The 50,731-nt window shown below is 68.7% G+C and carries 50 protein-coding genes, 1 other RNA gene and 2 pseudogenes; 35 read left to right on the top strand and 18 right to left on the bottom strand.

Annotation, left to right across the window (positions count from 1 at the left end; translation table 11 throughout):
- Nucleotides 1-154: 154 nt before the first annotated feature.
- From IM632_RS14490 to IM632_RS06205, 5 genes are all read right to left on the bottom strand, one after another.
- The gene (locus tag IM632_RS14490; protein WP_366817387.1) at nucleotides 155-301 is read right to left on the bottom strand and encodes a DUF1272 domain-containing protein; all 147 of its coding nucleotides are present in this window, start codon (nucleotides 299-301) and stop codon (nucleotides 155-157) included.
- Nucleotides 302-880: 579 nt separating this feature from the next.
- Complete coding sequence (locus IM632_RS06220) at nucleotides 881-1,090, bottom strand: DUF1272 domain-containing protein (RefSeq protein WP_296552124.1); 210 nt, start codon at nucleotides 1,088-1,090, stop codon at nucleotides 881-883.
- Nucleotides 1,091-1,267, bottom strand: a complete 177-nt coding sequence (locus IM632_RS06215; protein ID WP_110449545.1) for a rubredoxin — start codon at nucleotides 1,265-1,267, stop codon at nucleotides 1,091-1,093.
- A gap of 14 nt (nucleotides 1,268-1,281) precedes the next feature.
- Nucleotides 1,282-2,607 (bottom strand): cytochrome P450, encoded by a 1,326-nt coding sequence (locus tag IM632_RS06210; RefSeq protein ID WP_296518717.1) that lies wholly within the window; start codon nucleotides 2,605-2,607, stop codon nucleotides 1,282-1,284.
- 358 nt (nucleotides 2,608-2,965) lie between these two features.
- Nucleotides 2,966-3,658 (bottom strand): sulfite exporter TauE/SafE family protein, encoded by a 693-nt coding sequence (locus tag IM632_RS06205; protein ID WP_296483730.1) that lies wholly within the window; start codon nucleotides 3,656-3,658, stop codon nucleotides 2,966-2,968.
- 44 nt (nucleotides 3,659-3,702) lie between these two features.
- On the opposite strand from IM632_RS06205, the gene IM632_RS06200 reads away from it, so the two are divergent.
- The 4 genes from IM632_RS06200 to IM632_RS06185 all read left to right on the top strand — a co-directional run bounded on the left by IM632_RS06200 (nucleotide 3,703) and on the right by IM632_RS06185 (nucleotide 8,346).
- Complete coding sequence (locus IM632_RS06200; RefSeq protein ID WP_296497303.1) at nucleotides 3,703-4,200, top strand: GAF domain-containing protein; 498 nt, start codon at nucleotides 3,703-3,705, stop codon at nucleotides 4,198-4,200.
- A gap of 108 nt (nucleotides 4,201-4,308) precedes the next feature.
- Entirely contained in the window at nucleotides 4,309-5,481 is a 1,173-nt protein-coding gene (locus tag IM632_RS06195; RefSeq protein WP_293520692.1) for an acetyl-CoA C-acetyltransferase, read from the top strand.
- Nucleotides 5,482-5,488: 7 nt separating this feature from the next.
- Nucleotides 5,489-6,187, top strand: a complete 699-nt coding sequence (locus IM632_RS06190) for an SDR family NAD(P)-dependent oxidoreductase (protein WP_296483724.1) — start codon at nucleotides 5,489-5,491, stop codon at nucleotides 6,185-6,187.
- Nucleotides 6,188-6,264: 77 nt separating this feature from the next.
- On the top strand, nucleotides 6,265-8,346 hold the full coding sequence (locus IM632_RS06185) for an outer membrane beta-barrel protein (RefSeq protein ID WP_296483722.1): 2,082 nt from the start codon (nucleotides 6,265-6,267) through the stop codon (nucleotides 8,344-8,346).
- Nucleotides 8,347-8,358: 12 nt separating this feature from the next.
- Here the strand turns inward: IM632_RS06185 and IM632_RS06180 are convergent, their stop codons facing one another.
- The gene (locus IM632_RS06180; protein WP_296483719.1) at nucleotides 8,359-9,672 is read right to left on the bottom strand and encodes a sorbosone dehydrogenase family protein; all 1,314 of its coding nucleotides are present in this window, start codon (nucleotides 9,670-9,672) and stop codon (nucleotides 8,359-8,361) included.
- Between the two features lie 137 nt (nucleotides 9,673-9,809).
- Here IM632_RS06180 and IM632_RS06175 point away from each other — a divergent pair, with 137 nt between their 5' ends.
- Nucleotides 9,810-10,205 (top strand): MAPEG family protein, encoded by a 396-nt coding sequence (locus IM632_RS06175; protein ID WP_296483716.1) that lies wholly within the window; start codon nucleotides 9,810-9,812, stop codon nucleotides 10,203-10,205.
- A 128-nt stretch (nucleotides 10,206-10,333) separates the two neighbouring features.
- Nucleotides 10,334-10,954 (top strand): pseudaminic acid biosynthesis-associated methylase, encoded by a 621-nt coding sequence (locus tag IM632_RS06170; RefSeq protein WP_296483713.1) that lies wholly within the window; start codon nucleotides 10,334-10,336, stop codon nucleotides 10,952-10,954.
- Between the two features lie 82 nt (nucleotides 10,955-11,036).
- Here the strand turns inward: IM632_RS06170 and IM632_RS06165 are convergent, their stop codons facing one another.
- The 4 genes from IM632_RS06165 to IM632_RS06150 all read right to left on the bottom strand — a co-directional run bounded on the left by IM632_RS06165 (nucleotide 11,037) and on the right by IM632_RS06150 (nucleotide 12,997).
- Nucleotides 11,037-11,312 (bottom strand): HU family DNA-binding protein, encoded by a 276-nt coding sequence (locus IM632_RS06165; RefSeq protein ID WP_293511903.1) that lies wholly within the window; start codon nucleotides 11,310-11,312, stop codon nucleotides 11,037-11,039.
- A 460-nt stretch (nucleotides 11,313-11,772) separates the two neighbouring features.
- Complete coding sequence (locus IM632_RS06160) at nucleotides 11,773-12,033, bottom strand: TfoX/Sxy family DNA transformation protein (protein ID WP_296483710.1); 261 nt, start codon at nucleotides 12,031-12,033, stop codon at nucleotides 11,773-11,775.
- A gap of 4 nt (nucleotides 12,034-12,037) precedes the next feature.
- Complete coding sequence (locus IM632_RS06155) at nucleotides 12,038-12,700, bottom strand: YafY family protein (protein WP_296483706.1); 663 nt, start codon at nucleotides 12,698-12,700, stop codon at nucleotides 12,038-12,040.
- Entirely contained in the window at nucleotides 12,701-12,997 is a 297-nt protein-coding gene (locus IM632_RS06150; RefSeq protein WP_296483703.1) for a hypothetical protein, read from the bottom strand. It abuts the gene before it with no gap.
- Nucleotides 12,998-13,243: 246 nt separating this feature from the next.
- On the opposite strand from IM632_RS06150, the pseudogene IM632_RS06145 reads away from it, so the two are divergent.
- Nucleotides 13,244-13,372 (top strand): annotated as a pseudogene (locus tag IM632_RS06145) (transposase); the annotation flags it as partial.
- A 346-nt stretch (nucleotides 13,373-13,718) separates the two neighbouring features.
- Here IM632_RS06145 and IM632_RS06140 read toward each other — a convergent pair.
- A complete protein-coding gene (locus tag IM632_RS06140) occupies nucleotides 13,719-14,468 on the bottom strand; it encodes an aminoacyl--tRNA ligase-related protein (RefSeq protein WP_296483700.1) in 750 nt (249 codons plus the stop codon).
- Between the two features lie 445 nt (nucleotides 14,469-14,913).
- Between IM632_RS06140 and IM632_RS06135 the strand changes: the two genes are divergently transcribed.
- The gene (locus IM632_RS06135; protein WP_296483697.1) at nucleotides 14,914-15,465 is read left to right on the top strand and encodes a GNAT family N-acetyltransferase; all 552 of its coding nucleotides are present in this window, start codon (nucleotides 14,914-14,916) and stop codon (nucleotides 15,463-15,465) included.
- 30 nt (nucleotides 15,466-15,495) lie between these two features.
- Here IM632_RS06135 and IM632_RS06130 read toward each other — a convergent pair whose 3' ends face one another.
- From IM632_RS06130 to IM632_RS06120, 3 genes are all read right to left on the bottom strand, one after another.
- Entirely contained in the window at nucleotides 15,496-16,449 is a 954-nt protein-coding gene (locus IM632_RS06130; protein WP_296483694.1) for a GNAT family N-acetyltransferase, read from the bottom strand.
- Between the two features lie 424 nt (nucleotides 16,450-16,873).
- Entirely contained in the window at nucleotides 16,874-17,200 is a 327-nt protein-coding gene (locus IM632_RS06125) for a DNA-binding transcriptional regulator (RefSeq protein ID WP_293537304.1), read from the bottom strand.
- The gene (locus IM632_RS06120; RefSeq protein WP_296483691.1) at nucleotides 17,175-17,567 is read right to left on the bottom strand and encodes a type II toxin-antitoxin system RelE/ParE family toxin; all 393 of its coding nucleotides are present in this window, start codon (nucleotides 17,565-17,567) and stop codon (nucleotides 17,175-17,177) included. The genes IM632_RS06125 and IM632_RS06120 overlap by 26 nt, the downstream gene beginning before the upstream one ends.
- Before the next feature lie 477 nt (nucleotides 17,568-18,044).
- Between IM632_RS06120 and dusA the strand changes: the two genes are divergently transcribed.
- A complete protein-coding gene (dusA, locus tag IM632_RS06115) occupies nucleotides 18,045-19,088 on the top strand; it encodes a tRNA dihydrouridine(20/20a) synthase DusA (RefSeq protein WP_296483688.1) in 1,044 nt (347 codons plus the stop codon).
- On the opposite strand, the gene IM632_RS06110 is transcribed toward dusA, so the two are convergent.
- Nucleotides 19,011-19,502 carry a TIGR02281 family clan AA aspartic protease gene (locus tag IM632_RS06110; RefSeq protein ID WP_296483685.1) on the bottom strand — a complete coding sequence of 164 codons (492 nt, stop codon included), beginning with the start codon at nucleotides 19,500-19,502 and terminating at the stop codon, nucleotides 19,011-19,013. The genes dusA and IM632_RS06110 overlap by 78 nt on opposite strands.
- Before the next feature lie 72 nt (nucleotides 19,503-19,574).
- Nucleotides 19,575-19,793, bottom strand: a complete 219-nt coding sequence (locus IM632_RS06105) for a DUF1289 domain-containing protein (protein WP_296483682.1) — start codon at nucleotides 19,791-19,793, stop codon at nucleotides 19,575-19,577.
- A gap of 267 nt (nucleotides 19,794-20,060) precedes the next feature.
- Between IM632_RS06105 and IM632_RS06100 the strand changes: the two genes are divergently transcribed.
- Complete coding sequence (locus IM632_RS06100) at nucleotides 20,061-21,263, top strand: acyl-CoA dehydrogenase family protein (RefSeq protein WP_296483679.1); 1,203 nt, start codon at nucleotides 20,061-20,063, stop codon at nucleotides 21,261-21,263.
- Between the two features lie 49 nt (nucleotides 21,264-21,312).
- Nucleotides 21,313-22,458: an acyl-CoA dehydrogenase family protein gene (locus tag IM632_RS06095; RefSeq protein ID WP_296483676.1), complete on the top strand. Its 1,146-nt coding sequence runs from the start codon at nucleotides 21,313-21,315 to the stop codon at nucleotides 22,456-22,458.
- Here the strand turns inward: IM632_RS06095 and IM632_RS06090 are convergent.
- Nucleotides 22,425-23,030 carry a gamma carbonic anhydrase family protein gene (locus IM632_RS06090; RefSeq protein ID WP_296483673.1) on the bottom strand — a complete coding sequence of 202 codons (606 nt, stop codon included), beginning with the start codon at nucleotides 23,028-23,030 and terminating at the stop codon, nucleotides 22,425-22,427. The genes IM632_RS06095 and IM632_RS06090 overlap by 34 nt on opposite strands.
- Nucleotides 23,031-23,138: 108 nt before the next feature.
- Here IM632_RS06090 and IM632_RS06085 point away from each other — a divergent pair, with 108 nt between their 5' ends.
- From IM632_RS06085 to ligA, 24 genes are all read left to right on the top strand, one after another.
- On the top strand, nucleotides 23,139-24,032 hold the full coding sequence (locus IM632_RS06085; protein WP_293515908.1) for an EamA family transporter: 894 nt from the start codon (nucleotides 23,139-23,141) through the stop codon (nucleotides 24,030-24,032).
- A gap of 10 nt (nucleotides 24,033-24,042) precedes the next feature.
- Nucleotides 24,043-24,771, top strand: a complete 729-nt coding sequence (locus IM632_RS06080; RefSeq protein ID WP_296483669.1) for an N-acetylmuramoyl-L-alanine amidase — start codon at nucleotides 24,043-24,045, stop codon at nucleotides 24,769-24,771.
- The gene (locus IM632_RS06075; RefSeq protein WP_296483665.1) at nucleotides 24,768-25,301 is read left to right on the top strand and encodes a GNAT family protein; all 534 of its coding nucleotides are present in this window, start codon (nucleotides 24,768-24,770) and stop codon (nucleotides 25,299-25,301) included. Before IM632_RS06080 ends, IM632_RS06075 begins: the two co-directional genes overlap by 4 nt.
- A 36-nt stretch (nucleotides 25,302-25,337) precedes the next feature.
- Nucleotides 25,338-25,723: RNase P RNA component class A (rnpB, locus tag IM632_RS06070), an RNA gene on the top strand.
- Nucleotides 25,724-26,014: 291 nt separating this feature from the next.
- On the top strand, nucleotides 26,015-26,482 hold the full coding sequence (locus IM632_RS06065) for a division/cell wall cluster transcriptional repressor MraZ (RefSeq protein ID WP_296483663.1): 468 nt from the start codon (nucleotides 26,015-26,017) through the stop codon (nucleotides 26,480-26,482).
- Nucleotides 26,479-27,408 carry a 16S rRNA (cytosine(1402)-N(4))-methyltransferase RsmH gene (gene rsmH / locus IM632_RS06060; protein ID WP_296483660.1) on the top strand — a complete coding sequence of 310 codons (930 nt, stop codon included), beginning with the start codon at nucleotides 26,479-26,481 and terminating at the stop codon, nucleotides 27,406-27,408. Before IM632_RS06065 ends, rsmH begins: the two co-directional genes overlap by 4 nt.
- Nucleotides 27,405-27,842: a cell division protein gene (locus IM632_RS06055; RefSeq protein WP_296483657.1), complete on the top strand. Its 438-nt coding sequence runs from the start codon at nucleotides 27,405-27,407 to the stop codon at nucleotides 27,840-27,842. The genes rsmH and IM632_RS06055 overlap by 4 nt, the downstream gene beginning before the upstream one ends.
- Nucleotides 27,839-29,584 (top strand): penicillin-binding protein 2, encoded by a 1,746-nt coding sequence (locus IM632_RS06050; RefSeq protein ID WP_296483654.1) that lies wholly within the window; start codon nucleotides 27,839-27,841, stop codon nucleotides 29,582-29,584. The genes IM632_RS06055 and IM632_RS06050 overlap by 4 nt, the downstream gene beginning before the upstream one ends.
- Nucleotides 29,581-31,038, top strand: a complete 1,458-nt coding sequence (locus tag IM632_RS06045) for a UDP-N-acetylmuramoyl-L-alanyl-D-glutamate--2,6-diaminopimelate ligase (RefSeq protein WP_296552125.1) — start codon at nucleotides 29,581-29,583, stop codon at nucleotides 31,036-31,038. Before IM632_RS06050 ends, IM632_RS06045 begins: the two co-directional genes overlap by 4 nt.
- The gene (gene murF, locus IM632_RS06040; RefSeq protein ID WP_296483651.1) at nucleotides 31,035-32,435 is read left to right on the top strand and encodes a UDP-N-acetylmuramoyl-tripeptide--D-alanyl-D-alanine ligase; all 1,401 of its coding nucleotides are present in this window, start codon (nucleotides 31,035-31,037) and stop codon (nucleotides 32,433-32,435) included. The genes IM632_RS06045 and murF overlap by 4 nt, the downstream gene beginning before the upstream one ends.
- Entirely contained in the window at nucleotides 32,435-33,547 is a 1,113-nt protein-coding gene (gene mraY / locus IM632_RS06035) for a phospho-N-acetylmuramoyl-pentapeptide-transferase (RefSeq protein ID WP_293515916.1), read from the top strand. Before murF ends, mraY begins: the two co-directional genes overlap by 1 nt.
- Nucleotides 33,548-33,557: 10 nt before the next feature.
- On the top strand, nucleotides 33,558-34,967 hold the full coding sequence (gene murD, locus IM632_RS06030) for a UDP-N-acetylmuramoyl-L-alanine--D-glutamate ligase (protein ID WP_296483649.1): 1,410 nt from the start codon (nucleotides 33,558-33,560) through the stop codon (nucleotides 34,965-34,967).
- A gap of 4 nt (nucleotides 34,968-34,971) precedes the next feature.
- Nucleotides 34,972-36,117 carry a putative lipid II flippase FtsW gene (gene ftsW, locus IM632_RS06025; protein ID WP_296483646.1) on the top strand — a complete coding sequence of 382 codons (1,146 nt, stop codon included), beginning with the start codon at nucleotides 34,972-34,974 and terminating at the stop codon, nucleotides 36,115-36,117.
- Between the two features lie 64 nt (nucleotides 36,118-36,181).
- Complete coding sequence (gene murG / locus IM632_RS06020) at nucleotides 36,182-37,288, top strand: undecaprenyldiphospho-muramoylpentapeptide beta-N-acetylglucosaminyltransferase (protein ID WP_296483643.1); 1,107 nt, start codon at nucleotides 36,182-36,184, stop codon at nucleotides 37,286-37,288.
- Nucleotides 37,285-38,700, top strand: coding sequence for a UDP-N-acetylmuramate--L-alanine ligase (murC, locus tag IM632_RS06015; RefSeq protein WP_296483639.1), 1,416 nt, complete (start codon nucleotides 37,285-37,287; stop codon nucleotides 38,698-38,700). Before murG ends, murC begins: the two co-directional genes overlap by 4 nt.
- Nucleotides 38,697-39,641, top strand: a complete 945-nt coding sequence (murB, locus tag IM632_RS06010) for a UDP-N-acetylmuramate dehydrogenase (protein WP_296483636.1) — start codon at nucleotides 38,697-38,699, stop codon at nucleotides 39,639-39,641. The genes murC and murB overlap by 4 nt, the downstream gene beginning before the upstream one ends.
- Entirely contained in the window at nucleotides 39,628-40,587 is a 960-nt protein-coding gene (locus tag IM632_RS06005; protein ID WP_296483635.1) for a D-alanine--D-alanine ligase, read from the top strand. The genes murB and IM632_RS06005 overlap by 14 nt, the downstream gene beginning before the upstream one ends.
- On the top strand, nucleotides 40,553-41,440 hold the full coding sequence (locus IM632_RS06000) for an FtsQ-type POTRA domain-containing protein (protein ID WP_296483633.1): 888 nt from the start codon (nucleotides 40,553-40,555) through the stop codon (nucleotides 41,438-41,440). The genes IM632_RS06005 and IM632_RS06000 overlap by 35 nt, the downstream gene beginning before the upstream one ends.
- Nucleotides 41,441-41,453: 13 nt before the next feature.
- Nucleotides 41,454-42,779 (top strand): cell division protein FtsA, encoded by a 1,326-nt coding sequence (ftsA, locus tag IM632_RS05995; protein ID WP_296483630.1) that lies wholly within the window; start codon nucleotides 41,454-41,456, stop codon nucleotides 42,777-42,779.
- Nucleotides 42,780-42,986: 207 nt separating this feature from the next.
- Entirely contained in the window at nucleotides 42,987-44,546 is a 1,560-nt protein-coding gene (ftsZ, locus tag IM632_RS05990) for a cell division protein FtsZ (RefSeq protein WP_296483628.1), read from the top strand.
- Nucleotides 44,547-44,748: 202 nt separating this feature from the next.
- Nucleotides 44,749-45,642: a UDP-3-O-acyl-N-acetylglucosamine deacetylase gene (lpxC, locus tag IM632_RS05985; RefSeq protein ID WP_296483626.1), complete on the top strand. Its 894-nt coding sequence runs from the start codon at nucleotides 44,749-44,751 to the stop codon at nucleotides 45,640-45,642.
- 80 nt (nucleotides 45,643-45,722) lie between these two features.
- Nucleotides 45,723-46,640 (top strand): outer membrane protein assembly factor BamD, encoded by a 918-nt coding sequence (locus tag IM632_RS05980; protein WP_296483623.1) that lies wholly within the window; start codon nucleotides 45,723-45,725, stop codon nucleotides 46,638-46,640.
- 52 nt (nucleotides 46,641-46,692) lie between these two features.
- Entirely contained in the window at nucleotides 46,693-48,387 is a 1,695-nt protein-coding gene (locus IM632_RS05975; RefSeq protein WP_296483620.1) for a DNA repair protein RecN, read from the top strand.
- Entirely contained in the window at nucleotides 48,380-50,482 is a 2,103-nt protein-coding gene (gene ligA / locus IM632_RS05970) for an NAD-dependent DNA ligase LigA (RefSeq protein WP_296483617.1), read from the top strand. The genes IM632_RS05975 and ligA overlap by 8 nt, the downstream gene beginning before the upstream one ends.
- Nucleotides 50,483-50,620: 138 nt before the next feature.
- Here the strand turns inward: ligA and IM632_RS05965 are convergent.
- Nucleotides 50,621-50,731, bottom strand: a pseudogene (locus IM632_RS05965) (ISAs1 family transposase); the annotation flags it as partial.

Below are 50,731 nucleotides of genomic sequence, written 5' to 3'. Positions count from 1 at the left end.
GGCGGTTCGGGCAAGCTCTACCTGGCCTACCTCCGCGATCCGGACGGCAACAAGCTGTGCGCATTACATCGGATGTGATCCGGGCCTGAGACGGCCCTCGACGAAATCGGGCGGCGTCCTTCGCGGGGCGCCGCCTTCTTCGTGTGTGGCGCCCTCACCCCTGCGGCGGGAAGCGCTCCAGAAGGGCCGCCGCCCGGGGCGGGCGGCGCGGAAGGACGCAAGCGCAGGCCTCGCAGGATGCGCACTCGAAGGAACAAATGAAGGCAGCGGCCTGGTCAGTTGGCATTGCGGCTTCGCGCACTTCTCCACAGCCCTAGGCCGTTAAGGACATCCAGCATCAAAATTGCTATCCATTATCTCTATGAGGATGGTTAAATAGACCATCACGGAAACCTATAGAAAAATCCATAATATAGTTCATAGAATGAGACATGAGAAACAAAAACATCAGGAAAATGAAAAAATATCGGACCCGCCTCGGCAGTGATTTGAACTTATCCCAGAGATTATTGAATTCTGAAGTCACTTTCATTTCCGATCTCCAATTTTCAAAGACGCGCACATGAAATCTATTTTTCCTTCAGATTGCGAATTAGAGACCTCATGGCTTCTCTCGACGCACGGGAAAAGAAAACTGCAAGGTAGAGTGAATACCATTTTTCGGGCTTGCCAAGCGCTATTTGAGCGCTCTGCGAATTGCAGGCTGGCCGCTGACAGGTCGGTCGGTCTGCGTGTTACTCACCCATGAGAGGCGCTGCCGGCGCGCTGGTCTCGAGACTAGCCCGAGGACGGCCACTCATTACAAAGCGCCGCCTCGTATGACTCTGGTGTGAAGGGCGGCCGGATAGTCATGTAATTCGGCATTCCCGAATACGGGTCGTCACCCCTGCGGCGGGAACCGCCCGAGCAGGGCGGCGGCCCGGGGCGGGCGGGGGAGGAGGACGCCGGCGCAGTTCGGGCAGGCGCCGGCCAGCTCGCCCCCGGCGCAGGCCTCGCAGAAGGTGCACTCGAAGGAGCAGATGAAGGCGCCTGTCCGGTCGGCGGGGAGGGCGGCGGTGCAGCGCTCGCAGGCGGATTTCATCTTCAGCATTCAGAGCTCGATCATGTCGAAGTCCGACTTGGGCGTCCCGCAGAGGGGGCAGATCCAGTCGGCGGGGATGTCGGCCCAGCGCGTGCCGGGGGCCAGGCCCTCGGGCGGATCGCCGAACTCTTCCTCGTAGATGTAGCCGCAGGTGCGGCACTGCCAGGTCTTGAAGGCCTCGGCCATGGGGGGCCTCCGGCTCAGCTCATCCTGAAGCGGATGGGCACCGACTTGGGGCCGCAGACGAAGTTGGCGACCATGTTCCGGGGTTCGCCGTCCAGCTCCACGGCCTCCAGGCGGGGCAGGAGCTCCTCCCAGAGGATCCGCATCTCCATCCGCGCCAAGTGCTGGCCCAGGCAGACATGGGCGCCGTAGCCGAAGGCCACGTGCTTGTTCGGGCTACGGGTGATGTCGAAGCGGAAGGGGTCGGCGAACTGGGCCTCGTCCCGGTTGCCCGAGGGGTAGCAGAGCATCATCCAGTCGCCCTGGGCGATCTTCTTCCCCGCCAGCTCGGCGTCGGCGGTGGCGGTGCGCATGAAGTGCTTCACCGGCGTGACCCAGCGGATGGACTCCTCCACCAGGCCCGGGATCAGGGCGGGGTCGGCCCTGACCTTCCGGAACTGGTCCGGGTTCTCGGCCAGGGCCCAAAGGGCGCCGGCGGTGGTGGACGAGGTGGTGTCGTGCCCGGCGGTGGCGGCGATGATGTAGTAGCTCATGGCCTCCAGGTGGCCGAGAGGCGCGCCGTGAACCTGGCCGTTGGCGATCACGCTGGCGAGGTCGTCGCGCGGCCTGGCCCGGCGGTCCTCGGTGATGGCGTTGAAGTACATCATGAAGTCCATGACGACGGACTGGATGGTGTCGACGCCGTCGGCGTTGCGGCCCATCTCCTCGCCGGTCCGGTTGACGTCCGGGTCGGCGCTGCCGAACAGCTCCTGGGTCAGCTTGAGCATGCGCGGCTCGTCCGCTTCCGGCACGCCGATCACCTCCATGATGACATGCAGGGGATAGAGGAAGGCCACGTCCCGGGCGAAGTCGCAGCGGCCGCCATGCTCGGCCATGCGGTCGATGAAGCCCCGGGCGATCTCGCGGATCCGCTCCTCCAGCTTGCGCAGGTTCTGCGGCATGAACCAGCCCTGGGTCAGGCGCCGGTAGGCCATGTGGTCGGGGTTGTCCATCTGGACCAGGGAGCGCACGAGGTGGGGGCTGCCGCCCATCATCTCGCGCACCTTCCGGTCGGCCTCGATGGTCACCAGGGTCGTGGCCCGGTCGCCATTGTGGAACAGATCGTTCTGGCGCTCGACCTCCAGGATGTCGGCGTGGCGGGTGACCACCCAGAAGGGATCGAACCCCTCCGGCTGGGCCTGTTCCAGCGGGGCCTCTCGCCGCAGGTAGGTAAAGGCGTCGTCGATGCGCTTGCCGTCGGCATAGGCGCGGGGGTCGACGAGGGTCTGGGCGATGTCCTGGGCGATCACGGGGCGGCTCCCTGAATGAGTCCTGTGGCCCGGAGGCGGACCCGGCGGGACCATTCCACCAAGTGGCCCGGGGTTCAATCGGGGGTGATCCGGCGGTTGGGGGGCGAGGGGGTTGCGGAGGTTCAGCAGACCCCCTCCGACCCGCTTCGCGGCCCACCTCCCCCTCAAGAGGTGGAGGAATGACGGAGCTAATTGCTCCCCATCAGGGGGAGCTCCCGGCGAAGCCGGGTGAGGGGGTGCAACGGCGCCTCCGCAAACCCCCTCCGGTCCGCTTCGCGGCCCACCTCCCCCTCAAGAGGTGGAGGAATTAGGGAGCCCATTGCTCCCCATCAGGGGGAGCTCCCCGCGCAGCGGGGTGAGGGGGTGCAACGACGGTTCCGAAGACGGCGCTGCTGCCTTGCACGGCCAAGCGCTAGGCCGCCGGAAGGCAGAGCCCGGGCGCGGCGCCCGCCGGCCAGACCAGGGTGGCGAGGGCGAAGGCGATGAGCGCGCCGCCGGCGGCGAGCCTCAGGGCGGGTCGCGCGCCCGCCCGGACCAGGCCCGCCGCGCCCAGGGCGGTCGCCGTCACCGAGGGCAGGACGCCCAGGGCGAAGCCGGCCATGACCAGGGCGCCGCGCTCCGGCGCACCCGCCAGCAGGGCGTAGAGCAGGGCGGCGTAGACCATGCCGCAGGGGATCAGGCCCCAGGCCAGGCCCGCCGCGGCGGCGGCGAGGCCGCGCGCCGAGCGCCGGGCGCTCAGCATCCATCGCGACAGGGGCTGGAACAGCCGGCCGAGAATGGCGGGGGAGGGGACGAGGCCCATCAGGCCGAGCGCCGTCCAGATGAGGACCGCCGCGCTGACCTTCTGCAGGATGCCGAAGGCCTCGGTCATGTCGAGGGCCCCATAGACGCCGGCGCCCGCCCAGCCCAGGGCCGCCCCGGCCGTCATGTAGCCCGCCGCCTTGCCCGCCTGGGCCTGGAGGAGGGCGATGAGCCGCCCGCCCGTCGAGGCCCCAGGCGCCGCCGCCAGGGCGATGGAGGCGGCGATGCCGCCGCACATGCCGGCGCAGTGCAGGCTGGAGGCGAGGCCGAGCAGGAGGCCGCCGCCGAAATCCAGGGTGATCATGCTCCGCCTCGCCGCCGGTCGTCCGGTGCTGCTATAGAGGCCCCATGGCCGAAGCCTTCAACTCCGTAGAACTCCCCGTGGACAAGGCCGCGCGCTACGCCGCCCTGGCCGATGAGGTCGCCTCCGTCCTGGAGGGCGAGCCCGATCGGACCGCGCGCATGGCGGTGGTGGCCGGCATGCTGGCCCAGTCCTTCCCGCACTTCTTCTGGACGGGCTTCTACCGGGTCGATCCGTCGCGACCCGGCGAGCTTGTCCTCGGTCCCTACCAGGGCACCCTGGGCTGCCTGCGCATTCCCTTCGGCAAGGGGGTCTGCGGGACGGCGGCCCAGCGCCGCGAGACGGTGATCGTCGAGGACGTCCACGCCTTTCCCGGCCATATCGCCTGCGACTCCCGCTCGGCCAGCGAGATCGTCTGCCCGGTCTTTGACGCCGGCGGGGCGCTGATCGCCATCCTGGATGTCGACGCCGAGATCCCGGCGGCTTTCGATGCGACCGACGCCGAGGGCCTGAATCGCATCCTGGCGCAGACATTCTCGACCTGAACCCGCCGCCGGCGGTTCGGAACGGCTTGGCTTCCCCCGCGTCCGGGGCCTATGGTCCCGCCCCGATGCGGCCCGGGATCGCCCGGGCGCGAACATGGGAGCGAAGACATGGCCGAGGCCTATATCGTTGCGGCGGGTCGCACCGCCGGCGGCCGCAAGGGCGGCAAGCTGAAGGACTGGCACCCGACGGACCTCGCCGCCGTCGTGCTGAACGACCTGGTGGACCGGACGTCCATCGACCCGGCCGCCATCGAGGACGTGGTCATGGGCTGCGTCATGCAGGTGGGCGAGCAGTCCACCAATGTCGCGCGCAACGCCGTCCTGGCCTCCAAGCTGCCCGAGAGCGTCCCCGCCACCAGCGTCGACCGCCAGTGCGGCTCCTCCCAGCAGGCCCTGCAGTTCGCCGCCCAGGCGGTGATGTCCGGCACCATGGACGTGGTGATCGCGGCGGGCGTGGAAAGCATGAGCCGCGTGCCCATGGGCCTGTCGGTCTCCCTGCCGGCCCAGAACGGTTTCGGCGTGCCCAAGAGCCCCTGGCAGGAAGAGCGCTATCCCGGCATCCAGTTCTCCCAGTTCATGGGCGCGGAAATGGTCGCCGAGAAGTACAACCTGACCAAGGACCAGCTGGACGAGTACAGCTATCGCAGCCACCAGCGCGCCATCGCGGCCACCCAGGCGGGCGCCTTCAAGGACGAGATCATCGGCGTCGAGATCAAGGACGCCGACGGCAAGACCGTGATCCATACCGTGGACGAGGGCATCCGCTTCGACGCCAGCCTCGACGGTATCCGCGGCGTGAAGCTGCTGCGTGAGGGCGGCCGGATCACGGCGGCCTCCTCCAGCCAGATCTGCGACGGCGCCTCGGGCGTCATGGTGGTCTCGGAGCGCGCGCTGAAGGAGCACAACCTGACCCCCCTGGCTCGCATCCATCACCTGTCCGTCATGGGCCATGACCCGGTGATCATGCTGGAAGCCCCGCTTCCGGCCACCGAGCGCGCCCTGAAGAAGGCCGGCATGAAGGTCGAGGACATCGACGTCTTCGAGGTCAACGAGGCCTTCGCCTCCGTGCCCGTCGCCTACCTGCAGCGCCTCGGCGTCGACCCCGACAAGCTGAACGTCAACGGCGGCGCCATCGCCCTGGGCCACCCCCTCGGCGCCTCGGGCACCAAGCTGATGGCGACCCTGCTCAACGCCCTGAAGGGCAAGGGCGGTCGCTACGGCCTGCAGACCATGTGCGAAGGCGGTGGTCTGGCCAACGTGACCATCATCGAGCGCCTGTAAGGCGCCGGTGACCGGCAGGCGGATCGTCGTCACGGGGGCCTTCGGGGCCCTCGGCGCCGCGGTGGCCAGGGCCGCCGCGGCCGGCGGCGAGCGCCTCGCCCTCCTGGACTTCGCGCCCGCGCCCCCGGACGGCCTCGTCGCCGACTGCGGGCCGGGCGCCATTGTCCTTCCCGGGGTCGACCTGACCGACCCTGCCGCAGCTTCCAGGGCCATGGACGCCGCTGCGGCCGGACTGGGCGGGATCGACGCCCTCCTGAACATCGCCGGCGGCTTCGCCTGGGAGACCCTCGACGGGGGTGATCCTGCGACCTGGGACCGGCTCTACCGGATGAACGTGGCGACGGCGTCCAACGCCTGCCGCGCCGCCCTGCCGCACCTGCGGGCCTCCCCGGCGGGACGGATCGTCAATGTCGGGGCCAACGCCGCCCTGCGCTCCGGCGCCGGCATGGGCGCCTATGCCGCGTCCAAGGCCGGGGTCCACCGCCTGACCGAGAGCCTGGCCGAGGAGCTGAAGGGCGACGGGATCACGGTCAACGCCGTCCTGCCCTCGATCCTCGACACCCCGGCCAACCGGGCGGACATGCCCAAGGCGGACCCCGCCCTTTGGGTCTCGCCGACCGAGCTTTCCGCCGTCATCCTCTTTCTCGCCTCCGAGCCGGCCTCCGCCGTGACCGGGGCCCTGGTGCCGGTGATGGGACGGGTTTGAATACCCGGTAGGCGCCTTTTTTCTGGCCCTTGAGGTCTTTGCGCGTCAGACTCACCAGCCGGGAGGAGTAACCCCTCATGCTTGCGCCTGTTCTTGCGGCCGTCTCGGCCCTGTCTCTCGCTGAGCCCGAGACCGCATCCCCTGGGGCGCCGCCACCCGAGGCGACGGCCCAGCTGGCCGAGCGCGGTGTGATCTCCTATCCCCCCTCCTTCTTCGCCGAAGTGGGCCCGTCCACCGCCCTCGATATGGTTCAGCGACTGCCCGGCTTCTCCTTCGACCGGGGCGCGGCGGTGCGGGGCCTTTCCGGAGCGGGCGGCAACGTGCTGATCGATGGCGAGCCGCCGGTCTCGAAGAACGACTCTCTGGAAGAGATCCTCCGGCGGATCCCTGTGTCTTCCGTCCTTCGCATCGATGTCATCCGCGGGGGCGCGCCCGGCATCGACATGCAGGGACGGACCGTGATCGCCAACGTCATCCGCAAGTCTTCGGCCGGCCTGAAGGGCGCCTTCGTCTGGACGATGTGGCCTATCTCGGATGGTCGGTTCTTCTTTGGTCCACGGGGCGAGTTGCAATGGCGCGAGGGCCAAAGACTGGTCGAGCTCTCGTTTGTGATCGGCAAGGGCCCCCAGGAAATGGCCGGGGACGGGACCCGGATCCGGGTCGACGCCAACGGAAACACGCTGATCCGCTCCAAGATCGACAACGACGCCCAGGGATCCCGCCGCTGGCTGGTCGGCGCCTATGAGACGCCCTTGGCCGGGGGGCGGCTCAGGCTCAACGGCGCCTACATCGGCGGGGATGCAGACGGCGAGTACTACGACAAGATCACTTATCCGTCCGTCTACCGGGAGTTCCAGTACTTCGCCGAGGACCGCGCGCAGAGCGAGCTGGGCCTGCGCTGGAACCGGCGCGCGGGACCCAACCAGCTGGATCTCGTGGCCTTCCAGCAGTGGAACAAGACGGACAACTACGCCCGGTTCGACAGCCCGACCCTCAATCGCCTCTTCCGGAATGAGAAGGACGTTTCGGAGACAGTCGGTCGGGTCCACTTCCGACGGACGGCCAGCCCGACGCTGAACCTGGAGGCCGGGATTGAAGGGGCGCTGAACACGCTGGATTCCGTCACGAGTCTCAGGATCAACAATGGCCTTGTTCCCCTGCCCGCCGCCAATGTGACCGTGGAGGAGAGACGCGGGGAGGCCTTCGCGGTCGCCGTGGTTCGCGCCTCGCCCCAGCTGGCCTTCGAGTTCGGGCTCCGGCAGGAGGCTTCCACGGTCACGTCGTCCGGCGATGTGGCGCTTGAAAAGTCTCTGTCCTTCACCAAGCCCCGAGCGACAGTCACCTGGTCGCCCATGGAGTCCCTTCAGGTCCGGGCTCGCATTGAAAGGGAAGTCACCCAGCTCAACTTCGACGACTTCGTCGCGAACAACAGCGTCACACAGACCGGGGCCGTCGCCGCCGGCAATCCGGACCTGTCTCCGATGCAGGCCTGGGTGGGGGAGCTTGCCATTGAGCGCCGGTTCCTCAAGAGCGGGGTCTTTGCCGTGACCCTGCGCCGCTCTGATCTGAAGGACGTCATCGACCGGGCGCCGGTCTCTCTCGGCAGCGTCGTCGCCGACGCCCCGGCGAATATTGGCGACGGATGGCGCAACGAGTTGCAGGTGAGCCTCAGTACGCCCCTGGACGGCATCGGCCTGAAGCAGGCGACCCTCAAGGCCCAGGCATCCCTTCGCCAGACCGAGGTCACCGACCCCACAACCGGCCGACCGCGCCCGATCTCAGCCCTGCAGATCTTTGGTTCGCCCCCCCAGATCTCCGCCGTCCGCGACAATGAGTGGGAGCTCCATTACACCCAGGACCTGCCGTACTTCAGGTCGACCTGGGGCTTTGACATCTTCAGCCCCTATATCGACCGGTACTATCGGCTGACCGAGATCGAGACCCTCAAGAGCGGGGTCGTCATTCAGATTTTCGGGGAATGGAAGGCGCAGCCGGACCTGTCGTTGCGGGTGGAGTTGCAATCCCTCGTCCGCGACACGACGCGGGTCCGCGACGTCTGGTCGGGTCCTCGCAATACGGCGCCCCTGCAGTACAGGGACTTTCGCGACCTGCAGTACGACGGGGCCATCCAGTTCCGGTTGAGGAAGACCTTCGGCTGACGTCCCGGCGGATCAGGGCCGCTTGGGCGCCACCCGCCAGATCGCCTTGCCCGCGTCATCCGCCACAAGGAGGGCGCCGGTCCGGTCCACGGCCACGCCGACCGGACGCCCCCGGGTCTTTCCGTCCTCGGTCAGGAAGCCATCCAGGAAGACCTCGGGCGGGGCGGAGGGCTTGCCATCGGCGAAGGGTATGAAGACGACCTGATAGCCGCTCAGGGGCTTGCGGTTCCAGGATCCGTGCTGACCGACGAAAGCTCCACCCCTGTACTTCGCCGGGAAGGCGTTGGCCCGGTAGAACGCCAGGCCTAGCGAGGCGGTGTGGGATCCAAGCGCATAGTCGGGCTTCAGGGCCTTAGCCACGAGGTCGGGCCGGGGCGGCTTGACCCGCTCGTCGACGATCTGGCCGAAATAGCTGTAGGGCCAGCCATAGAATCCGCCGTCCCGGACGCTGGTCATGTAGTCCGGAGGAAGATCAGGGCCCATTTCATCGCGCTCGTTGACCGCGGTCCAAAGGGCGCCGGTGACGGGCTCGAAGTCCAGCCCGACCGGGTTGCGAAGTCCGGTGGCGAACAGCCGACCGGTGCGCGTGGCGGGATCGATCGCCCAGATGGCGGCGCGTCCTGCCTCCTCTTCCATGCCGAATTCCGCGATGTTGGAGTTGGATCCCACCGTGGCGTAGAGGGTCTTGCCGTCCGGGCTGGCGAGCACCGTCTTGGTCCAGTGGTGATTGCGGCCGGCGGGCAGGTCGAAGACCCGCTCCGGCTCGCTGGTGGCCTTGGTGTCGCCCGTGCGGTAGGGCAGTCGCACGATGCCGTCGTCCTGGGCCACGTAGAGGTTCTCGCCCACCAGGGTCATGCCGAAGGGCCGGCGGATGTTCTCGGCGAAGAGGGTCCGCACTTCCGCGAGACCATCTCCGTCGGAGTCACGGAGCAGGGTGATCCGGTTCGGGCTCGTGCGCTGGATGGCGCCCGCCTGACCCATCAGCAGGTTGGCGACCCGGTCTCGGAAACTTGGCTTGCCCTTCTTCTCCGAAGAGGACTCGGCCACCAGAACGTCTCCGTTGGGCAGGACCAGAAGCCACCGTGGGTGGGCCAGGGCGCCCGCGAAGCGTGTGACTTCGAACCCTTCCGGCGCTCGGGGGGCTTCCGACCCCTGCCAGCCGACAGGCTGGGCGATGCCGATCTGCGGCACGATCGACCGGGTCGGCGGCGGCAGGCGCGGATCGGGCCCGAAGCCGGCCAGAGGGTCCGGGGAGCCGCCGGCGGAACAGGCTGCGAGGAAGAGGGCGGCGCCCAGGGCGCATCGCCGGACGGTCCGGGTCATCATGCTGTCATCTCCTGCAGCCGCCATCATCACCCGTCGGATGACTGTCGCCAAGGGGCCGTTGACGTCGGACGGGAAGCGGAAGAGTCTCAGGCTCCGCGACCGGTCGACCCTATGTCCGGCGCCCATGGGAGGGAAACATGCCGATCGAACTCAGGCTTCTTGTCTATTCAACCGTTCTGCTTCTGGTTCTTGTTCTCATCCAGACGGTTGCGGGTGTCCGCGCCAAGGGAGCCCAGGTCATGGCCGACTCCCGGGACGGGCTCAGTCCGCCGGAAGGCTTTCATGCCCGCGCCCTGCGGGTGGTGGACAACCACCGCGAGGGCCTGATCCTGTTTGCGCCGCTGATCCTCGTTGCGGCGATGACCGGGGCCCTGGGAGCCACGACGGCTCTCGGCGCCAAGCTGTTCTTCTATTCGAGGCTCGCCCACGCGGTGGTCTACCTGCTGGCCATACCGAAAATCCGCCCCTTGTTCTGGCTGGTGGGGCTGGTCGGAACCCTGATGGTCCTGGCCGCAGTACTCGGGCTGGCCTGATCACCGAGGAAGCAGGGGCAGGCGGATCGTTTGTGGTCGCAGGCCCTCGGCGACCTGTACCGAGTTGACCTCGACCGGGAAGCAGCAAAGCATGACCAGCGGCCTGGCAGGTTCGCGGGAGAGAGTTGATGACGTTCAAGACCGATCAGGAGGCGTTCTGGGCGGGAGGTTTTGGTGACGAATACGCCTCAAGGAACCAGGGCGAGACGCTCATCACGTCAAATGTGGTCCTGTTCGGGAAGATCCTCCGGTCGGCTCCGGGTGTCAGGTCTGTGGTCGAGCTGGGCTGCAACATCGGCCTGAACCTCCAGGCCCTGAACCGGATCGACCCGGAAATCGCGCTCTGCGGCTACGAGATCAACGGGAACGCCGCGCAGAAGGCCCGAGACCTCAGGATCGCGGAGATCCACCAACAAACAATCATCGAGACCATCCCGGCGGCGACGACCTATGACCTGGCCTTCACCAAGGGCGTCCTGATCCACATCCATCCGGACGAGTTGCCGCGAGTCTACGACAACCTCTTTGCGCTCTCCCGGCGCTATATCCTTGTCTGCGAGTACTACAACCCAAGCCCGGTGACGGTAACCTACCGAGGCAATGCCGACCGGCTGTTCAAGCGGGACTTCGCGGGCGAGCTGATGGACCGCTTCGGCCTCAGCCTTATCGACTACGGCTTCATCTACCGGCGGGATAATTACTTCCCACAGGACGACTGCACCTGGTTTCTTTTGGAGAAGCCGCGCTGAGGAATAGCGCCCCGGTGTCGCACTCAGACATCGACGGGGCGAAGCCGGACCGGCGGTCACCGCCGGTCCGCGACGCGTATCCTCAGCCCAAGGCGTCCTTGAGCGCCTTGGCGGGCTTGAACTTCAGGGCCTTGGAAGCGGCGATCTGGATGGTCGCGCCGGTGGAGGGGTTGCGGCCGGTGCGGGCCGGCTTGGACTGGACGGCGAACTTGCCGAAACCTGGGATGGAGACTTCGTCGCCCTTCACGGCGGCGCCGCGGATGGCGGCGAAAGTCGCTTCAATTGCGGCCTTGGCCTGGGCCTTGGTCAGCTTGGAGTCAGTCGCCGCGACGGCGTCGACCAGATCGGAAATGTTCATGGAAGACCTTTCAAGCAGGGAATCGCTCCGGACAACCTGCCAAGCCCTGCCGCATATGTCACCTGTGGGAAATGCCGGAATTGGCGCGGAATCGGGGGTTTCGGGACTTCCGTCGCCTGGCGGGCGGCCCGGGCGGTCACGAAGGGTCGCTTCCCTGGGGAGCGGATGCGGACCTGCGCGATCTTTGAAGTCGCCGGCTGATGGACCCTTCCGAGCCGATGTTCGTGCTGGGCGACCTGCAGGACGGCGCCCTGGTCGGGGCTGTCCACGTCCTCTGCCACCGCTCCACCTGATCGCCGCTGTCTGCGAGCGGGCGACGCCCCAGGGCGCCAGCCGCGTCTACTGGCTGACCCGCGAGGACAACGCCACGGCCATCGCGCTCTACGAGAAGGTCGCCCTGCGAACGGGGTTCATCCAGTACCGGGTCGGGCTGCCCGTGGGGTAGGGCGGCGGGGCGGGTTCAGGGCCGCCCGCGCCGCTGTCCGAGAGCCTCGTCGCGCAGGGCGCGCCTGACCTCCGGGGAAAGCATGCGCCAATCGATGCCGAGAAGGGCGGCCTGCAGGGCGTAGAGGAGGTTGAGGCTGACCCGGGGGTCTGCAGCCATCCGGACCCGGGCGAAGGCCTCGACCGGGCCGACCGACCTCAGATCGGATTCCCGATGGATGCCGACGCTGGCCAGCAGGCGGGAGGATACCGTCCCAAGACCCCGAAGCTCCGACACCGGCCTATCCATCCTGACGCCTCGCCTGCGCGCGCACCGCCGCAACAAAGTCCCCGATCGTCCGGCCGGACTCGGGTCTGAAGGGCGCCCCGTCTTTGAAGCTGCGTATTCGGTCGATCCGGAATACACGGAAGTCATTGCGGCTCTCGCACCAGGCCGTCAGCGTCCAGACCCGACCCCAGTGCTCCAGGCCGAGGGGCCGGACGGTCCTGGCGGACACGGCGCCCGCGCTGTCCTCATAGGTGATCTCGAGCCGCCTTGACCGCGACAGCGCCTCCCTTACGCCCTGCATGATCTTCTTCTGCAGGGGCGTCAGCGAAGGCGTGGCATGGAAGGGGGCCTGGCTGACCCCGAGCTTTGAAAGCACATCCTGGGCCGCCCCGGAGAGGGCTTCATCCCCGTGAGCCGCCGCCAGCGCCAGGCCCCAGCGCAGGGCCTCGTGCTCGACAGGCGTCAGGGCGAGAGGGGGCAGGAAGAAGTCGTCCCTGAGCAGGAAGCCCAGGCCCCTTTCGCCGTCGATCGGCGCGCCGTTCGCCTGAAGATCGGAAATATCCCGGTAGATTGTCCGGACCGAGACCTCGAGGCCTTCCGCCAGCGAGGCCGCAGTCCGAAGGTGACCGCCTCTCAGCGCCTGCAGGATCGCAAAGAGGCGGTCGGCGCGGCGCATCTACCGTGAGATCACAATGCGGGCGTGGCGCATGGTGAGGGAGCTGAAGTCGATCCGGGCCATGAAGGCCGCGGCGGCGTCGGTCTCCAGGATCCGGTCGGCGGCGGATTTCGCGGACTCGATGTCGTCCCACTCCACGCAGTCGATCCAGACGCCCTCCTCAATCTCGGCCAGCCGACGGGCGCGAAACCCGGGCTGCGCCGCCAGCCAGGGGGTGATGGCCTCGGCGGCGGCTACGAAGTCCGAGGTCTCTCCGGTCGTGCGGAATTCTGCAATTTCGAGGACAGGTGTTGTCATTCACGGGGCCTCCTTTGCGCCCCGCCGCTGGGTATCTTAGGCCAACTGACAGCATTCTGTCAGGAGACTCCGGGGGCGCCCACCGTCGCAGTCAGAGTGTCGCTAGCGAGTCAATCTGTCCGGTTTTTGGAACTCGTGAAGTGTCCGCTTCTCTGTTTGTGGCCGGGATCATGCGCGCATGACCCCGGCGTCGGTCGCGCGGGTTCAGGCGGCAAGCGCTGTGTCTTGCATGATGAGGGAGCCATCCGGCGGATCGTCATCGGCATCGTGCACATGCTTCGCTCGGGCGCCCGGTGGCGCGACTGCCCACCCGAGTACGGGCCCTACACGACGGTCTACAACAGGTTCAATCGCTGGAGCCGCCAAGGGGTCTGGAGCGGGATACTCTATGCCCTGAAAGGCAGGAGCGATGTCATGACCGGCGCCATCGTGGGCATAGCCGCAGCCCTGCTGTTGCTCAGCAACCGCACCGTCTCGGCCGGCCAGCTTGGGCTGCCGCTGCATGTCACGCCTGAACTTGCAGCCGGCGCGACGCTCTTTGCGCTCGCCATCGGTCTTGTGGCCGGCGCGGCGCCCATGCTGCGCGCCGCGAGCCTACCCATCGCGGTGGCCCTGCGGCGGAACTGACTCGAACCGAGGGGTCTGGCTCTTTCCCGCCCGCGGCTCCCGGCGATCGAGCGCCGAGGTCGCGGGCGGGCCAAGTGAAGCGCCGGAGATGCGCTCAGAGAGTTTCCGCCTGGTTCCAGGCGTGGACGCATCGATCGAGGCCGATGGCGACTTCGAGGACGAGTATGTCGACCTCGCGCTCGTCGCCGCCCTTCGACCCGACACGAACCGTCTGCGGGAAATCCTTGCGGCGCGATATGGACGCCAGTTCCATCCACCTGTCGCCGTTGTCGACCTCCAAATCCATGGTGACCTGCGAGTAGGCCGGCAAGCGATCGGAAGGCACAACGCGGGTCGGTAGTCGGGTCATGGCGCCGATCATTCGACGGACCGGCTCGAGGCAGCCGCCGTGATAGTCGTTGGCGGTGTCTGAGGTGTAGGCGCACTGGAATTCGAGCTGCCAAAACTCCTTGAGCCGCACGTGTTTCGTGGGCTGGTCCTGCTCGCGCCGAAACGATTTGCCGGCTTGCCATACGCACAGCGGGGGACGGACGCGTTGGTGGCTGTTGAGCAGGTGCTGCATGTAGACATAGGTCGACGGCGTGGTCTCCGGACGCAGGACCAGTTCGTGGTCGTGCTCAGAGAGCTTCGCCTGCACGAACACGTCGTCCGCGCCGTAGGCGGCCGAGATGAGTTCGCGCGGGGTCAGGATCGGCGCCTCGACGCGGCGAACGTCCCAGGCCGGGTTGGTGGTCTTGAGGAATGCGCTGACCTCGCCCGCAAAGTGCGCGGTCATCATATCGCGCAGGCGAATGTCGCGCTCGGTCCAGTGGACGAGCCCATTGGCTTTATAAATAGAAAGCATGGCGGCCTCTTGGTCGCTGGAAGGTCTGAGATGAGGGCTTGGGCTTAACGTCCCCGGGCGTGCGGGAACGGCAGTCAGCCTCGCCCGCGACTATCCGGAGACGTGCAGACCTCGGCCGCCGACTGCGCGCACGGCGCTCGGCTCGAAAGGCGTAACGATGATCGAAATCGCGATCATGGGGACTTCATGAGGTCAAGGCAGCGGCGAGACAATATCGAATGACCGCTCGGCGTCGAGCTCGAACACCCGGGGTTGATCGACTGATTCAGCAATCATAGCTTGTCCGGTCCCATCAGGCATATCCCGCCCGCCGAGGCTGAAGCCAACTACTATGAGGCGCGAGAGACCCTCGATATAGTCACGTGACTTAAAAGAACCCGCCCCATGAGAACCCGGGACGCTTCAAATAGTGTATTGGGCCACTAAATGAATGATGAGAGGCAGCGTGAAAGTTGATAAATCGGCAACCCTCCATACGCCTCGACTATCCCTGCGGCCGGTGCGAAAGGCCGACAGGGGCGATCTGATTGCGCTCGAACGTGACGCCGAGGTCATGCGCTTTATAAACGGTGGACGTCCGACGCCCGAGGATGGGCTCGATCCGAAAGCGGACTTCCTGATGCCGCGTGGGGGCGAGCGCGGCATCTGGACCGCCGTTGGGGTTGCGTCTCAGACCTTCATCGGCTGGTTTTCCCTGACGCCCCACAGCGAGGCTGTCGCCCAACTTGGCTATAGGCTCTGCCGCTCGGCGTGGGGCCAAGGGTTGGCGTCAGAAGGCGCGCGCGCCTTGGTGCAAAAGGGCTTCGTCGAAATGCAGTTGAATCGGATCGTGGCAACGACAATGGCTGCCAATCATGCTTCTAGACGGGTCTTGGAGAAGGCAGGTCTTACCTATGTCCGTACAGTCTATTTCGACTGGCCGGATCCTCTGGCAGACAGTCATCTTGGTGATGTGGAATACGAGATTACCCGCGCTGATTGGCAGCGCGTAACGTGACCTTCAGCCCAGATCGGGCGCATGACGAGTCTATGTGTCGATCGCTTTCGCCCACCAATGCGATAAATCCACCTGCTCGAAACCGGCGGCGCGGTAGGCGGCGATGGCTGCGTGATTGAAGTGGGCGGTGCCGACGCGAGCTTCGATGAGGCCGCGCGCACCTAGTCTTGCGAGCGCTTCGAGCATGACGGCTCCGGCCAACCGCCGGCCCCGATGGACGGGTGCAACGCCGACCGGCTCGAATACGCCAACGCCGCTCGCTTCGTCCGCCCAGCAAATGCAAGTTGCGATTAAACTGCCATCCGGCGCCACGGCCAAGATATCGAGCGAAGGGTCATAGACAGGTAGGGCGATCAGACTGAGATAGGCTTCCGCCGAAAACTGCGAGAGGGCTGAGATGCCGAGATGTTCCAGGTGATCCCAAGCTCCTCGGTGGGCGGCGGCGCGTAGCACAGGGTCGACGTCGATGCTGTCCCTCAACACATACCCGGGTGGCAGTTCAGGCGGTTGTATGTGGCCGTTCAAGTCGCGCCCGAAGCAGACGCTATCAAGTTCAGCTTTCCGATAGCCGAGTTCCTCGAGCATCGTGATGCGGCGGAGGTCGGCAGCCTGTGCACGGATCTGGAGTCGCCTTTCGGCGGGCTGGCCTTGGCTGGCAGGGCGGCGCCGGCAGGCGTCCTCGGCCCAGTGGACGGCGGTGCGGAACAGATGCTCGCTAGCGGGGAGGGTCTCTATCCAGACCTCGCCTTCGCTTTGAAACCAGGCGAGCCCCTCGACTTGGTCGGGACCCGACCAGAAGCGGCACGGCTGCGGCTGGTCGGCGCGCGTTTGCAACGCCCAGATTATGTCACCCGGATGCCAGGATGAACGGAGGGGCGAGCGCTGGGCAGTGCAGGCGCTCGCAAAGGCGATGAGCGCTGGAAGGTCGGCGATGCTCTGGTAGCGCCTTGATGGGAGCTCTGCTTGCCGATCCTGCGTAGTCAATGTGCGTCTCCCGTAGGCAGCACTGGGATACGACGTCACCTGTGTCGATCGAGCAAGGGAAGGCGCCACTCGCAGAGGGTGGTGGTGGTCCTCCATTTGACCAAGGTTTCAGACCTCCAACTCGACCCCCCAATCCCTACTATAATGCCGGAATCCCACCATTCCGGGAATAGGGCGTTCGACGGTGAAGTCGCAGAAATGACGGGATCAGGGACCAGAAAACTCCGATGGCAGGATAAAAGCCGCGAGGTGCGGAGGGGTGTTTAGGGCGAATAGGTCAGTAAGATCAGCTATCTAGAGAGAGGCATAACAAGTGTTCTTCATGTGCGGCTTTCGGAAAGAGGTTGAATAGAACGAAATTTTTTGCCTTGCGCCCATCTAGAGAGAGCCTTAAACGCTTAGTGGAGCCAGCGTTGGGCTAGGGTCAGGCAATGGCCTGCAGTCCCTTCGACTTCACCAGGTTCAGCAATTTCAGCGAAGGGCCGTCAGGTCGTTTTTCGCCGCGCTCCCATTTGCTGACAGCATCTTTGCGAACGTTCAGGTAGCTGGCGAACACGGGCTGGGAGACCTGCTCGCGTTCCCGCAGCGCCCTGATTTCCTCCGGCGCCATGGGCGTTACCGGGGTCAGGCACAGGACGTCGAACTCGCGCATGGTCGCCTTGTCGATGACGCCGGCGCGATGCAGGCCGGCAGCGGTCTTGTGAACCGTCCCGAGTATACCGCCTTCAGTCTTGCCCGCCGACTTCGTCATCGATCGTAACCTCTGCAATCTCACCGGCGGATTTCGCCGTCTCCAGGGCGCTCAGGTCGAGGGTCAGAAAGGTGGCCGCCAACGCCTTCAGCGCCTTGAGTTCCTTGGGCGTGATGTTCGCCTTCTCGTTCTTGGCAAAGCCGTGGACGAAGAAACTGTGTCCGCCGACCTTGAACAGGATGATCGTCCGGAAGCCGCCGGACTTGCCGCCGCCATCCCGGGCGATCCTCTGCTTGAATACGCCGCCGCCGAGGTCTGCGTCCCATTGACCGGACGCCACAGCCTGGGCGGCATCAAGCAGATCCGCACTTTTCAAATCCGCCTTGCGGGCGAACCTCGAAAACTCCTTGGTCTTATAGACGCTCATCGCCTAACAACCCTCGAAGAGTGTAGCTCCAAGAGCTATAGTGTTCAAGGGCGAGATCATGCCGCCCTCGACGCCGCAATGGCGTGCAAGGACTCAGGCTTCAGGTGCGTATAGCGCCGTAGCATCTTCCAGTCCTTGTGACCCGTCACCAGGGCCACTTGTTCGATGGCGAAGCAAGGCTCAAGGAGACGGTCTGGACCTTCATCGCGCAGCCCGTGAAAATTTGGCTCCCTGATGGCCAGTTCTTCCGGACTCGAGCGCAGGTTGAAAGGAGAGTCACTGCGCCAGTCGCGTCTACTGGCTGACGCGAGACGACACCGCCGCCGTCATCACCCTCTCCGACAAGGTCGCCCTGCGGACGGTCTTCTTCCAGCACCGGATCAGATTGCCGGCGGGGCAGGAGATTCTTGTTTGCAAGTGACGGGCGTCTGATCTAGGCCGCCGTCCTCGGAAGGGCGGCGACGGCGCACGTTGAGAATGGACAGGAACGCCCACCGCTTCTCCGTCGCCCCGATGATGGACTGGACGGACCGTCACTGCCGGTCCTTCCACCGGGTGCTGACGCGGCGCGCCCTCCTTTATTCCGAGATGGTCACCAGCGCCGCCGTCCTGCATGGCGACCGCGACCGGCTGCTGGGCTTCGATGCGGCCGAGCATCCCGTCGCCCTTCAGCTGGGGGGCAGTGACCCGGCGGAGCTGGCGACGGCGGCGCGGATCGGCGAGGCCTTCGGCTATCGCGAGATCAACCTGAATGTCGGCTGCCCGTCGGACCGTGTGCAGTCGGGCCGGTTCGGCGCCTGCCTGATGCTGGAGCCGGCCTTGGTGGCCGACTGTATGGCCGCCATTCGGCAGGCGGTTTCAGTCCCGGCGACGGTGAAGTGCCGGATCGGGGTGGATGACCAGGACCCGGAGTCCAGTCTCTTTTCCCTGGTGGACGCCTGCGCGGCGGCGGGGGTGGAGACCTTCATCGTCCATGCGCGCAAGGCGATCCTGAAGGGCCTGTCGCCCAAGGAGAACCGGGACATCCCGCCCCTGAACTACGGCCTCGTCCGGCGGCTGAAGCGGGAGCGACCCGGTCTGACCATCGTGCTGAACGGCGGGATCGGCGGCCTGGATGCGGCTGAGGCCCTGCTGGCGGACTTCGACGGGGTGATGCTGGGCCGCGCCGCCTATCATGACCCCGGCTTGCTGGGCGAGGTGGACGCCCGGATCTTCGGGGAAGGGGCTCCCGTCACGCCGGAAGCGGCGGTGGAGGCCTACCTTCCCTATGTGGAGGCGCGGCTTTCCGAGGGCGTGGCCCTGGCCGCCATGACCCGCCACATGCTGGGCCTGTTCCAGGGGCGGCGCGGGGCGCGGGCCTGGCGGCGCATCCTGACGGTGGAGTCGGTCCGGCCGGGCGCCGGCGTCGAAGTGATCCTCAGGGCCCTGGCGGAGGTGTCCGGATCAGGGATGCAGGCGCAGGGTCTCGGGCGTGGCCTCGAAGCCGGAGAGCCTGCGCAGATAGCTCATGCCCAGCAATGAGGCGTCGGTGTCCCGGTCCAGGACCAGGGCGTCGACATTGTGCACCACCGCGCCGTCCACCGCCACGGAAGCCAGGGTGATCCGCGCCGCCCGGGCCTCGCCGGCGGCGGTCGCCACCTTGAGGCCGTAGGTCAGCGCGTCTGGATCGACGCCAACGCGGCGGGCGTCTGCGGCGGTAAGGGAGACCACGGTGGCGCCCGTGTCGACCAGCATTCGGACAGTCTGGCCATTGACCCGGGCCTGCGCCCAATAGTGACCGTCCTTGCCCATCGCCACGGCGGCGGGGCCCAGCGCTGGAGCAGGCGAGAGGGTCGCCGCCGTCGCGCGGACAGCCGGAGAAAGCATCAGAACGGCCTGGCCGACGGCGACCGCAGCCACTGCGGCGGCAAGGGCGATCGTGGCCTTCCTGAGCATTTCCGGGGTCGTCTCCCGCTTCGGTGAACGAGAGCCTAGGCCAACAGGGTTAGCCGGAAGTGAACGTCCCGCTCAGGAGAACAGGGCCAGCTTCTCGGGCCGGATCAGACTGCGGCGGGAGGGCAGGTCGGCCATCACGGCGTCGCGGGCCTCAGGCGTCATCTTCGACCAGCCGGCGACCTCGTTGAGACGCCGGTAGCAGCCCATGCAGAGCCCGCTCTCCCCGTCGACAACGCAGATCTTGATGCAGGGGGTGCGCAGGGACGGCGCGGGACGGTCCTCCGTGGTCATGACTGTCCGCCGCCTCCGCCTGCCGGGAGACCCATTCTGCTCCGGGACGCGACTTCGCGACAAGACCTGATGCAGTTTCTGGACCTTGCCCGGAACACAAGCATGGCGTCGAAGGCGCGCCGCATAGCAGCGGGCCGCATCGTCCTCTCCTTTAACCTTAAGCTCCCCACAGCCGGCGGCTCCGCACCGCTTTTCAAGCGGCGGTCGTTCACCTATGTGGAGCGGCGGAACGGCGCGTATGTCCGCGCCAGACGCCGGAGCTTTTTCATGAACCTGGATTTCTCCCCCGAGGACAACGCCTTCCGCCAGGAAGTCCGCACCTTCATCGCCGAGAACTACCCCAAGGCGCTGCGTGAGAAACAGGAGCGTGGCGAGACCCTGGGCAAGGAAGACCACCTGTCCTGGCACCGGATCCTCGCCAAGAAGGGCTGGGCCGTCCCGTCCTGGCCGGTGGAGCTGGGCGGTACCGGCTGGACCCCCACCCAGAAGTACATCTGGTCCGAGGAGCAGGCCCGGGCCGACACCATCGGCGTCCTGCCCTTTGGCGTCTCCATGCTGGCGCCGGTGCTCTATACCTTCGGCACCGAGGAGCAGAAGCAGCGCTTCCTCCCGGGCATCCGCGAGGGCCTCGTCTGGTGGTGCCAGGGCTATTCCGAGCCGGGCTCGGGTTCCGACCTCGCCAGCCTGAAAACCCGCGCCGAGCGCGTTACCGGGGACGATGGCAAGGAGTACTACATCGTTAACGGCCAGAAGACCTGGACCACCCTTGGCCAGCACGCCGACTGGGGCTTTTTCCTGGTCCGCACGGATCCCAACGCCAAGCCTCAGGCGGGCATCTCTTTCCTGCTCATCGACATGAAGAGCCCGGGCATTTCCGTCCGCCGCATCACGACCCTCGAGGGTGGCCATGAGGTCAACGACGTCTTCCTCGACAATGTGAAGGTGCCGGTCGAGAACCGCGTCTTCCACGAGAACCAGGGCTGGACCTGCGCCAAGGCCCTGCTGGCCCACGAGCGCTCCGGCATCGCCGGGGTGGCGCGGTCCAAGCGCGGACTGGAGCGCCTGCGCCAGATGGCCTCCACCGAGCTGGCGGACGCCGGCGGCGCCCTGATCCAGGACCCCTTCTTCCGCCGCAAGGTGGCCGAACTGGAGATCGACCTGACGGCGCTGGAGTTCACAGAACTCCGGACCCTGGCGGGCGAGTCCAGCGGCAAGGGCCCGGGCCCGGAAAGCTCTATCCTCAAGATCAAGGGCACCGAGATCCAGCAGCGCCTGCAGGAACTGGCCCTGGAGGCCGCGGGCCATTACGGCGCGCCCTTCCTGGGCGAGGCGGGCCACAACTCCGGCATCGGGCCCCGGCATTCGCTCGGCCTGGCCGGCGACTACTTCAACGGCCGCAAGACCTCGATCTATGGCGGCTCCAACGAGATCCAGCGCAACATCATCTCCAAGATGGTGCTGGGCCTCTAAAGACCCCTAGGGACACTCAGGAGGGGCTGCGGCCCCGGGCGGGACACACATGGATTTCAGCTTCACAGAAGAACAGTCGATGCTGCGCGACACGGTCGCGAGCTATCTGGCCGACAACTATGGCTTCGACCAGCGCCGGGCGGCCCTGGGGCGCGAGCCCTACTGGCGGCCGGACGTCTGGAGCGCCTTCGCCGACGAGCTGGGGATCCTCGGCGCGGCCTTCCCCGAGGCCCTCGGCGGCCTGGGCGGCGGCTACACCGAGAACATGGTGGTCATGGAAGAGCTGGGCAAAGCCCTCGTGGTCGAGCCCTATCTCGGCACGGTGGTCATCGGCGGCGGCTTCCTGAAGCACGGCGCCCCGGCCGGCGCGGATGAGCTGATCGGCCAGATCATCGCGGGCAAGGCCATCTTCGCCTTCGCCTATGCCGAGCCCCAGGGCCGCTACAACCTCCGCGACCTGAAGACGACCGCCCGCAAGGACGGCGCGGGCTACGTCCTGAACGGCCACAAGGCCGTGGTGGTCGGCGCCCCCTACGCCACCCATCTGGTGGTCACCGCCCGCACCGGCGGCGGCCAGCGCGACGCTGGCGGCATCTCCGTCTTCATCGTGCCGAAGTCGGCCAAGGGCGTGACCACCCGCGACTATCCCACCGTCGACGGCTTCCGCGCCTCGGAGGTCTATTTCGAGAACGTCGCCCTGGGCGCCGAGGCTCGCATCGGCGGTGAGGGCGAGGCCCTGCCCCTGGTCGAGAAGGTGGTCGACGAGGCCATCGCCGCCACCTGCGCCGAGGCCTGCGGCGTCCTTCGCCGGCTTCAGGAAGGCACGGTGGAGTACACCAAGCAGCGCAAGCAGTTCGGCGTGCCGATCTCGTCCTTCCAGGTGCTCCAGCACCGGATGGTCGATATGTTCATCCAGCTCGAGCAGTCGATCTCGATGACCTACATGGCCACCATCCGCCTGTCCGACAGTGACGCCGAGCGGGCCAAGGCCGCCTCGGCCGCCAAGGTGCAGATCGGCAAGGCCTGCAAGTTCGTCGGCCAGAACGCCATCCAGCTGCACGGCGGCATGGGCATGACCGACGAAATGGCCATCGGCCACTACTTCAAGCGCGCGACGATGATCGAGGGCCTTTTCGGCTCCACAGACCATCACCTCGCCCGTTACGAGGCCCTGTCGCTCGGCGCGGCGGCCTGAAGCTCGGCCGCCAGGCGCGCGCGCTCGGCGGCCATTTCGGCGCGGAAGCCCTCGGTGGACCAGAGACGATAGTCCCCGGTCGCGTAGGCTTCCGCATTCCGCCGGTAGAGGAAGGCGTTCAGCCGGTTCGCCAGGGTGTTGTCCCGGGTGCGGGTGACCGCGCCCGGCGATCCCATGACGATGGAGCAGGGCGGGATCACCGTCCCCTCTTTCAGGAAGGCGCCGCCCGCGACGATGGAGCCGGCCCCGATCCGGCATCCGTCCATGATGGTGGCGCCGATGCCGATCAGGCAGGCCTCGCCGATGTCGCAGCCGTGCAGGGTCACGTGATGGGTGATCGAGCAGTCGGCCCCGACGAAGGTCCCGGTTCCGGCGCCGACGTGGATCATCACGAAGTCCTGGATGTTGGCCCGCGGGCCGATCACCACCCGGTCGCTCTCGGCCCGCACCACCACATTGCACCAGACCGAGGCGCCGGGGTGGATCTCGACCTCGCCGAACAGACGGGCCGAGGGGTCGATCCAGGCCGCGCCCAGGTCCTTCACGTCCGGTCCGAGAAAGGGTCCGCTCATCTGCGCCTCCGTTTGGCCCAGCCTCGCCCGGCGGCCGGCGGCTGACAAGTCGCCAGGCGGGGGCGGAAAGGCGTTGCCCTGCGCCGCAAAGCGGGCGAAAGCCCCGGCATGACCCCGCGCGACTTTGGCCTGATGACGCTGGTCTGCCTGATCTGGGCGGCCAACACGATCGTCTCAAAGCTGGTCATCGCCAACCTCCAGGCGCCGCCCATGTTCTACGCCGCCCTGCGCTTCGCCGTGGTGCTGGCGGTGGTCTGGCCCTGGCTGCGCAACGCTCCACGGCCGCTCTGGCGGATGATCCTGGTCGGCCTTTGCATGGGGTCCGGGACTTTCGCCCTCGTCTTCTTCGCCTTGAAGACCGCCAGTCCCTCGGCGGTGGCCATTGTCAGCCAGATGGGCGTGCCGGTCACCGCGGTGCTGTCCTGGTTTCTGCTGGGCGAGAGGCTCGACGCCCGCCGGATCACCGGCACGGCCATGACCCTGGCAGGGGTGGTCCTGGTCATGTGGAATCCCGACGGTCTGCACATGTCTGCGGGCCTCCTCTTCGTGGTCGCTTCGGCTGTGATCGGTTCCTTCGGGGCGGTCCTGATGAAACAGATCGAGGGGGTGAAGCCCCTGCAGTTCCAGGCCTGGGTGGGCCTAAGCTCTGTGATCCCGACCCTTGCCTACACCCTTTCCTTCGAGACGGGGCATGCGACGGTGGCGCTGGCCAACCCCTGGGCCCTGGGGGCCGCGGTCCTGTTCTCGGGCCTCGTGGTCTCGGTGCTGGCCCACACCCTCTACTACACCCTGATACAGCGCTATGAGGCGTCCCTGGTCTCGCCGCTGACCCTGATGACGCCGATCTTCACCATCGCCCTGGGCGTGGTGATCACCGGCGACGTCGTCGATCTGAGGATGGCGCTTGGCGCCGTGCTCGCCTTGATCGGCGTCCTGGTCACTGCCTTCCGGTTCAACCAGCTGGCGCGCCTGGCCCTCGTCTTCGGGCGCGGACAGGGCTAGCCTCCGGTCCATGGACTTCATCGACGCCCCGTCGCCGAACTTCGACGCCCGGACGGCCCCGCCGGACATGATCGTCCTGCATTACACGGGCATGACGACGGGTGAGGCGGCCCTCGCCCGGCTGTGCGATCCCACACCCGGCGGCCGGGTGAGCGCCCATTACCTGGTCGAGGAGGACGGCCGCGTCTTCCGGCTGGTGGACGAGGCGCGCCGGGCCTGGCACGCGGGCGTCGCGTCCTGGAAGGGGGAGCGGGACATCAACAGCCGCTCCATCGGCGTCGAGATTGTCAATCCGGGCCATGAGTTCGGCTATCGGGATTTCCCGGAGCCACAGATCGCCGCTGTGATCACCCTGCTCGGCGACATCCGCACCCGCTGGACCATCGCCGACGGCGACATCGTCGGGCACTCCGACGTGGCGCCGGCCCGCAAGCAGGATCCGGGCGAGCGGTTTCCCTGGAAGCGGCTGGCGGAAGCCGGACACGGCCTTTGGGTAGAGCCGCCGCCGGCCCCGGGGCTGTCGCTGTCCGAGGGGGCCGAGGGGGCCGCTGTCTTCGCCTTCCAGGCAGGGTTGACCCGGCTGGGCTACGATTGTGCGCCCAGCGGGACCTTCGACGCCGCCACCCGCGAGGTGGTCGCCGCCTTCCAGCGGCACTGGGTCCAGAGCCGCTTCGACGGCGTGGCCGACGGCCTGACCCGGGCGAGGCTGATCGCCCTCCTGCGATTGTCCGCGGCATGATCACCGATCCGCCGCAGGTGCATGGCTTCGAACTGCGCGCCCTTGAAGAGTCGGACGCCCCCGGTCTCCTGGACCTGTTCTCCGATCCGGAGGTCTGCGCCTTCATGGACATCGAGCCCCTGCAGACGGAGTTCGAGGCCCTCGACATCATCGACTGGGCGCAGGCTCAGGCGGCGCAGGGCGTCGGCGTCCGGTGGGGCGTGCGGCGGGCGGGGGCGCCGCGCCTCATCGGCACGGTGGGCTTCAACCGGATCGAGCGCAGCCGGGGGCGCTGGGGCGAGATCGCCTATGACCTCGCGCGCGACCAGTGGGGCAGGGGGGTGATGAGCGCCATCCTGCCGGCGATCCTCGCCAGAGGCTTCAAGGACTGGGAGCTTCTGCGGCTGGAGGCCATGGTCACGGCGGGGAATACCCGGTCCTGCGCCCTGCTCCGGCGGATGGGTTTCCGCCAGGAGGGCGTCCTCGCCCGCCGGGGCTTCTGGAAGGGCCAGGCCTGGGACCAACTGGTCTTCGCCCGACTTGCGGATTGACGACGCCGCCCCGGAGGGCCATTTCTGCGCACGGAACCAGACGGCCGGGCGGTCGCTCCCGTCCCTCGGGACGGGGGAGGAAAGTCCGGGCTCCACTACGACATGGCGGCGGGTAACGCCCGCCGGGGGCGACCCCAGGGATAGCGCCACAGAAAGCAGACCGCCCCGGTCGCGGCCGGGGCAAGGGTGAAAGGGTGCGGTAAGAGCGCACCGCGGACCCAGCAATGGGGACGGCACGGCAAGCCCCGCCAGGAGCAAGACCGAATAGGGACCCCGCGCCGGAGCGATCCGGCAGGGCTGTCGCAGGCCCAGGGGTCCGGGTAGGTCGCGAGAACCGTTCAGCAATGGGCGGTCCAGAGGAATGATCGCCGCGCCCGCTCCGGCGGGCGGCACAGAACCCGGCTTACAGGCCGTCTGGTTTCCGTCTCTGTCCGAAATCTCGATTATCAACAGATGTCCCGTCCTCCCGCGGCTTCCGGGGCGGAGTTCTCTGTATGAGCTGTGGAGAGGCGGTGGAAATTAACCATATTTGAATGAAAATCGACTGAGAATACTTGCTATTGGCAGTCAGAGTCATTGTTTCCCATTCAATCCCATGATAGCCCATTTCAAACCTGGACAGGCTCCCATCCCCGCGGCTTCCGTTGCGGCCGGCGTCGTTCCGGGATCGGCAGGGGCGCGGCCTGAAGGGCTGCAGGGCGGGACGCTGCGGGATGTTCATCTCGACGTTCGAAAAACAGCTGGACGCCAAGCGGCGCATCGTCGTGCCGCAGGAGTTCCGCGCCGCCGTGTCCGGTCCTTTCGATGGGGTGGTCTGCTTTCCCTCCATAGAGGCCGACTGCATCGAGGGGGGCGGACAGACCCTGTTCGATCGCTATCTCGGCGTGATCGAGGAACTGGACTTTGGCGATCCGCTGCGCTCGGCCCTGGAAACCTCCGTCCTGGGCGGGATGGCGCGGTTGAGCTTCGATACGGCGGGCCGGATCACCCTTCCCGAGACCCTTTGCGACGCCTTCGGCCTGAGCGACTGGGTGGTGGTGGTGGGGCTTGGCGACCGTTTCCAGATCTGGGAGCGCGAGGCCTTCCAGGCGCATCGAGCTTCCCAAAGGGAGCTGGCGCGAGGAGGGCTGGCCCAACTTCGCGCTGCGCAACGGGCCCAGCGTTCGGGCCTGCCAGGATGAGCGCGCCGCACCTCTCCGTACTGCTGAACGAGGTGGTTTCCGCCATTGCTCCGGCGCCGGGGCGGCACGTGGTCGACGGAACCTTCGGGGCGGGCGGATATGCCCGGGCCTTCCTCGCCGCAGGCGCCCGGGTCACCGCCTTCGACCGGGATCCCTCCGCCGCCCGCTACGCCAAGGATCTCGGCCCCGACTTCCGTCTGGTCATCGCGCCCTTCTCGACCATGGCCGAGGTTCTGGGCGAGGCCGCCGCCGACGGGGTCGCCCTCGACCTCGGGGTTTCCTCCATGCAGCTGGACGAGGCGGAGCGCGGCTTCTCCTTCCTTCGGGAGGGGCCGCTCGACATGCGTATGAGCGGTGCAGGGCCCACGGCGGCGGACCTGGTCAACACGGAGGCGCCCGCAGAGCTGGCGCGCATTTTCTGGGTTTATGGCGAGGAGCGACAGTCCCGCCGGATCGCCTCGGCCATTGTGCGTCGACGCGAGGCTACGCCCTTCACCCGCACGACCGACCTTGCGGAGGTCATCGAGCGGGCTCTCGGTGGGCGCCGGGGCGCCCGCGTCCACCCCGCCACGCGCGCCTTCCAGGCGCTCAGGATCGCCGTCAATGATGAGCTGGCCGAGCTGGAGGCGGGCCTCGTCGCCGCCGAGCGGGTCCTTCGGCCCGGAGGCCGGCTGGCGGTGGTGACCTTCCATTCCCTTGAGGACCGGATCGTCAAGGCCTTCCTTGCAGAGCGCTCCGGGCGCACCCCGGGCGGCTCCCGCCACACGCCGGAAGCGCCGCGCGGGGCTGATCCGAGCTTCTCCCTTCTGTCCGTACGCTCCACGCCCCCTACGGAGTCGGAGACTGCGACCAACCCGCGCGCCCGGTCGGCCCGCCTGCGGGCCGCGGAGCGGACGGCGGCCCCCCTCTGGAGGGCGGCGGCATGACCCTCCTCGAGCGTCGTGTCCTCGGGTTCCGCAGCCTCGACGTGGGCCTGTTCCTCTTCCTCCTGGCGCTGATCCTGGGCGTCTACCTCGCCAAGACCATGGCGGGAGGCGAGCGCGGCCGGATCGCAGCTGCGGAGCGCCAGATCGCTGAGGAGCAGGACCGCATTGTCCTCCTGGAGGCCGAGGTCGCCCATCTGGAGCGTCCCGAGCGCCTGGCCGCCATCGCCCGCACCTATGCCGGTCTCGCTCCGGTGGCTTCAGCCCGCGAGATCACGCCCAAGGGCCTGGCGGACGCCCTGCAGTCGCCCGCCACGGTCGTCCCCCAGCTGGTGGTCGTCGCTGCGCCGAACGTCCCCACTGCTGCTGAGGCCGAGACCTCCACGGTGCTCGAGGAGAACACGGCCGATTCCGCCGCCCGGGAGCCGAAGCCGTGAGCCTGACGCATCCAGGTCTTCCCGCCCCCGGCTGGCGCTGGATCAAGGAGCGGCTTTGGAGTCTCGAGCGCGCCTTCGAGAAGGCGCGCACTTCCGGTCGGGCTGAGAACGACGCCCGCATCCGCATCTTCGTCGTACTCGCCCTCTTCGTCGCCAGCTTCGTCTACCTCGCCGTAGGGGCGACACGCCTCGCCCTCTTCCCGGGCTTTGACGTCGCATCGGTCGCCCGCGGCGGTTCGGGCCCGGGCCGGGCGCCCCTGGTGGACCGTCGCGGGGCCCTCCTGGCCGCGGATCTTCCCTTCTACACCCTCTATCTCGACCCCCGGGACGTCTGGGACCGGGCGGAAACCCGCGCCGGACTGCTCAGGGCTCTGCCCGACCTGTCGGTCAGCCGGCTTGACAGGGCTCTTGCAGGGTCGCGCCGGACCTTCCTGGCGGGACCGCTTTCGCCCCGGGAACGCGACCGGGTCCACGAACTTGGTCTTCCCGGGGTTGTCTTCGAGCAGGAGCCTCGCCGGGTCTATCCCCTTGGCGGCGCCGGCGCTCACCTGATCGGCTTCTCTGACACCGGCGGCGAGGGGCTGGCGGGGGCCGAGGGCGCTCTCAATGACCGCATTCGCGCGGGCGCCGGTGATCGCCAGCCCACCCCCCTTTCCATCGACATGCGCGTCCAGGCCGCCCTGGACGACGAGCTGAACGCCGCCGCCAAGCGACTTCAGGCCAAGGGCGCGGTGGGCCTCATCACCAACGTGCAGACCGGGGAAATCCTGGCCATGTCGTCCTGGCCGACCTTCGATCCCAATCACGCCGGTGAGTTCGCGCCCGACCAGCTGCGGAACCAGGCGGTGGCGTCGGTCTACGAGATGGGATCAACCTTCAAGGTCTTCACGCTGGCGGTCGGCCTGGACACCCACCAGATCACACCCGAGACCCTGTTCCATACGACAAAGGGCATGGCCATCGGGTCACGGGTGATCCGCGACCTTCATGCCGTCGATCATGACATGACGGCGACGGACATCTTCCTGAAGTCCTCCAACATCGGCGCCAGTCAGATCGCTCTTCAGGTCGGCGGGTCGACCATGACCCGTTACTTCCAGGCCTTCGGTCTGTTCCACGCCGCCCCGATCGAGCTGACCGGGTCCGCCCGCCCCATCCTGCCCCGGGAGTGGAATCCCAACACCGTGGCCTCGGCGTCCTTCGGTCACGCCATCTCGGTTTCCCCGGTCGCCCTGGCGGCGGGCGTGGGCTCGGTCCTGAACGGCGGTCGTTACCTGCCACTGACCCTGCAGCCCATGCGGCCGGGCGCCCGCCCGGAGGGACGCCGCGTCATCAGCGAGGAGACCTCCCGCCTGATGCTCGGCCTGATGCGTCGGAACGTGCTGGAAGGCTCCGGCCGCCGCGCCAACGCTGCAGGTCTGAGGGTCGGCGGCAAGACCGGGTCCGCCGAAAAGGTCATCGACGGCCGGTATGTCCGGGACAAGGTGCTCGCCTCCTTTGCCGGCGTCTTCCCCACGGATGGCGCCCTCAGCGATGATCGTTATCTCGTGCTGGTTCTGATCGACGAGCCGGTCGCCGACGCCGAGTCCGGCGGCCGCACAGGGGGCCTGACGGCGGCGCCCGCGGCGGGCAAGGTCATCGACCGCGTCGCCCCCTTCCTTGGGGTCAGCCGACGGTTCGAACAGGTGGCCGCTCAGCCGGTTCCGGCGACCGCCGAACTCGCCGCCCTGCAAGAGCGCTGAGCCCCGTGCGTCTGTCCCAGCTCCTTCACAGGGACCTGCCGGTCGACCCGGAAATCACCGGCGTGACCGCGGACAGCCGGCGGGTCGGGCCGGGCGTTCTCTTTGCGGCCCTTCCGGGGGTGGCCCGCGATGGCGCCGACTTCGCGCCCCAGGCCGTAGCCGCCGGCGCCGCCGCGGTGCTCTGCAGCCGGGACTTACCGGGCCTTGGGGTCCCGGTCATCGTCAGCGCGGATCCCCGTCGGGCCTACGCCCTGGCCGCTTCCGCCTTTCACGGCCGGCAGCCGGAGGTGGTTGTGGCCGTCACCGGGACCAACGGCAAGACCTCGGTCGCCGGTTTCCGCCGGCAGATCGCGGCGGCGTCGGGCCGACTGTCCGCCAGCATGGGCACCCTGGGGCTCCTGGTCTCCGGTCCTGGCCGGGAGGACCTGGCCCTGACGCCACCCGGCCTGACGACGCCGGATGCTGGTGATGTCGCCGCTCAGCTCGCCGACCTTGCGGACCGGGGGGTGACGGACCTGGCGCTGGAGGCCTCGTCCCATGGCATCGACCAGAGGCGGCTGGACGGCGTGCGCCTGTCTGCGGCCGCCTTCCTGAACCTGACCCAGGATCACCTCGACTACCACGGCGACATGGCCAGTTATCAGGCCGCCAAACTGCGCCTGTTCGACACTTTGTTGCCCCGGGGCGCTCCGGCGGTCCTGAATGCGGACTCGCCCGCCTTTCCGGCCTTCGCCGCCGCCGCGACCCTCGCTGGGGCCGACCTCATCACCTTCGGCGAGGCGGGACGGGACCTGAAGCTTGCCGGGCGGGCGCCGAGGCCGGGCGGCCAGGTGCTGACCCTGGAACACGCCGGTCGGACCTGGCGTGTCGACCTGCCCCTGGCCGGCGCCTTCCAGGCCATGAACGCCCTCGCCGCCGCCGGTCTTGGTCTCGCGATCGGGGAGACTCCCGAGGAGATCTTCGCCGCCCTGGAGCAACTGAAGGGCGCGCCGGGACGTCTCCAGCATGTGGGTTCCGGCCCTCGGGGCGGAGAGGCCTACGTGGATTACGCCCACACGCCGGATGGCCTGGAAACGGTGCTTACGGCCCTGCGGCCCCATGCATCCGGGCGGCTGATCCTGGTGTTCGGGGCGGGCGGCGACCGGGACCGGACCAAGCGCCCCCTCATGGGCGAGCTGGCCGCGCGACTGGCGGACCTGACCATTGTGACCGACGACAATCCCCGCAGCGAGGATCCCGCCGCCATCCGGGCGGAGGTGAGGGCCGGGGGCGCCGGTCTTCGGGATATCGGCGACCGTCGGGAAGCGATCCGCAGCGCGGTCTCGGAATTGCGGGAGGGCGACATTCTGGTCGTGGCCGGCAAGGGCCACGAGCAGGGCCAGACCATCGCCGGGGTCGTGCACCCCTTCGACGATGTGGCCGAGACCCGCGCCGCCCTGGAGGGCCGGTCATGACCCGCCGCTCCCTCTGGACGGCTGCAGCCATCGCCCGGGCGACGCACGGCAGGGTCTCCCGCGCCTTTCAGGTGCGCGGGCTCTCCATCGATACCCGGACGCTGGAGCCGGGAGACCTCTTCGTCGCCCTGGGCGGTGTGCGCGACGGCCATGACTTCGTGGAACAGGCCATGGCCGCCGGCGCCGCCGGCGTGCTGGTCTCGCGACCGGTCGAGGCGCCCCACATCCGGGTCGCAGACACCTTCCTGGCCCTGCAAGCCCTGGCTCTGGCCGCGCGGGAGCGGGCGGTGGATGCCCGCCGGGGCGCGGTCACCGGCTCTGTGGGCAAGACCAGCGTCACCCAGGCGGTTGCGGCCGGTCTGGCCCTGGCCGGCCGTTCCCACGCCTCGGTCAAGAGCTACAACAACCATATCGGCGTCCCGCTGACCCTGGCGCGGATGCCCGAGAACACAGAACGGGCCGTCTTCGAGATCGGCATGAACCATGCCGACGAGATCACCCCCCTGTCCGGCATGGTCCGCCCCCACGCCACAGCCATCACCACCGTCGGGCCGGTGCATGTGGAGAATTTCCCCGATGGAGAGTCCGGCGTGGCGCGGGCCAAGGCCGAGATCTTCGACGGGGCGGCGCCCGGCGCCGTCGCCGTCCTCAACGCCGATAACCGTTGGTTCGGCTGTCTTGCCGCCCGGGCCCGGGCCCGGGGGCTGGCCATCCGCAGCTTCGGGAAGACGGAAGGGTCCGACGCCCGCCTCGTGGACTTTGGCGTGGACGCCGGTCGCGGCGTGATCCGGGCCGAGATCGACGGTCGGCCGCTGGATTTCACCATGCCGCAGACCGGCGCGCACTGGGGTCTCAACGCCATGTGCGTCCTCCTTCTCCTCGACGCCCTGGATGTCTCGCGTGAGGACGGCGTGGAGGCCCTGTCCGCCTTCGCCGCCCTGCCCGGGCGCGGGGCGGAGAGCCAGGTCCATCTGCCGGGCGGCGGCGTCTTCACCCTCATCGACGAGAGCTACAACGCCAACCCGCTTTCCATGGCGGCGACCATCGCCTCCCTTGGCGCCCGCAAGGCCGAGGGGCGCCGGCTCCTGGCCCTGACCGACATGCTGGAGCTCGGCGACGAGGCCCCTCGGTTCCACGCAGACCTGACCCGTCCGATCGCCGATGCCGGGATCGACCGGGTCTTCTGCGCCGGACCTCTGATGAAATCCCTCTGGGACGCTCTTCCTTCGACTCGGCGCGGCGGCTACGCCCTTGAGGCGTCGGAGTTGGCGCCGATGATCGCCGGGGCGGTGGAGCCTGGGGATCTGGTCATGGTCAAGGGGTCCAACGGGTCGCGGGCGGGGCAGGTCGCCCAGGCGCTTCGCGCGCTGGGCTCCCGGACCGGGGGGGCGGGCTGATGCTGTACTGGCTGTACGAACAGGCGATGGCGGCGGGGGTTCACGCCCCCCTGCTCAACCTCATGAAATACCTCACCTTCCGGACCGGGATGGCGCTCTTCACGGCCCAGCTCGTCGTGGTCCTGATGGGGTCGAGGTTCATCCGATGGATGCAAGCCCGGCAGGGCAAAGGCCAGCCGATCCGCAGTGACGGCATCGAGCGCCACGTGATCGAGAAGGCGGGTACGCCGACCATGGGCGGGGTGATGATCCTGGCCGGCCTGTTCACCGGGGCTCTGCTCTGGTGCGACCTCTCGAATGTCTATGTCTGGGCCGTTCTGCTGGTGACAGCCGGCTTCGGCCTACTGGGCTTCCTGGACGACTACGCCAAGGTCACCCGCCAGAGCTCGGCGGGGGTTTCCGGGCGCCTGCGCCTGGTGGTCGAGGCCCTCCTGGCGGGCGCCGCGGTCCTGATGATGGTGCTCTGGGGTCGGCACGGCGCGCACGACGCCGGCCTCTACACCAGCGTCGCCGTGCCCGTGTTCAAGGACGTCCTGATCAACCTCGGCTGGTTCTACCTGGTCTTCGGCGCCTTCGTGATCGTCGGCGCGGCCAATGCGGTGAACTTCACCGACGGCCTCGACGGCCTGGCGACGGTGCCGGTGATGATCGCGGCCGCAGCCTTCGGCCTGATCGCCTACCTGGTCGGCAACGCCGTTTTCGCCACCTATCTGCAAGTGCATGTGGTCCCTGGCGTGGGCGAGGTGGCCGTCTTCTGCGGGGCGGTGATCGGGGCCGGACTGGGCTTTCTCTGGTACAACGCCCCGCCGGCACGGATCTTCATGGGCGACACCGGCTCTCTGGCCCTGGGCGGCGCCCTGGGCGCCACCGCCGTCGCCACCAAGCACGAGATCGTCCTGGCCATCATTGGGGGCTTGTTCGTCGCCGAAACCCTCTCGGTGATGATCCAGGTCGCCTACTTCAAGCGCACCGGGAAGCGGATCTTCCTGATGGCGCCCATCCACCACCATTTCGAGAAGCTCGGCTGGTCGGAATCGACCATCGTCATCCGCTTCTGGATCATCTCGGTGATGCTGGCCATCCTGGGCCTCGCCACCCTGAAGCTGAGATAGGGGAGAGCGCTTGATCCCGGTCCGCGGCTTCGAAGGCAAGACGGTCGCCGTCTTCGGGCTCGCCCGGACCGGACTCGCGGCCGCGCGCGCCCTTGTCGCCGGGGGCGCGGAGGTCGCCGTCTGGGACGAAAGGGCTCAGGGCCTGGCCGCCGCCCAGGCTGAGGGGCTGGAGATCGTGGACCTCTCGGTCGCCGAATGGTCGCGGTTTGACGCTCTCATGCTCTCGCCGGGCGTTCCCCTCACCCATCCCGAGCCCCACTGGACGGTCCGGAAGGCGCGGCAGGCCGGCGTCGAGATTCTCGGCGATATCGAACTCTTCGCACGCACGGTGAACCTGGCGCCTGCGCACAAGCGGCCACGCATCGTCGCCATCACCGGCACCAACGGCAAGTCCACCACCACCGCCCTGGTCGGACACCTCTGCGCCCACGCAGGGCGGGACACCCGGGTCGGCGGCAATATCGGGGTCGGCGTCCTCGATCTGCCGGACATGCACGGCGGGGCGGTCTATGTCCTGGAGCTGTCGTCCTACCAGCTGGACCTGACCTCCAGCCTCAAGCCGGACGTGGCGATCCTTCTGAACATCTCTCCGGACCATCTCGACCGGCATGGGGGGATGGAGGGGTATGTCGCCGCCAAACGCCGCATCCTGATGAACCAGGACCACGGCGACACCGCCGTGATCGGCGTCGATGACCCCTGGGGACAGAGACTGTGCACGGAGGTCACGGCCTCGAACCGCCGGACAATCGTCCCTGTGTCCGCCTCCAAGGCCATCGGCCGGGGGGTCTACGCCTTGCAGGGGGTGCTCTATGACGCCACCGGCGACCGCGCCGTCCAGGTGGCCGACCTCAACCGGGCCCGCTCCCTTCCCGGGCGCCACAACTGGCAGAACGCCGCCGCCGCCTACGCCGCCGTCCGGGGCCTGGGCGCGCCGGCGCCCGAGATTGCCGAAGGCCTGCTCAGCTTTCCGGGCCTGGCGCACCGGATGGAGACGGTGGGTCACATCCGCGGCGTCCGGTTCGTCAACGACTCCAAGGCCACCAACAGCGACGCCGCCCGCCAGGCCCTGTCCAGCTATCCGAAGGTGTACTGGATCGCCGGCGGCCGGGCCAAGGATGGGGGGATCGACGCCCTTTCGGACCTGTTTCCACGGATCGAGCGCGCCTACCTGATCGGCGAGGCCGCAGGTGAGTTCGCCAAAACCCTCGAAGGACGGGCGCCCCACGTCAAATGCCTCGATCTGCGGGCCGCCGTCGCCCAGGCCTTCGCCGATGCTCAGGCCTCAGGGCAGGGCGGGGTCGTCCTCCTCTCTCCAGCCTGCGCCTCCTTCGACCAGTTCGAAGACTTCGAGGCGCGGGGCGAGGCCTTCCGGAGCGCAGTCGTTGCGCTGGCCGATACCGTGGCGGCGGGGGCCTGACTGCATGAGCCAGAACCCGGCGCACCAGGCCTTCGCCCGCTCGGACCGGTCCCCGTTCGGCGTCTGGTGGTGGACCATGGACCGTTGGCTCCTTGGCGCCGTGGCGGCGCTGCTGGTTCTGGGAGTCCTGATGTCTTTCGCGGCCAGCCCGGCGGCGGCGGCGCGGATGGATCTGGGGGATCCCTTCTACTTCGCCCTGCGACAGTGCGTCTTCGCCGCTGCGGGCGCCGCCGTTCTCCTCGGGGCGTCTCTTCTCGACGACCGAGGGGTCCGCCGCGCCGCCTTTTTCGTCTATCTCGCCGCCATCCTGATCATGGCGGCCCTGCCCTTCATCGGGCACAGCGCCAAGGGCGCCACACGCTGGCTCGAACTCGGCGGCTTCACCCTGCAGCCGTCCGAGTTCATGAAGCCCGCCCTGATCGTGCTGGTCGCCTGGATGTTCGCCGAGGCGCAAAAGGGCCAGGGCGTTCCAGGGGTCACCATCGCCTTCGTGCTGTTCGGGATTTCCGTCGCCCTCCTGCTGATCCAGCCGGATGTGGGACAGACCATCCTCATCTCCATCGCCTTCGGGGCCGCCTTCTGGATGGCGGGGGTGCCCATCTCCTGGGTCATGGGGCTGGGGGTCCTGTCGATTTCCGGCCTGGCCTCGACCTACTTCCTCTTCCCGCACGTGGCGAGCCGCGTGGATCGCTTCATCAACCCGGAGGCTGCCGACACCCACCAGGTGGACCGGGCCGCGGAGGCCATCGCCGCCGGGGGTCTGCTGGGACGGGGCCCGGGTGAGGGCGTCATGAAGCGTCACGTCCCGGACCTCCACACCGACTTCATCTATTCTGTGGCGGCGGAGGAGTACGGGCTGATCTTCTCCCTCGCCCTGATCACCCTCTTCGCCTTCCTGGTGATCCGCGGGCTCTACAGAGCGCTGAAGCTGTCGGATCCCTTCCAGCAGGTGGCGGCGGCGGGGCTCTTCGTCCTGGTCGGCGAGCAGGTCCTGATCAACATCGCGGTCAATCTCAACCTCATTCCGACCAAGGGCATGACCCTCCCGTTCATCTCCTACGGGGGCTCGTCCATGCTGGCCATCTGTCTGACCCTCGGCTTCGCTCTCGCCCTGACCCGCCGCCGACCCGGGGCCTACGCCCAGGCTTGAGACCGCCCCCGGACCCCGGTCCCGCCCCCTACCCAATCGCCAGGGACTCCCGTAAACCCCGCCCATGCAGAAGATCGCCGTTGTCGCCGCCGGGGGAACCGGGGGCCACCTGTTTCCGGCCCAGGCCCTCGCCGAGGCGCTGATCGCCCGCGGCTGGCGGATTGTTCTGGCCAGCGACGAGCGGGTGGCCGCCCTGACGGAGTCCTTCCCCGCCGAGCAGAGGATCGGCCTGTCCGCCCGCAGCTACCGTCCCGGCGACCTGATCGGCATGGCCCGCGCCGGCCTGGCCATCTTCGCCGGGGTGCTGCAGGCCCGGGCCGCCTTCCGCAAGATCCGGCCGGACGTGGTGGTCGGGTTCGGCGGCTACCCCTCGGCGCCGGGGCTCCTGGCCGCCCTGACCCAGCACCGCCCGACCGTGCTGCACGAACAGAACGCGGTCATGGGCCGGGCCAACCGGCGGCTTGCCGGGCGGGTCCGCGCGGTGGCCTGCGCCTTTCCGATCCTGCAGAAGGCGCCGCCCGGCGTGGCCGAGCGCGCTGTCGTGGTCGGCAACCCCGTGCGGGCGGAGATCCGCGCCATCGCCGGGACGCCCTATTCGCCGCCTGGCGAGACGGGCCCCATCCGCCTGCTGATCACCGGCGGAAGCCAGGGCGCCCGCCTCCTGTCCGAGCTCATGCCGGCGGCCATCGCGGCCCTGCCGGAGGCGCTGCGTCTCAGGCTGGAGGTTCAACAGCAAACCCGCCAGGAGAGCCTCGACCTCGCCCGCCGGACTTACGCCGACGCCAATGTGAAGGCCGAGATCGCGCCCTTCTTCCGGGACATGGCCAGCCGGCTGAAGGCCGCCCACCTGGTGATCGGCCGCTCGGGGGCCGGATCGGTCTGCGAGTTCGCCATTGCCGGTCGCCCCGCCATACTGGTCCCCCTCGCCGTCGCCCTCGACGACGACCAGGGCCAGAACGCCCGGGTGATGGCCGAGGCCGGGGGCGCGGTGGTCGCGCGGGAAGACCAGCTGACGGTCGAGACCATGTCCGCCGCGCTCGTCAAGTTGCTGGGAAACCCCGACCGGCTGGCCCGCATGGCGGCCGGCGCCGCCAGCCTGGCCCGGCCGGACGCCGCCGAGCGCCTTGCCGACCTCGTTGAAGCGGTGGCTGCGGAGGGACGCGGGCGATGAACCGACGCAGGCCCACCCCCTTCGATCTGGGGCCGGTCCACTTCGTGGGTATTGGCGGCATCGGCATGAGCGGCATCGCCGAGATCATGCTGCGGGTCGGCTATACGGTGCAGGGGTCCGACGCCCGCGCCAGCGCCAACACCGAGCGGCTGGAAAAGCTGGGCGCCCGGATCTTCATCGGCCAGGACCCGCGGAATGTCGAGGGGGCCTCCGCGGTCGTCTACTCCACGGCCATCCGGCCCGAGAATCCCGAGCTGGTGGAGGCGCGCGCCCGGCGCCTGCCCCTCGTCCGGCGGGCCGAAATGCTGGCCGAGCTGATGCGCCTGCAGTTCTCGGTGGCCGTCGGCGGCACGCACGGAAAGACGACCACCACCTCCATGATCGCCGCCCTGCTCGATGCGGGCGGCCTGGACCCGACGGTGATCAACGGGGGGATCATCAACGCCTACGGCGCCAACGCCAAGGTGGGCCAGGGCGACTGGATGGTGGTGGAGGCCGACGAGTCCGACGGCACCTTCCTCAAGCTGCGCGCCACCTGCGCCGTGGTCACCAACATCGACCCGGAACACCTGGACCACTACGGCTCCTTTGACGCCGTCCGGCGCGCCTTCCGGGAGTTCGTCGAGAGCACGCCCTTCTACGGCTTCGCCGCGGTCTGCACCGACCATCCCGAGGTCCAGGCCATGGCCGCGCGGGTCGAAAACCGGCGCCTGGTCACCTACGGTGTGAACCCCCAGGCCGAGGTCCGCGCCGAGCGGATCGAGATGGGAGCAGATGGCTCGCGCTTCGATGCCGTGATCCGGCCCCATGGCGGCCCGGCCCACCGCTGGGAGGGCCTGCACCTGCCGATGGCGGGTCACCACAATGTCCTCAACGCCCTGGCGGCCATCGCCGTGGCGCGGGAGCTGGGGGTGGGCGAGGCCGAGGTGCGCAAGGGTCTCGCCGGCTTTGGCGGCGTCCGCCGGCGGTTCACCACCACGGGCGTTGCCGGCGGCGTTCGCATCATCGACGACTACGGGCATCATCCCGTGGAGATCGCCGCCGTCCTGAAGGCGGCCCGGGCCGTCACCCCAGGCCGGGTCGTGGCGGTGGTCCAGCCGCACCGCTATTCGCGGCTGAGGGATCTCTTCCAGGACTTCTGCTCCTGCTTCAACGACGCGGACACGGTGATCGTCTCGGACGTCTACGCCGCCGGCGAGGCGCCCCTGCCGGGCGCAAGCCGGGACGACCTCGTGGAGGGCCTGAAGCGGCACGGGCACCGGCGGGTCCTGCCCCTGTCCGGTCCGGACGCCCTGGCCGCGCTGGTGAAGGCGGAGACCACGCCCGGCGACCTGGTGGTCTGCCTGGGCGCCGGGGACATCACCGCGTGGGCCCATGCCCTGCCGGGCCAGCTTGAGGCGCTCTCCAGGTGAACTGGCGGGAGCGCCTTCCCGCCGTGCGCGGACGTCTGCTTCAGGACGAGCCCCTGGCGCCCTTCACCTGGCTACGGGTGGGCGGCCCCGCGGACGTTCTCTTTCTGCCGGCGGACGAGGCGGACCTCGCCGGATTTCTGGCGGCCCTCGACCCGGCAGTGCCCGTCACGCCCCTGGGCGTGGGGTCCAACACCCTCGTCCGCGACGGCGGGGTGGAAGGGGTGGTGATCCGCCTGGCCGGCCGCCCCTTCGCCCGGATCGAAAGGGTCGGGGAGCGGCGCATCCTGGCCGGCGCCGGCGCCCTCGACGCTCAGCTGGCCCGGGAGGCCGCCGCTACGGGGCTGGCGGGCCTAGAGTTCTACCGGGGCGTACCGGGCTCGGTGGGCGGGGCTCTGGTCATGAACGCCGGCTGCTACGGCGCGGAGACGGCGGATGTTCTGGTCGAGGCCCGGGCGGTCTGCCGCGACGGACGGATCCTCACCATCCCGGCGTCTGAGATGGGCTTCAGCTACCGCCGCTGCGCCCGGGCCGCCGACGGCGACCTGATCTTCACGGCGGGCCTGTTCGAGGGTCGGCCCGACGACCCGGCGGCCATCACCGCCCGGATGGATGAGATCACCGCCCGGCGCGAGGCCAGCCAGCCGATCCGCGAGAAGACCGGCGGCTCCACCTTCAAGAACCCCGAGGGTCACTCCGCCTGGCGACTCGTGGACGAGGCCGGCTGGCGCGGGCGGGCTTTCGGCGGGGCCATGTTCTCGCCCCAGCACGCCAACTTCCTGATCAATACGGGCGAGGCGACGGCGGCGGACCTGGAGGGGTTGGGCGAGAAGGTGAGGGCGGAGGTCGAGGCCCGGACAGGAATTCGCCTCGACTGGGAGATCCGCCGGATCGGTCGCTCGGGCCCCGTCGTTCGGAAGGAATTCACGCATGTCGGACCCTGACATCCGCCCCCTGGCCGGGCGCCATGTCGCCGTCCTGCTGGGCGGCCTGTCGACGGAACGGGAGGTGAGCCTGGTCTCCGGCGCCGCCTGTGCTGACGCCCTGGAGCGGCTGGGCGCGCAGGTCAGCCGCGTCGACGCCGGCCGCGACCTGGCGCAGGTTCTCTCCCGGCTGAAGCCCGACGTCTGCTTCAATGCCCTGCATGGCGTCTGGGGCGAGGACGGCTGCGTCCAGGGCGTGCTGGAGACCCTGGGCCTGCCCTACACCCATTCCGGCGTCCTGGCCTCGGCACTCGCCATGGACAAGACCCGGGCCAAGGCTGTGCTGGCGGCGGCCGGCGTCACCGTGCCCGGAGGCGGGCTGTATGACCGCCATGAAGCCGCCGCGGGTCATGTCCTGCCGCCGCCCTACGTGATCAAGCCCAACGCCGAGGGCTCCTCGGTCGGCGTCTTCATCGTCGAGGCCGGCGCCAATTCGCCGCCTGAAGCGATTGCCTCCGAGGCGTGGTCGCTGGGCGACCAGGTCCTGGTCGAACCCTACATCCCCGGCCTGGAGCTCGCTGTCGGGGTGATGGACGGCTGCGCCATGATGGTCACCGAGATCGTCCCGGCGACCGGGTTCTACGACTACGCGGCGAAGTACGCGGAGGGCGGATCGCTTCATATTCTGCCGGCCCGGATTCCCGCTCAGGCGACCGAGCGCGCCTTGCGGATGGCCGAGGCGGCGCACGCCGCCCTGGGGTGTGCGGGCGTGACCCGTTCCGATCTTCGTTATGACGACGTTAACGACATTCTGGTTCTCCTTGAGGTGAACACGCAGCCCGGTATGACGCCGACCTCACTCGTCCCCGAGCAGGCCGCCGCGATGGGTGTGACGTTCGACCAACTGGTGCTCTGGATGACGGAGGACGCCCATGCCCGCGGCCATGCGGGGAGGATCGTCGGCTAGGCCGACCGGACGGGGCGCGGCGCAGGCCGCAGCCCGGGGCCGGGCGGCTGCGCCGGAAGGCGGGCTTTCCGCCCCGGCCATCCTCCTGGCGGCGCTCGGCGTGCTCCTGGTGGCCCTCGTGGTCATCCTCGCGACAGGCGAGCGGGGCGCCCGTCTGGCCGCCACAATCAGCGCCGACGTCAATTCCCGCCTCGCCGCCGCCGGCTTCCGCCTCGCGGCTGTCAGGGTGAAGGGCGCCTCGCCCCTGGCCACCGCCGACATCCTCAGGGCCGCCGGCCTCTACAAGGACCAGCCGTTGGCGGGCCTGGACCTGAACGATGTCCGCCGGCGTATCGAGTCGGTCGGCTGGGTGGACGACGTGCGGGTGGTGCGGCTGTTGCCGGACACCCTGTTGATCCAGGTGGTGGAGCGGCGTCAGCTCGCCGTCTGGCAGGTGGATGGCCGCCGGCAGGTCATCGATGTCCGCGGCGCCCCCATCCCTGAGGCTGACCCGGCCAGCTTTTCCGGGCTCCCTCTGGTGGTGGGCCCCGGCGCCAATGTGGGCGCAGCGGATCTCCTGCTCGAACTGAGCCGCCGTCCGGCGGTCATGTCCCAGGTCGAGGCCTTGGTCCGCGTGGACCAGCGCCGCTGGGACCTCAGGCTCAGGTCCGGCGGCGTCATTCAACTTCCCGCCGAAGGCGAGGCCGCCGCCCTGCGCCGGCTGGATGAACTCGACCGCGCCTCCGGTCTGATGAGGATAGGTTTCGACCGTCTGGACCTTCGGGTTCCGGAGGTGGTGGCGGTGCGGCCGCGGTCGGGAGTCACACACCCGGCTGCGGAGCCCGAGGCTCCGGAGGCGGCGGCAAGGGGATGATGGAGGGCGCCAGGTGACCATGCTTGAAGCGAGTCGGGAGTCCCGGGACGGATTGAAGGTGGCGCTGGGCCGGCCCCAGGTGACCGCCGCAGTCGACCTGGGCGCCAGCAAGGTCGCCTGCTTCATCATGAAACCGGACGGCGTGAGACGGGTGGACCGAACCCTCACCGCTTCCGGAGTGGCCCATGTCCAGTCCCGGGGCGTCCGCAACGGCGCCATCATCAATATCGACGAGGCCTCCGAGGCGGTGGCCCAGGCGGTGGAGCGCGCCGAGAGCATGGCCGAGGTCCGGGTGCAGGGGGTGACCGTCACCACTGCGGGTGGACAGCTGGCGGGTCGGCGCGTGGCCGGCCGGGTCTCCCTCGGCGCCCGGCCGATTTCAGACGAGGACCTCGCCCGGGCGATCCGTTCGGCCATGGCCCAGCTCAAGCTGCAGGACCGCAAGGCCATCCACATTCTGCCCGTGTCCTGGTCTGTCGACGCCCAGGCGGGCATCCGCGATCCGCGCCAGATGTTCGGCCGCGCCCTCGGGGTGGAGCTCCTGGTGGTGACCATCGCCGAGGCCGCCTACCGGGTGCTGGCGACCTGCGTCGAGCGGGCCCACCTGACTTTCGAGGGCGTCGCCGCAGCGCCCTTCGTCTCAGCCCTCGCCGCCCTTGAGGAAGACGAGATGGATCTGGGCGCGGTCTGCATCGACATGGGCGGCGGGTCCACCTGCGCCGCCGTCTTTGCGGGCGGCAGCCTCGTACACGTGGAGACTGTCCCGGTGGGCGGGCAGCACGTGACCTCCGACATCGCCCGGGGCCTTTCCACCTCCTGGGCCGGCGCCGAGCGCATCAAGAGCCTTCACGGCTCTGCCATCGCCTCGGCCAACGAGGACAAGGAGATGATCGAGGCGCCGCCCCGCGGGGACGATCCCGGCGCCGGGCCGGTCATCGCGCCCCGATCCCTTCTGAAGGGCATCATCGCCCCCCGCGTCGAGGAGACCCTGGAGCTGCTCCGCGACCGGCTGAAGGCCTCCGGCGTTCCTGTCGAACCGGGCGCCGGCCTGATCCTGACCGGCGGCGCCAGCCAGCTGGCCGGGGTCCGGGAAGTCGCCCTGCGGGTCTTCGACCGGCCTGTCCGCCTGGGTCGCCCACGCCGGGTCCCGCACCTGGCGGACGCCGCTTCCGGACCGGCCTTCTGCGCCGCCGCCGGGGTTCTGCAGCGGGCCGCCTTCGGTCCCCGGGAGGCGGTTCCGGCCCGGGCCCTGGTCAATTTCGGCGTTCGCCGGGAGCCCATGGACGCCCGGACGAATCCCGTGATCCGCGCGGCGGTCTGGCTTCGCGACAATCTCTGAGCCTCCGACTCCCCCCCCGTGCGTCGTCAAACCGTCGATTTTGTGCACAGGAAAGCACGTCCGAGCCTCGACGAGCCTCCGACTCGGGCTAAGCAATTAACCCCGAATTAAGGGCGTCAGGGCCACCATTAACCCTGTCGTCGGACCGGTTCGTCTGGGTTTTCCAGCGTGAGGGCGGTCAACCTGACGGAGCACGCGAGGGGTCTCATGGCAATTGCACTTTCCGCGCCGCGCGCAACCGAACTCAAGCCGCGCATCGTCGTCTTTGGCGTGGGTGGCGCCGGCGGGAACGCGGTCAACAACATGATCGACGCCGGCCTTGAGGGTGTCGAGTTCGTGGTCGCCAACACGGACGCCCAGCAACTGGCCTTCGCCAAGACGGATCGCCGCATCCAGCTCGGAGTGACCGTCACCCAGGGCCTTGGCGCCGGCGCCCACCCCGAGGTCGGCATGAGCGCCGCCGAGGAATCCATCCCCGAGATCGGCGAACACCTCGACGGCGCCCACATGGTCTTCATCACCGCCGGCATGGGCGGGGGCACCGGCACCGGCGCCGCGCCGATCATCGCCAAGGCTGCCCGCGAGCGCGGCATCCTGACGGTGGGCGTGGTGACCAAGCCCTTCCACTTCGAGGGCCGGCACCGGATGCGTCTGGCGGACAGCGGCATTTCCGAGCTGCAGCGCTATGTCGACACCCTGATCGTCATCCCGAACCAGAACCTCTTCCGGGTCGCCAACGAGCGAACGACTTTCGCCGAGGCCTTCGGCATGGCGGACCAGGTGCTGCACTCCGGCGTCCGGTCCATCACCGACCTGATGGTCCTGCCCGGCCTGATCAACCTCGACTTCGCCGACGTCCGGACGGTCATGACCGAGATGGGCAAGGCGATGATGGGCACCGGCGAGGCGGAGGGTGAAGACCGCGCCCTTATGGCCGCCAACAACGCCATCCAGAATCCGCTTCTCGACGAAGTGTCCCTGCGCGGCGCCAAGGCCGTCCTGGTCAACGTCACCGGCGGCCTCGACATGACCCTGCTGGAGGTCGACGAGGCGGCCAACGCCATCTCCGAGCAGGTGGATCCCGAGGGCAACATCATCTTCGGCGCCGCCTTTGACCCGAGCCTGGAAGGGCGCATCCGGGTCTCCGTGGTGGCCACCGGCATGGACGGGGCGTCGATGTCCGTGATCGAGCCGCGGGCCGCGCGCACCACTGTACAGCCGCCTCCGATCCGTTTCTCGGAAAACGTAGACGCTTCAATGTCCCCGCAGTTCGCACGCGCGGCGGAACCTGCCCCCGCAGAGCCGGAGCCTGCCCAGGCGGCCTATACGCCGCCAGCGGCTCCTGTCGCCGATCCGCCCCTGTTTGACGACCGGGCCTCGGTGGCCCCGGATTTCCTGGCCCCTGAGCAGGGCGACCTTCTCTCCGCCTCAACTGAGGCGGCGGCCGCGGTGGAGGCTGTGGCCGATCCCGCTCCCGCCATCCGCCCGATCGAACCGACCCTCAAGAAGATCGTCGATCCCAGTGTGGCTGACGATGATGACTTTGACGGGATCTTCCCCAACCCCATCGCCTCTACGGCGCCCCCGCCCCGGCCGACAGGTTTCCGGCTCTGGGGTCAGAAGCGTCCGGCCAGGATCGATCCGCCACCCGCCGTGGCCTCGCCCCGAGCCGGAGGGGCCTTGCCTGTGGAGTCGCCGGGCGAGGCGCCGGCGCCCGAAGGCGAAAATCTCGACATCCCGGCCTTTCTGCGCCGGCTGGCCAACTAGGCCTCTCCCGATTTCCCGGGATGACATGGGCCCGCCGGTCTTGCCGGCGGGCCCTTTCCATGCCCTGAAATCCCGAAGGATTCACGGGGGTTAACCGGAGAAACATTACGAAACGCAACGTGTTTTGCGGCGCCGCAGCAAGCCCCTTATCTGCCCTCTGACGGCATGTGTATCCGTCCCGAGTGACCTGGAGGCTCGCGTCTTGGCCGAATTTGCGTTTCAACACACCGTTCGCAGCCCCGTCCGCTTTGCGGGGATCGGCGTCCATACCGGCGAACAGGCCAGGGTCACCCTCCTTCCCGCGCCGGCGGATACGGGCGTGGTCTTCATCCGGACGGACGTCCGGGACCGGGACAACCGGATCGCCGTCAGCGGCGAGGCCGTGTGCAGGACCCAGCTGGGTACGGTGATCACTAATGCCGCCGGCGTGACCGTCTCCACCATCGAACACCTCATGGCCGCCCTGGTCATGACCGGCGTCGACAACGCCCTCGTCGAGATCGACGGACCGGAGATGCCGATCATGGACGGCTCCTCCATCGATTTTATTCGCGGCCTGGACCGCGCCGGCCTTCAGCCCCAGGGCGCCCCTCGGCGGTTCATCGAGATTGTTGACGTCGTCGAGGTCATCGAGGGTGACAAGCGCGCCACCCTGCGTCCGTCGGACGGCTTCGAGGTCGCCTTCGAGATCGCCTTCGCCTCTGCGGCCATCGGTCGCCAGGCGGTAGACCTGAAGATGGGCGCAGGAGCCTTCCGTCGGGAACTCGCCGACTGCCGCACCTTCGGCTTCCTTCATGAGGTCGAAGCCCTGCGCGCCATGGGCCTGGCCCGGGGCGGCTCCATGGACAACGCCGTGGTCATCGACGGTGACGAAATCATGAACCCCGAGGGCCTGCGTCGTCCCGACGAGTTCGTCCGCCACAAGGCGCTGGACGCCATCGGCGACCTCTATGTTCTCGGCGCGCCGGTGATCGGGCGGTTCGAGGGCGTCCTCGCCGGTCATGCCCTGAACAACGCCTTGGTCCGCGCCCTCCTCGCCACTCCGCACGCCTGGCGCGTCCGGACCCTGGCCGCAGAGATGGCCGAAGCGGTCTGATCCGCAGACTGCGCGCCGAGCGTTGGCGCGGACGGCGGCCTCGTGTAGAACCCTGGTCGGTCAGGCGCGGGGGCGCGCTCATGTCCTTTGAGGTGATGGTGTCCGTGCTTCGCAGATCCTGGATCGCCCCGGCCGTCGCCGGCCTTGCGGTCGCGCTCCTCCTGTCCGGTTGCGCCAATCAGACCCGGAAACCGCGCCTGGTTTATGAGGAGCGCCCGGTGGAGCTGCTCTTCGCCACCGGCGCCTCCCGTCTGGACGCCCGTCAATGGAGCCAGGCGGTCGACTACTTCGCCGAGGTTGAGCGACAGCATCCCTACTCGGAGTGGTCCCGCCGGGCCATTCTCATGACCGCCTACGCCAACTACCAGTCCGGCAAGTATGCCGAGGCGATCGGAGATGCCGACCGGTTCATCTCCCTCTATCCCGGCAACCCTTCGGCGGCCTACGCCCACTACCTGAAGGCGATCTGCTACTTCGACCAGATCGTGGACGTGGGCCGGGACCAGGCCTCGACCGGTCAGGCCCTCGCCGCCCTCCGGGACGTGGTCCAGCGCTTCCCCAAGACGGAATACGCCGCGGACGCGCGCCTGAAGATCGACATGGTCAACGACCAGCTGGCCGGCAAGGAGATGTCGGTCGGGCGCTACTACCTTCGGCAGGGCGACACCCTGGCGGCGATTGGCCGGTTCCAGACCGTGATCCAGCGTTACCAGACCACCACCCACGCTCCCGAGGCCCTCTATCGCCTTGTGGAGGCGAACCTGACCCTGGGTCTGGCGGAGGAGGCGCGGCGTAACGGCGCCGTGTTGGGCTTCAACTATCCTGGCGACTATTGGTACCGGGAGGCTTACGCCCTGCTGACCTCGAAGGACCTTCGACCCGCCGTCACGCCGGATGGCAAGGCCAAGCGGCGGCTGCCCCTGCCGTTCATCAGGGATCCCGCCAAGACCCTGCCGCCGCAGTCTGCGGACCAGGGCCGCAGTCCGGACGCCGGTTGAACAGGTCCCGGGCGGACTTCCGGTCCGGCCGATTCGCGGCGAACCTGCACCCATGCTGACCGGCCTCTGGATTCGCGACGTGGTGCTGATCGAAAGCCTCGACCTCGCCGTCGGGCCGGGGCTCACCGTGCTGACGGGAGAGACGGGGGCCGGCAAATCCATCCTGCTTGACGCTTTGGGTCTTGCGGCGGGTGTCCGCGCCGAAGCGGGCCTCGTGCGCCGGGGCGCCGCCCAGGCCAGCGCGGCGGCGGCCTTCTCCCCGCCTCCTGGTCATGCGGTCTGGAGTCTCCTGGAGGCGAGGGGGCTTTCCGCCGTCCCGGGTGAGGACCTCATCCTGCGGCGCGTCCTGTCGGCGGACGGCCGCAGCCGCGCCTTCGTCAACGACCAGCCCGCCAGCGTCGGCGCCTTGCGCGAGATCGGCGCCCTTCTGGTCGAGGTGCACGGCCAGCACGAGACGGTCGGCCTCCTGGACGCCCGCACCCACCGGGACCTGCTTGACGCTTACGGCGGCCACGGGGCGCTTCTGCGCGCCACCGGGGAGGCCTGGAGGGCCTGGCGGGAGGCCGAGGCCGCCCTGGAAACCCTCAGCCGGGACGCGGCCTCCGTCGCCTCGGAAGCCGAGGAGGCGGGCCTGATGCTTGCCGAACTGGACCGGCTGGCGCCGGAGTCCGGCGAGGAAGCCGCTCTTGCCGAGACCCGGGCCGTCCTCGGCGCCGCCGAGAAGGCCCTGGCCGATATCAATCAGGCCGGCGAGGCCCTGGAGGGCCTGCCCCCGCGCCTTGCCGCCGCCATCCGCGCCCTGGGCCTGGCCCGCAGCCGCGCCCTGCAGGCCGGCGCCGGGGCCGAGGGCCCGGCCGTCCGCCGCCTGGCGGAGGCGGAGGCGGCCCTGGACGCCGTGTTCAGCGGGCTTCAGGAGGCCGAGGCCGCGGTCGAGGCGGCGGCGTCCGCCTTCGACTTCCGCCCCGACGACCTGGAGAAGGCCGAAGAGCGCCTCTTCGCCCTGCGGGCGGCGGCGCGGAAGCTGGGGTGCGCGGTGGAGGAGCTGCCGGTGCGCCGTCAGGCCCTGGCCGACCGCCTGGCCCGGCTGGAGTCCGGCGAAGCCGAGCTGGTCGCCGCCCGCCGCGCCGCTGCGGAAGCGCAGACCCGCTACATCGAGGCCGCCGCCGCCCTCACCACCGCCAGGACCGCCGCTGCGGAGGCCCTGTCCCGGGCGGTGGAGGCGGAACTGCCGCCCCTCAAGCTGGAGCGCGCCCGGTTCCGGGTCGCCCTGGAGCCCCTGGCCCCGGATCGCGCCGGGCCCGGCGGCTGCGACCGCGTCGTCTTCCAGGTCGCGACCAATCCGGGGGCGCCCTTCGGCGACCTGACCACGGTGGCCTCAGGGGGCGAGCTGGCCCGTTTCGCCCTGGCCCTGAAGGCCTCCCTGGCCGGGCGGGGCGGGGAACCGCCCCTGATGATTTTCGACGAGGTCGACCAGGGCGTCGGCGGGGCCGTGGCCGACGCCGTGGGCCTGCGCCTGCGTCGCCTCGCGACCGAGGGACAGGTCCTGGTGGTCACCCACTCGCCCCAGGTCGCCGCCCGGGCCACCGCGCACTGGCGGATCGCCAAGGCGGGCGAGGCGGAGGACCTGCGCACGCGTGTGGAACCCCTGGACCCCGCCGCCCGCGAAGAGGAGATCGCCCGCATGCTGGCCGGCGCCGAGGTCACCGACGAGGCCCGCGCCGCCGCCCGGGCCCTGATGCATGCCTGAGATCGCCATCCCTGACCTGACGGAGGCTGAGGCCGCCGAGGAGCTGACCCGGCTGGCGGACGAGATCGCCGCCCACGACCTGGCCTATCACCAGGCCGACGCGCCGGTCGTTTCCGACGCCGACTACGACGCCCTGCGCCGGCGCAATGCCGAGATCGAGGCGCGTTTCCCCCATCTGGTGCGCGAGAACTCGCCCTCCATGCGGGTCGGCGCCTCGCGTTCCGAGCAGTTCTCGCCGGTGGAGCATGGGGTCCCCATGCTGTCCCTGGACAACGCCTTCTCCGACGCCGAGGCCGAGGAGTTCGACGCCCGGATCCGACGCTTTCTGCGGCTCGATGAGGCCGCCATAGCCTACACGGCCGAGCCCAAGATCGACGGCCTCTCGGCCTCCCTGCGTTACGAGGGCGGGGTCCTGGTGCGCGGCGCGACCCGGGGCGACGGCCGGGTGGGCGAGGACGTCACCGCCAACCTCCTGACCATTGGCGACATCCCCCGCCGCCTGGCCGGTTCGGGCTGGCCCGAGGTGGTGGAGGTGCGCGGCGAGGTCTATCTCTCCCACGCCGCCTTCGCCGAGCTGAACGCCCAGGCCGAGGCCGCCGGCCAGAGGACCTACGCCAACCCCCGCAACGCCGCCGCCGGCTCCCTGCGTCAGATCGATCCGCGCATCACCGCCACCCGGCCCCTGGGCTTCTTCGCCTATGCCTGGGGCGAGGTCAGCGCCCCCTTCGCCCAGGCCCAGTGGGAGGCCCTGGGTCGGCTGAAGGCCTGGGGTTTCGCCACAACACCGCAGTCGCGGCGGGTCGAGGGCCCCGAAGGCCTGCTCGAGGCCTACCGCGAGATGGAGGCGGCCCGGCCGCATCTGGGTTTCGACATTGACGGGGTGGTCTACAAGGTTGACCGGCTGGACTGGCAGCAGAGGCTGGGCTTCGTCACCCGTACGCCCCGCTGGGCCATCGCCCGGAAGTTCCCCGCCGAACAGGCCCGCACCGTGCTGATGGCCATCGACCTTCAGGTCGGGCGCACCGGGGCGGTGACGCCCGTGGCGCGCCTGGCCCCCGTCACCGTGGGCGGCGTGGTCGTGGAGAACGCCACCCTGCACAATGCCGACGAGATCGCCCGCAAGGACATCCGTGTGGGCGACACCGTCATTCTGCAGAGGGCCGGGGATGTCATTCCCCAGGTCGTGGGCGTGGTGGCCTCCGAGCGGCCGGACCCGCCGCCGCCGCCCTTCGCCTTTCCCACCGTCTGCCCCTGCCCCCTGGCCACCCCCCTGGTGCGCGAGACCACCGCCTCGGGCGCCGAGACCGTGGTGCGCCGCTGCTCGGGCGAGTTCGCCTGTCCCTTTCAGCGCATCGAGCACCTGCGCCATTTCGTCTCCCGCCGCGCCTACGACATCGAGGGCCTGGGCGAGAAGCAGCTGGCCGCCTTCTTCGACCGGGGCTGGGTGCGCGAACCCGCCGACATCTTCCGCCTGGCCCGGGACGCCGCCCGGCTGGACGAGCTGCGGACCATGGACGGCTACGGCGAGACCAGCGTCGCCAACCTGGTCGCCGGCATCGAGGCCCGCCGGACCATCCCCCTCGACCGCTTCATCTTCGGCCTCGGCATCCGGCACATCGGCGAGACGACCGCCATGGTCCTGGCGCGGGGCTACGGCTCTGCGGAGGCCTTCCTCGCCGCCATGGACCGCGTCGCTGCCCGCGACCCCGACGCCATGGAGGAGCTGGACGCCCTGGACCAGGTGGGCGGCGCAGTGATCGAGGCCGCCGCCGCCTATTTCGGCGAGGCCCACAACCGCCGGATCGTCGCCGAGCTGGTCGCCGAACTGAGCATCCGCGACGCCGAGAAGCCCCGCCAGGACACCGCCGTCGCCGGCAAGACGGTGGTCTTCACCGGCGCCCTGGAGCAGATGACCCGGGACGAGGCTAAGGCGAGGGCGGAATCCCTGGGCGCCAAGGTGGCGGGCTCGGTCTCGAAGAAGACCGACATCGTGGTCGCCGGTCCGGGCGCCGGCTCCAAGCTCAAGATCGCCGAGGCCCTTGGGATCCAGGTCCTGACCGAAGCGGAATGGCTGGAACTGATCGGCAGCCCCTAGCCATCATCCCTCCAATTCCTCTCCCAGAGGCGAGGTGACGCGCGCAGCCCTCAGCAAGCCCCCTCACCGGGCTTCGCCCGGAGCTCCCCCGCAGGGGAGCAATTGACCCCCTAATTCCTCCCCCTCTTGAGGGCAGGGCTATCGCATATGGCCGAGCATGGAGAGCAGGAAGGCGTCGTCCCATCCGGCGCGCTTGAGCTTCTTCTTCATTGAGCCCTTTGCGGGGTGATGCCTGGCGATGTTGAGGGC

The sequence above is a fragment of the Phenylobacterium sp. genome (genome assembly GCF_020402505.1).
Classification (GTDB): domain Bacteria; phylum Pseudomonadota; class Alphaproteobacteria; order Caulobacterales; family Caulobacteraceae; genus Phenylobacterium.
This window is presented reverse-complemented; position numbering and strand designations above follow the sequence as displayed.

Excerpts from the sequence above, each read along its gene's own strand:
- IM632_RS06220 (WP_296552124.1), bottom strand. The coding sequence starts at position 1,090 with ATGCTGAAGATGAAATCCGCCTGCGAGCGCTGCACCGCCGCCCTCCCC.
- IM632_RS06215 (WP_110449545.1), bottom strand. The coding sequence starts at position 1,267 with ATGGCCGAGGCCTTCAAGACCTGGCAGTGCCGCACCTGCGGCTACATC.
- IM632_RS06210 (WP_296518717.1), bottom strand. The coding sequence starts at position 2,607 with ATGGTCCCGCCGGGTCCGCCTCCGGGCCACAGGACTCATTCAGGGAGC.
- IM632_RS06205 (WP_296483730.1), bottom strand. The coding sequence starts at position 3,658 with ATGATCACCCTGGATTTCGGCGGCGGCCTCCTGCTCGGCCTCGCCTCC.
- IM632_RS06200 (WP_296497303.1), top strand. The coding sequence starts at position 3,703 with ATGGCCGAAGCCTTCAACTCCGTAGAACTCCCCGTGGACAAGGCCGCG.
- IM632_RS06195 (WP_293520692.1), top strand. The coding sequence starts at position 4,309 with ATGGCCGAGGCCTATATCGTTGCGGCGGGTCGCACCGCCGGCGGCCGC.
- IM632_RS06185 (WP_296483722.1), top strand. The coding sequence starts at position 6,265 with ATGCTTGCGCCTGTTCTTGCGGCCGTCTCGGCCCTGTCTCTCGCTGAG.
- IM632_RS06180 (WP_296483719.1), bottom strand. The coding sequence starts at position 9,672 with ATGATGACCCGGACCGTCCGGCGATGCGCCCTGGGCGCCGCCCTCTTC.
- IM632_RS06175 (WP_296483716.1), top strand. The coding sequence starts at position 9,810 with ATGCCGATCGAACTCAGGCTTCTTGTCTATTCAACCGTTCTGCTTCTG.
- IM632_RS06170 (WP_296483713.1), top strand. The coding sequence starts at position 10,334 with ATGACGTTCAAGACCGATCAGGAGGCGTTCTGGGCGGGAGGTTTTGGT.
- IM632_RS06165 (WP_293511903.1), bottom strand. The coding sequence starts at position 11,312 with ATGAACATTTCCGATCTGGTCGACGCCGTCGCGGCGACTGACTCCAAG.
- IM632_RS06155 (WP_296483706.1), bottom strand. The coding sequence starts at position 12,700 with ATGCGCCGCGCCGACCGCCTCTTTGCGATCCTGCAGGCGCTGAGAGGC.
- IM632_RS06150 (WP_296483703.1), bottom strand. The coding sequence starts at position 12,997 with ATGACAACACCTGTCCTCGAAATTGCAGAATTCCGCACGACCGGAGAG.
- IM632_RS06140 (WP_296483700.1), bottom strand. The coding sequence starts at position 14,468 with ATGCTTTCTATTTATAAAGCCAATGGGCTCGTCCACTGGACCGAGCGC.
- IM632_RS06125 (WP_293537304.1), bottom strand. The coding sequence starts at position 17,200 with ATGACGAAGTCGGCGGGCAAGACTGAAGGCGGTATACTCGGGACGGTT.
- IM632_RS06120 (WP_296483691.1), bottom strand. The coding sequence starts at position 17,567 with ATGAGCGTCTATAAGACCAAGGAGTTTTCGAGGTTCGCCCGCAAGGCG.
- dusA (WP_296483688.1), top strand. The coding sequence starts at position 18,045 with ATGGACAGGAACGCCCACCGCTTCTCCGTCGCCCCGATGATGGACTGG.
- IM632_RS06110 (WP_296483685.1), bottom strand. The coding sequence starts at position 19,502 with ATGCTCAGGAAGGCCACGATCGCCCTTGCCGCCGCAGTGGCTGCGGTC.
- IM632_RS06105 (WP_296483682.1), bottom strand. The coding sequence starts at position 19,793 with ATGACCACGGAGGACCGTCCCGCGCCGTCCCTGCGCACCCCCTGCATC.
- IM632_RS06100 (WP_296483679.1), top strand. The coding sequence starts at position 20,061 with ATGAACCTGGATTTCTCCCCCGAGGACAACGCCTTCCGCCAGGAAGTC.
- IM632_RS06095 (WP_296483676.1), top strand. The coding sequence starts at position 21,313 with ATGGATTTCAGCTTCACAGAAGAACAGTCGATGCTGCGCGACACGGTC.
- IM632_RS06090 (WP_296483673.1), bottom strand. The coding sequence starts at position 23,030 with ATGAGCGGACCCTTTCTCGGACCGGACGTGAAGGACCTGGGCGCGGCC.
- IM632_RS06085 (WP_293515908.1), top strand. The coding sequence starts at position 23,139 with ATGACCCCGCGCGACTTTGGCCTGATGACGCTGGTCTGCCTGATCTGG.
- IM632_RS06080 (WP_296483669.1), top strand. The coding sequence starts at position 24,043 with ATGGACTTCATCGACGCCCCGTCGCCGAACTTCGACGCCCGGACGGCC.
- IM632_RS06075 (WP_296483665.1), top strand. The coding sequence starts at position 24,768 with ATGATCACCGATCCGCCGCAGGTGCATGGCTTCGAACTGCGCGCCCTT.
- IM632_RS06065 (WP_296483663.1), top strand. The coding sequence starts at position 26,015 with ATGTTCATCTCGACGTTCGAAAAACAGCTGGACGCCAAGCGGCGCATC.
- rsmH (WP_296483660.1), top strand. The coding sequence starts at position 26,479 with ATGAGCGCGCCGCACCTCTCCGTACTGCTGAACGAGGTGGTTTCCGCC.
- IM632_RS06055 (WP_296483657.1), top strand. The coding sequence starts at position 27,405 with ATGACCCTCCTCGAGCGTCGTGTCCTCGGGTTCCGCAGCCTCGACGTG.
- murF (WP_296483651.1), top strand. The coding sequence starts at position 31,035 with ATGACCCGCCGCTCCCTCTGGACGGCTGCAGCCATCGCCCGGGCGACG.
- mraY (WP_293515916.1), top strand. The coding sequence starts at position 32,435 with ATGCTGTACTGGCTGTACGAACAGGCGATGGCGGCGGGGGTTCACGCC.
- ftsW (WP_296483646.1), top strand. The coding sequence starts at position 34,972 with ATGAGCCAGAACCCGGCGCACCAGGCCTTCGCCCGCTCGGACCGGTCC.
- murG (WP_296483643.1), top strand. The coding sequence starts at position 36,182 with ATGCAGAAGATCGCCGTTGTCGCCGCCGGGGGAACCGGGGGCCACCTG.
- murC (WP_296483639.1), top strand. The coding sequence starts at position 37,285 with ATGAACCGACGCAGGCCCACCCCCTTCGATCTGGGGCCGGTCCACTTC.
- IM632_RS06005 (WP_296483635.1), top strand. The coding sequence starts at position 39,628 with ATGTCGGACCCTGACATCCGCCCCCTGGCCGGGCGCCATGTCGCCGTC.
- IM632_RS06000 (WP_296483633.1), top strand. The coding sequence starts at position 40,553 with ATGCCCGCGGCCATGCGGGGAGGATCGTCGGCTAGGCCGACCGGACGG.
- ftsZ (WP_296483628.1), top strand. The coding sequence starts at position 42,987 with ATGGCAATTGCACTTTCCGCGCCGCGCGCAACCGAACTCAAGCCGCGC.
- IM632_RS05980 (WP_296483623.1), top strand. The coding sequence starts at position 45,723 with ATGTCCTTTGAGGTGATGGTGTCCGTGCTTCGCAGATCCTGGATCGCC.
- IM632_RS05975 (WP_296483620.1), top strand. The coding sequence starts at position 46,693 with ATGCTGACCGGCCTCTGGATTCGCGACGTGGTGCTGATCGAAAGCCTC.
- ligA (WP_296483617.1), top strand. The coding sequence starts at position 48,380 with ATGCCTGAGATCGCCATCCCTGACCTGACGGAGGCTGAGGCCGCCGAG.